At 66.1% G+C, this 57,088-nt stretch carries 52 protein-coding genes (1 of these 52 cut by a window edge); 43 read left to right on the forward strand and 9 right to left on the reverse strand.

Annotation, left to right across the window (positions count from 1 at the left end):
- Nucleotides 1-235: 235 nt before the first annotated feature.
- From MXC99_RS05845 to MXC99_RS05880, 8 genes are all read left to right on the forward strand, one after another.
- Nucleotides 236-805 (forward strand): hypothetical protein, encoded by a 570-nt coding sequence (locus MXC99_RS05845; protein ID WP_247724571.1) that lies wholly within the window; start codon nt 236-238, stop codon nt 803-805.
- Complete coding sequence (locus tag MXC99_RS05850) at nt 802-1,449, forward strand: hypothetical protein (protein ID WP_212181378.1); 648 nt, start codon at nt 802-804, stop codon at nt 1,447-1,449. The genes MXC99_RS05845 and MXC99_RS05850 overlap by 4 nt, the downstream gene beginning before the upstream one ends.
- 86 nt (nt 1,450-1,535) lie before the next feature.
- Nucleotides 1,536-2,255 (forward strand): TIGR03759 family integrating conjugative element protein, encoded by a 720-nt coding sequence (locus tag MXC99_RS05855; protein WP_247724572.1) that lies wholly within the window; start codon nt 1,536-1,538, stop codon nt 2,253-2,255.
- The gene (locus tag MXC99_RS05860; protein WP_247724573.1) at nt 2,240-2,860 is read left to right on the forward strand and encodes a lytic transglycosylase domain-containing protein; all 621 of its coding nucleotides are present in this window, start codon (nt 2,240-2,242) and stop codon (nt 2,858-2,860) included. Before MXC99_RS05855 ends, MXC99_RS05860 begins: the two co-directional genes overlap by 16 nt.
- Nucleotides 2,857-3,390, forward strand: a complete 534-nt coding sequence (locus MXC99_RS05865) for an integrating conjugative element protein (RefSeq protein ID WP_003141015.1) — start codon at nt 2,857-2,859, stop codon at nt 3,388-3,390. Before MXC99_RS05860 ends, MXC99_RS05865 begins: the two co-directional genes overlap by 4 nt.
- 8 nt (nt 3,391-3,398) lie before the next feature.
- Nucleotides 3,399-5,558 (forward strand): type IV conjugative transfer system coupling protein TraD, encoded by a 2,160-nt coding sequence (gene traD / locus MXC99_RS05870; protein ID WP_247724574.1) that lies wholly within the window; start codon nt 3,399-3,401, stop codon nt 5,556-5,558.
- On the forward strand, nt 5,555-6,304 hold the full coding sequence (locus tag MXC99_RS05875) for a TIGR03747 family integrating conjugative element membrane protein (RefSeq protein ID WP_247724575.1): 750 nt from the start codon (nt 5,555-5,557) through the stop codon (nt 6,302-6,304). Before traD ends, MXC99_RS05875 begins: the two co-directional genes overlap by 4 nt.
- Before the next feature lie 287 nt (nt 6,305-6,591).
- The gene (locus MXC99_RS05880) at nt 6,592-7,284 is read left to right on the forward strand and encodes a hypothetical protein (RefSeq protein WP_247724576.1); all 693 of its coding nucleotides are present in this window, start codon (nt 6,592-6,594) and stop codon (nt 7,282-7,284) included.
- Nucleotides 7,285-7,335: 51 nt separating this feature from the next.
- Here the strand turns inward: MXC99_RS05880 and drmC are convergent, their stop codons facing one another.
- From drmC to mads1, 9 genes are all read right to left on the reverse strand, one after another.
- The gene (drmC, locus tag MXC99_RS05885) at nt 7,336-8,097 is read right to left on the reverse strand and encodes a DISARM system phospholipase D-like protein DrmC (protein WP_247724577.1); all 762 of its coding nucleotides are present in this window, start codon (nt 8,095-8,097) and stop codon (nt 7,336-7,338) included.
- A 1-nt stretch (nt 8,098) separates the two neighbouring features.
- Nucleotides 8,099-9,958, reverse strand: coding sequence for a DUF1998 domain-containing protein (gene drmB, locus MXC99_RS05890; RefSeq protein WP_247724578.1), 1,860 nt, complete (start codon nt 9,956-9,958; stop codon nt 8,099-8,101).
- 2 nt (nt 9,959-9,960) lie between these two features.
- Nucleotides 9,961-13,980, reverse strand: a complete 4,020-nt coding sequence (gene drmA / locus MXC99_RS05895) for a DISARM system helicase DrmA (protein ID WP_247724579.1) — start codon at nt 13,978-13,980, stop codon at nt 9,961-9,963.
- A gap of 12 nt (nt 13,981-13,992) precedes the next feature.
- On the reverse strand, nt 13,993-15,948 hold the full coding sequence (locus MXC99_RS05900; protein ID WP_237264684.1) for a BbrUII/HgiDII family restriction enzyme: 1,956 nt from the start codon (nt 15,946-15,948) through the stop codon (nt 13,993-13,995).
- Nucleotides 15,945-20,021, reverse strand: coding sequence for an Eco57I restriction-modification methylase domain-containing protein (locus tag MXC99_RS05905; protein ID WP_247724580.1), 4,077 nt, complete (start codon nt 20,019-20,021; stop codon nt 15,945-15,947). Before MXC99_RS05905 ends, MXC99_RS05900 begins: the two co-directional genes overlap by 4 nt.
- Nucleotides 20,018-23,158 (reverse strand): DISARM system SNF2-like helicase DrmD, encoded by a 3,141-nt coding sequence (gene drmD / locus MXC99_RS05910; RefSeq protein WP_247724581.1) that lies wholly within the window; start codon nt 23,156-23,158, stop codon nt 20,018-20,020. The genes MXC99_RS05905 and drmD overlap by 4 nt, the downstream gene beginning before the upstream one ends.
- Before the next feature lie 20 nt (nt 23,159-23,178).
- Entirely contained in the window at nt 23,179-23,637 is a 459-nt protein-coding gene (locus tag MXC99_RS05915) for a very short patch repair endonuclease (RefSeq protein ID WP_247724582.1), read from the reverse strand.
- A gap of 21 nt (nt 23,638-23,658) precedes the next feature.
- On the reverse strand, nt 23,659-24,702 hold the full coding sequence (locus tag MXC99_RS05920) for a DNA cytosine methyltransferase (protein WP_212181388.1): 1,044 nt from the start codon (nt 24,700-24,702) through the stop codon (nt 23,659-23,661).
- Nucleotides 24,703-24,768: 66 nt separating this feature from the next.
- Entirely contained in the window at nt 24,769-24,966 is a 198-nt protein-coding gene (mads1, locus tag MXC99_RS05925) for a methylation-associated defense system helix-turn-helix domain-containing protein MAD1 (protein ID WP_177325798.1), read from the reverse strand.
- Nucleotides 24,967-25,273: 307 nt separating this feature from the next.
- Here mads1 and MXC99_RS05930 point away from each other — a divergent pair, with 307 nt between their 5' ends.
- The 35 genes from MXC99_RS05930 to MXC99_RS06100 all read left to right on the forward strand — a co-directional run.
- On the forward strand, nt 25,274-25,633 hold the full coding sequence (locus MXC99_RS05930; RefSeq protein WP_011805413.1) for an RAQPRD family integrative conjugative element protein: 360 nt from the start codon (nt 25,274-25,276) through the stop codon (nt 25,631-25,633).
- Nucleotides 25,630-25,869: a TIGR03758 family integrating conjugative element protein gene (locus tag MXC99_RS05935; RefSeq protein WP_003294214.1), complete on the forward strand. Its 240-nt coding sequence runs from the start codon at nt 25,630-25,632 to the stop codon at nt 25,867-25,869. The genes MXC99_RS05930 and MXC99_RS05935 overlap by 4 nt, the downstream gene beginning before the upstream one ends.
- 22 nt (nt 25,870-25,891) lie before the next feature.
- Nucleotides 25,892-26,260, forward strand: coding sequence for a TIGR03745 family integrating conjugative element membrane protein (locus tag MXC99_RS05940; protein WP_011805412.1), 369 nt, complete (start codon nt 25,892-25,894; stop codon nt 26,258-26,260).
- 12 nt (nt 26,261-26,272) lie between these two features.
- Nucleotides 26,273-26,683, forward strand: coding sequence for a TIGR03750 family conjugal transfer protein (locus tag MXC99_RS05945; RefSeq protein WP_025298041.1), 411 nt, complete (start codon nt 26,273-26,275; stop codon nt 26,681-26,683).
- Nucleotides 26,680-27,372: a PFL_4703 family integrating conjugative element protein gene (locus tag MXC99_RS05950; RefSeq protein ID WP_010792125.1), complete on the forward strand. Its 693-nt coding sequence runs from the start codon at nt 26,680-26,682 to the stop codon at nt 27,370-27,372. The genes MXC99_RS05945 and MXC99_RS05950 overlap by 4 nt, the downstream gene beginning before the upstream one ends.
- Nucleotides 27,369-28,283 (forward strand): TIGR03749 family integrating conjugative element protein, encoded by a 915-nt coding sequence (locus MXC99_RS05955; RefSeq protein ID WP_247724583.1) that lies wholly within the window; start codon nt 27,369-27,371, stop codon nt 28,281-28,283. The genes MXC99_RS05950 and MXC99_RS05955 overlap by 4 nt, the downstream gene beginning before the upstream one ends.
- Complete coding sequence (locus tag MXC99_RS05960; protein ID WP_247724584.1) at nt 28,273-29,703, forward strand: TIGR03752 family integrating conjugative element protein; 1,431 nt, start codon at nt 28,273-28,275, stop codon at nt 29,701-29,703. The genes MXC99_RS05955 and MXC99_RS05960 overlap by 11 nt, the downstream gene beginning before the upstream one ends.
- Nucleotides 29,684-30,118, forward strand: a complete 435-nt coding sequence (locus tag MXC99_RS05965) for a TIGR03751 family conjugal transfer lipoprotein (RefSeq protein ID WP_247724585.1) — start codon at nt 29,684-29,686, stop codon at nt 30,116-30,118. The genes MXC99_RS05960 and MXC99_RS05965 overlap by 20 nt, the downstream gene beginning before the upstream one ends.
- Nucleotides 30,118-33,006 (forward strand): conjugative transfer ATPase, encoded by a 2,889-nt coding sequence (locus MXC99_RS05970; protein ID WP_247724586.1) that lies wholly within the window; start codon nt 30,118-30,120, stop codon nt 33,004-33,006. The genes MXC99_RS05965 and MXC99_RS05970 overlap by 1 nt, the downstream gene beginning before the upstream one ends.
- A gap of 13 nt (nt 33,007-33,019) precedes the next feature.
- The gene (locus MXC99_RS05975; RefSeq protein ID WP_247724587.1) at nt 33,020-33,763 is read left to right on the forward strand and encodes a thioredoxin domain-containing protein; all 744 of its coding nucleotides are present in this window, start codon (nt 33,020-33,022) and stop codon (nt 33,761-33,763) included.
- A gap of 195 nt (nt 33,764-33,958) precedes the next feature.
- Entirely contained in the window at nt 33,959-34,453 is a 495-nt protein-coding gene (gene radC, locus MXC99_RS05980; protein ID WP_169202986.1) for a RadC family protein, read from the forward strand.
- A 230-nt stretch (nt 34,454-34,683) separates the two neighbouring features.
- Entirely contained in the window at nt 34,684-35,085 is a 402-nt protein-coding gene (locus tag MXC99_RS05985) for a TIGR03757 family integrating conjugative element protein (RefSeq protein ID WP_244857204.1), read from the forward strand.
- Between the two features lie 189 nt (nt 35,086-35,274).
- A complete protein-coding gene (gene modA / locus MXC99_RS05990; RefSeq protein ID WP_247724588.1) occupies nt 35,275-36,036 on the forward strand; it encodes a molybdate ABC transporter substrate-binding protein in 762 nt (253 codons plus the stop codon).
- Between the two features lie 18 nt (nt 36,037-36,054).
- Nucleotides 36,055-36,726, forward strand: coding sequence for a molybdate ABC transporter permease subunit (gene modB, locus MXC99_RS05995; RefSeq protein ID WP_247724589.1), 672 nt, complete (start codon nt 36,055-36,057; stop codon nt 36,724-36,726).
- A 12-nt stretch (nt 36,727-36,738) separates the two neighbouring features.
- Complete coding sequence (locus MXC99_RS06000; RefSeq protein WP_247724590.1) at nt 36,739-37,440, forward strand: sulfate/molybdate ABC transporter ATP-binding protein; 702 nt, start codon at nt 36,739-36,741, stop codon at nt 37,438-37,440.
- A 252-nt stretch (nt 37,441-37,692) separates the two neighbouring features.
- Nucleotides 37,693-39,582: a TonB-dependent receptor plug domain-containing protein gene (locus MXC99_RS06005; RefSeq protein ID WP_247724591.1), complete on the forward strand. Its 1,890-nt coding sequence runs from the start codon at nt 37,693-37,695 to the stop codon at nt 39,580-39,582.
- Nucleotides 39,583-39,591: 9 nt separating this feature from the next.
- Complete coding sequence (locus MXC99_RS06010; protein WP_247724592.1) at nt 39,592-40,158, forward strand: DUF2478 domain-containing protein; 567 nt, start codon at nt 39,592-39,594, stop codon at nt 40,156-40,158.
- Nucleotides 40,155-41,207: an iron ABC transporter substrate-binding protein gene (locus MXC99_RS06015; RefSeq protein ID WP_247724593.1), complete on the forward strand. Its 1,053-nt coding sequence runs from the start codon at nt 40,155-40,157 to the stop codon at nt 41,205-41,207. Before MXC99_RS06010 ends, MXC99_RS06015 begins: the two co-directional genes overlap by 4 nt.
- A complete protein-coding gene (locus MXC99_RS06020) occupies nt 41,204-42,289 on the forward strand; it encodes a FecCD family ABC transporter permease (RefSeq protein WP_247724594.1) in 1,086 nt (361 codons plus the stop codon). The genes MXC99_RS06015 and MXC99_RS06020 overlap by 4 nt, the downstream gene beginning before the upstream one ends.
- Nucleotides 42,286-43,083, forward strand: coding sequence for an ABC transporter ATP-binding protein (locus MXC99_RS06025; RefSeq protein ID WP_169203462.1), 798 nt, complete (start codon nt 42,286-42,288; stop codon nt 43,081-43,083). Before MXC99_RS06020 ends, MXC99_RS06025 begins: the two co-directional genes overlap by 4 nt.
- Nucleotides 43,080-43,877: a class I SAM-dependent methyltransferase gene (locus MXC99_RS06030; protein ID WP_169203461.1), complete on the forward strand. Its 798-nt coding sequence runs from the start codon at nt 43,080-43,082 to the stop codon at nt 43,875-43,877. The genes MXC99_RS06025 and MXC99_RS06030 overlap by 4 nt, the downstream gene beginning before the upstream one ends.
- Before the next feature lie 71 nt (nt 43,878-43,948).
- Nucleotides 43,949-45,031, forward strand: a complete 1,083-nt coding sequence (locus MXC99_RS06035; RefSeq protein WP_169203460.1) for a radical SAM protein — start codon at nt 43,949-43,951, stop codon at nt 45,029-45,031.
- 21 nt (nt 45,032-45,052) lie between these two features.
- Entirely contained in the window at nt 45,053-47,281 is a 2,229-nt protein-coding gene (locus MXC99_RS06040; protein WP_169203459.1) for a TonB-dependent receptor, read from the forward strand.
- 7 nt (nt 47,282-47,288) lie between these two features.
- Entirely contained in the window at nt 47,289-48,347 is a 1,059-nt protein-coding gene (locus tag MXC99_RS06045) for a FecCD family ABC transporter permease (protein WP_247724595.1), read from the forward strand.
- Entirely contained in the window at nt 48,338-49,102 is a 765-nt protein-coding gene (locus MXC99_RS06050) for an ABC transporter ATP-binding protein (protein ID WP_247724596.1), read from the forward strand. The genes MXC99_RS06045 and MXC99_RS06050 overlap by 10 nt, the downstream gene beginning before the upstream one ends.
- Before the next feature lie 13 nt (nt 49,103-49,115).
- Entirely contained in the window at nt 49,116-50,138 is a 1,023-nt protein-coding gene (locus MXC99_RS06055) for an ABC transporter substrate-binding protein (protein ID WP_247724597.1), read from the forward strand.
- Nucleotides 50,139-50,169: 31 nt separating this feature from the next.
- A complete protein-coding gene (locus tag MXC99_RS06060; protein ID WP_247724598.1) occupies nt 50,170-51,243 on the forward strand; it encodes a hypothetical protein in 1,074 nt (357 codons plus the stop codon).
- Between the two features lie 11 nt (nt 51,244-51,254).
- Nucleotides 51,255-52,136 (forward strand): DUF364 domain-containing protein, encoded by an 882-nt coding sequence (locus MXC99_RS06065; protein ID WP_247724599.1) that lies wholly within the window; start codon nt 51,255-51,257, stop codon nt 52,134-52,136.
- Between the two features lie 8 nt (nt 52,137-52,144).
- Complete coding sequence (locus MXC99_RS06070; RefSeq protein ID WP_247724600.1) at nt 52,145-52,861, forward strand: energy transducer TonB; 717 nt, start codon at nt 52,145-52,147, stop codon at nt 52,859-52,861.
- 8 nt (nt 52,862-52,869) lie between these two features.
- A complete protein-coding gene (locus tag MXC99_RS06075; RefSeq protein WP_247724601.1) occupies nt 52,870-53,580 on the forward strand; it encodes a MotA/TolQ/ExbB proton channel family protein in 711 nt (236 codons plus the stop codon).
- 41 nt (nt 53,581-53,621) lie between these two features.
- The gene (locus tag MXC99_RS06080) at nt 53,622-54,041 is read left to right on the forward strand and encodes an ExbD/TolR family protein (protein WP_210147711.1); all 420 of its coding nucleotides are present in this window, start codon (nt 53,622-53,624) and stop codon (nt 54,039-54,041) included.
- 65 nt (nt 54,042-54,106) lie between these two features.
- Nucleotides 54,107-54,778 carry a nitrogen fixation protein NifQ gene (locus MXC99_RS06085; RefSeq protein WP_247724602.1) on the forward strand — a complete coding sequence of 224 codons (672 nt, stop codon included), beginning with the start codon at nt 54,107-54,109 and terminating at the stop codon, nt 54,776-54,778.
- Nucleotides 54,753-55,565, forward strand: coding sequence for a TOBE domain-containing protein (locus tag MXC99_RS06090; RefSeq protein ID WP_247724603.1), 813 nt, complete (start codon nt 54,753-54,755; stop codon nt 55,563-55,565). The genes MXC99_RS06085 and MXC99_RS06090 overlap by 26 nt, the downstream gene beginning before the upstream one ends.
- A 188-nt stretch (nt 55,566-55,753) precedes the next feature.
- The gene (locus tag MXC99_RS06095; protein WP_169203450.1) at nt 55,754-56,662 is read left to right on the forward strand and encodes a LysR family transcriptional regulator; all 909 of its coding nucleotides are present in this window, start codon (nt 55,754-55,756) and stop codon (nt 56,660-56,662) included.
- A gap of 183 nt (nt 56,663-56,845) precedes the next feature.
- Nucleotides 56,846-57,088 carry the 5' portion of a TIGR03757 family integrating conjugative element protein gene (locus MXC99_RS06100; RefSeq protein WP_247724604.1) on the forward strand. It continues 183 nt past the right edge of the window, so only the first 243 of its 426 coding nucleotides appear in the window; its start codon is at nt 56,846-56,848; the stop codon falls past the right edge of the window.

A 57,088-nucleotide genomic window follows, 5' to 3' on the forward strand; every position in this document is an offset into this window, starting at 1 on the left:
GCTGCTCGATACGACGCGACGACTCCAGTGTCTTTCATGAACCGCCGTATGCGGAACCGCACGTACGGTGGTGTGAGAGGGCGACGGGGGTGACCCCGTCCCCTACTCGATGGCGTATGACAGTCCATGGCGCCGCCCCCCATGTATTCGGGCGGGCGTCAGTGCGTTTTGTTTGCTGCCCGCAGGCCAAGCGGCGGCGATGGTGAGCGCTCCGTGTTCCAGGGAAGCGCCCTCCATGCAACCATCCATCCGCGCTGTTCACCGCCTGGCCCTCGTCGCTGGCTTGCTGGCCGGCAGCCTGTTGGCCGCCGGCTGCGCCACGACCGCCGCACCGTCTGCGTCAGCGGTGCCGGCCGCATCGCCAACCGCCGTCGCGCCGGAGCCGGGTTTCGTTCCGGTGGCCCGCTACGGACGCTACACCCTGGTCGAGCTGGTGCCGGAACCTGCGCAGCGCGATCTCTTGCAGCAGGCGGTGGAGGTCTCGATTCCGCCCATGCTCGATGCCAGCGTGGGCGATGCCATGCGCCACGTGTTGCTGCGCTCCGGCTACCGGCTCTGCGATGCGGCCGAGGCCGCCGCGCTCTACGCGCTGCCGCTGCCTGCCGCACACCTGCGCCTGGGTCCGCTGATGCTGCGCGATGCCTTGCTGACCCTTGCCGGCCCTGCCTGGGAGCTGTCGGTCGATGACTTGACCCGCCAGGTCTGCTTCAGCCGGCACGGTGCTCCCACCTTCCTTTCCGCCAACCCGCCCGCCGCCGCCACGCCCGTGCCGGACGCCGACCGGCCCGAGGAGATGCAGCCATGACCTTTCCCCAAGCGCCATCCGAGCGCAATTCCCGCACGCGTTGGCTCAAGGTCGCCGCGGCCTTCTGGCTGCTGCTCATCAGTGCTGTAGCACTCATCAACAGCGTCGGCCTGTCGCGGCTCGCCGAACAGACCCAGAGCAGCGCACAGGATGCGCAGGTCAATGCGCTGGGCCTGCGCGTGGCCGATCTCGAACAACGGGCCGATGCGGACAAGCGCCGGCCGGCGCCGATCAGCCAGGCCGAATTCACCACCGCGCGGCAGGCGTTGGACGAACGGATGACGCGCCTCGAAGAGGCCGACGAGGCGAGGACCCTGGCCATCGACCTGCAGACGCTGCAGGCGCGCGTGAATGGAATCGAAACCCGCCTGGAGAAGACCCGGCAGGTTGCATCCGCTGCTCGCCCGCGCGTTCCGGTTGTGACGAAGCCCAAGGTGCCGGAGCCGCCGTTCCGGGTGCTCGGCGTGGAGCTGCGTGGCGGCGAGCGCTTTCTGTCGATCACCTCCACCGCCGCGGCCTCGCTCGCGGGCGCCCGGCTGCTGCGCGAGGGCGATGCCGAGGGGGGCTGGCAACTGCAGTCCATCGAGGCGCAGGCGGGCGTGTTCCAGGTGAACGGCCAGACGCAGCGCGTTGCGGTGCCGTAGGAGATGCCATGACCCCCACGCTCACTTCGTTCGCTGCCCCCCGAGGGGGCTTCAGCCTCCTTGAGGCGGCTCGGCGGAGGCTGACCATGACCCTGCGGTCGTTGCTCGCTGCCGTCGTCCTGTTCGCCGCTTTCGGTGCATCCGCCCAACCGGCCCCGGTGACGAACTCGCGCATGGTGCCCGCCCAGGTGCAGCCGGGCACTGATGCCGCGCTCGACGAGAGGCAGGCGCGGGAATGGGGGCTTCGCTCCGAGGAGTGGGCGCGTTACCGGCAACTGATGCAGGGGCCGCTCGGGGTCTATTCGCCCCAGCTCGATCCGCTCACGGCGCTGGGCATCGAGGCCCGCAGCGAGGAGGAGCGCAGGCGCTACGCAGAGTTGCAGGTGCAGGCCGAGGCCCGGCGCGTCGGCAAGACGCTGGCCTACCAGCGCGCCTACGACGCGGCGTGGCAGCGCCTGTTTCCCGGCCAGCCGCGCGTGAGCCTGCCCGGCGCCAAGGCGCAGGGTGCCGGCAACACCGGCTCCGGGCGCCTGGCGGTCTTCGTCAAGACCGACTGCGCACCGTGCGCGCAGCGCGTGCAGCAGTTGCAGGCGGCCGGTACGGCCTTCGATCTCTACATGGTCGGCAGCCGTCAGGACGACGCGCGCATCCGGCAGTGGGCCACCCAGGCGGGCATCGACCCGGCCAGGGTGCGCGCCCGCACCATCACGCTCAACCACGATGCGGGGCGCTGGCTGTCGCTCGGCCTGCCCGGCGATCTGCCGGCCGTGGTGCGCGAGGTGAACGGCCAATGGCAGCGGCAATAGGTACTCCGGGCCGGAAGCGTCGGCCATCCCGCGTCGCCATCCGCTGCGCCAGCGCCGCGCTGTTGCTCGCCACCGGCGGCTGGGCGTTGGCCGCCCTGGCGCGGGAAGTGCCGCCGCCGGCCTATCAACTGGCGGCGCATCGCGCAGACGTGCCGGCGGCGGTGCTATACGCGGTGGCCTTGCAGGAGAGCGGCGCCATGCTGCGCGGGCGCCTGATCCCCTGGCCGTGGACGCTCAACGTCGCCGGCAAACCGCACCGCTACGCCACCCGCGCCGAGGCCTGCGCGGGGCTGCGCCGGGCACTCGCCCGCACGCCGGCCAATCGCATCGACGCCGGCCTCGGCCAGGTCAATCTCGGCTACCACACGCATCGCTACACGCAGCCCTGCGAGCTGCTGGACCCGTACCGCAACCTCGCCATCGCTGCGGAAATCCTGCGCGAACAGCACACGCCGGGCGAGGACTGGCTGCTTGCCATCGGCCGCTACCACCGGCCCGCCGGCGGGGCACCCGCGGCGCGATACCGGCGCAGTGTGCATCGGCACCTGACCCGCGTACTCGACGCCGGCGTTCCCGTTCCAACTCTCCAGGCCACCACGCCATGAACCACACCGTCCTCATCGCCGCCATCGGGCTGCTGTCCACGACCACCATCTTCGCCCAGACCGTCTCCGGGCCGCTGATCGTCGTCGAAGACCGCGGCGGCGACTCCGCGCTGCCGTACTACCAGTCGCTGAATCCTCAGCCGGATCAGGCCACGCCGCCGGCCCCGATGCCGACCCCTCGCGCGGGCAACACGGCCGACGCCGAAGCCGCCATGCTGCCGGTGCGCTCGACGCAACTGTCGCCGGGCGAGGTGCAGCGCCGCGTCATCCGGGCGCCGGGCCTGACGGCGCTGTTCCTGATCGGCGACGACGAGCGTTCGCGCGCCTGGCTGCGGCAGCGGCAGGCGGCGCTGCGAGAGCTGCAGGCCGTGGGCCTGGTGGTCAACGTGGAGTCGATGGCTGCGCTGACGGCGCTGCGCAGGCTGGCGCCCGGCCTGATCCTGTCGCCGGCCTCCGGCGATGACCTGGCCCAGCGCCTGGGCCTGCGCCACTACCCGGTGCTCATCACGGCCACCGGTGTCGAGCAGTAGGTGCGCAAATGGCCCAACCGCATGCGGTCGAGGTCTTGCTGCGGCCAGCGGTGGAGCTTTATACCGTGGCGGTCTGCACCGGCGCCGCGATTCTGTGCCTGGTGGCACCGTGGTCGCTCGCGCTGAACCCGCTGCTCGGCCTGGGCTCGGCGCTGGCCTTCCTGACCTTCGGCGCGATTCGCCTGCGCGATGCCTGGGCGATCCTGCGCTATCGCCGCAACATCCGCCGCCTGCCGCGCTACGTGATGACCAGCCGCGACGTGCCGGTGAGTCAGCAACGGCTGTTCGTCGGCCAGGGCTTTCGCTGGGAGCAGCGGCACACGCACCGGCTGATGCAGACCTATCGGCCGGAGTTCCGCCGCTACGTCGAGCCGACGGCGATCTACCGGGCCGCCCGGCGGCTGGAGGAGCGGCTTGAGTTCGCGCCGTTTCCCGTCTCGACGCTGGCGCGCGCGTTGGCCTGGGACAGCCCGCTCAACCCGGCGCGACCACTGCCGTCGGTCGGCGGACTGCCACGCCTGCATGGCATCGAGCCGCACGAGGTCGACGTCACCCTGCCGCTGGGCGAGCGCGTCGGCCACACCCTGGTGCTGGGCACCACGCGCGTGGGCAAGACGCGGCTGGCCGAGCTGTTCATCACCCAGGACATCCGCCGCAAGGTCCGCGGCGAGCACGAGGTGGTGATCGTCTTCGACCCCAAGGGCGATGCGGACCTGTTGAAGCGCATGTACGTCGAGGCCAAGCGCGCCGGGCGCGAAGGCGAGTTCTACGTCTTCCATCTGGGCTGGCCGGACATCTCGGCGCGCTACAACGCCGTGGGCCGGTTCGGGCGGATCTCCGAGGTGGCCACGCGGATCGCCGGGCAGCTCTCCGGCGAAGGCAACAGCGCCGCGTTCCGCGAATTCGCCTGGCGCTTCGTCAACATCATCGCGCGCGCCCTGGTCGAGCTGGGGCAGCGGCCGGACTACCTGCTGATCCAGCGCCACGTCATCAACATCGACGCGCTGTTCATCGAGTACGCCCAGCACTACTTCGCCAAGAACGAGCCGAAGGCCTGGGAGGTCATCGTCCAGCTCGAAGCGAAGCTGAACGAGAAGAACATCCCGCGCAACATGATCGGGCGCGAGAAGCGCGTGGTGGCCCTCGAACAGTACCTGTCCCAAGTGCGCATCTATGACCCGGTGCTCGACGGCCTGCGCAGCGCCGTGCGCTACGACCGGACCTACTTCGACAAGATCGTCGCTTCGCTGCTGCCGCTGCTGGAGAAGCTCACCACCGGCAAGATCGCGCAACTGCTCGCACCGAACTATTCCGACCTGTCCGACCCGCGGCCGATCTTCGACTGGATGCAGGTCATCCGCAAACGCGCGGTGGTCTACGTGGGGCTGGATGCGCTGTCCGACGCCGAAGTCGCGGCGGCGGTGGGCAACTCGATGTTCAGCGATCTGGTCTCGGTCGCCGGCCACATCTACAAGTTCGGCGTCGACGACGGGCTGCCCGGCGCCGCGGCGGGCGCCAAGATTCCGATCAACGTCCACGCCGACGAATTCAACGAACTCATGGGCGACGAGTTCATTCCGATGGTCAACAAGGGCGGCGGTGCCGGCGTGCAGGTGACGGCCTACACGCAGACCTTGAGCGACATCGAGGCCCGCATCGGCAATCGTGCCAAGGCCGGCCAGGTGGTCGGCAACTTCAACAACCTGTTCATGCTGCGCGTGCGCGAGACCGCCACCGCCGAGCTGCTGACGCGACAACTGCCCCAGGTCGAGGTGTACGCCACGGCGCTGATGAGCGGCGCCACCGACAGCTCCGATCCGCACGGCAATACCGCGTTCACGTCCAACACCCAGGACCGCATCAGCAGCAACAGCGTGCCGTTGATCGAGCCGGCGCATGTGGTGGCGCTGCCCAAGGGGCAGTGCTTCGCGCTGACCGAGGGCGGCAACCTCTGGAAAGTCCGCATGCCGCTGCCGGCGCCCGATCCCGACGAGGCCATGCCGAAGGACTTGCAGCAGCTGGCCGGCTACATGCGCCAGCACTACGTCGAGGCCGGCGACTGGTGGGAGAACCAGGGCGTGCCGGGCCCGCAGGACAGCGCGTTGCCCGCCGACCTGCTGGACGACTTCAAGCAGATGGCGGTCGTCGATGAAGAAGCCGGGCCATGAGCGATCCGGCCGCCGCAGCACAGCGCCAGCAGCAAGGGCAGCAGGGGCTGATCGCCAGCCTGGTCACGCTGCCGTTCCGCTTCTTCGGCGTGCTGTGCGGCGCGCTGCTGCTGTGCATCCTGATCGAATGCGTCGGCATGCACTTCTTCTGGCCCGAGCAGGGCTGGCGCCACGCGCAGGGCATGCTGCACTACGAGCTGGATCAGCTTTCCACGCATTTCACCCGCAGCGCGCTGGTGCAGGAGCCGGGGCGCACCGCGCACCGGCTGGTCGAGCAGGGCTACGACTGGCTGTTCGTGAAAAGCGGTCTGCTGGACTGGATACGCGACGCCTCGGCGCAGGCCAGCGCCGGCAGCCATCGTCCGACCAAGGATTTCCGCTACTACATCGGCTTGGTCTATGTGAACGTGGAGAGCTACCTGATCGCGGCGGCCTATACGACGCTGGTCTTCCTCGTGCGGCTGCTGGTGCTGTGCCTGACCCTGCCGCTGTTCCTGATGGCCGCCTTCGTCGGGCTGGTGGATGGCCTGGTGCGCCGGGACATCCGCCGTTTCGGCGCGGGACGCGAGTCGGGGTTCATCTATCACCGCGCCAGGGCCAGCCTGATCCCGCTGGCCGTGCTGCCGTGGGTGACTTACCTAGCACTGCCGGTCAGCGTGAACCCGCTGCTGATCCTGCTGCCCAGCGCCGCACTGCTCGGCGTGGCGGTGTGCATTGCGGCGGCGACGTTCAAGAAGTACTTGTGAAACACCCAGGAGTGTCACTCACGCCGGTTCATTGAGGCGAACGCGCAGCGGTGCGCCGGGCGCACTGCTGCGCGTGTACCGGCTGGGCTGCGAACTGACCGGGGGATTCTTTCGCTGATTTCGCCGGACAAGATCAGCCGCAAGTGCTTTTCACGGCGCTAATTTCACTGGTTTCGCTAGTTTCTCCTTGTGCTTTCGTCGAGTGCTGTACCATCTCTGAAATCAGCAGGGGTTGCCCAAGGCACGCGGCGCGACTCGCACCTACAGCAGCTTCGGAGGCAGGCCAGATGCAGCAACTGCGATGCTACGGCGACGACAGAAACAATGGGTTCTGCGTGCATTGCGGCGGGCCAAGCGAAACCATCGATCACGTCCCGTCGAAAGTTCTCTTGGATGAGCCGTATCCAGAGAATCTCATGGCGGCTCCGGCGTGCCGTGAATGCAACAACGGCCTTTCACTCGACGAAGAATATCTGGCCTGTTTGCTCGAATGTGTCATCGCCGGGGACATCGCACCCGAAAAACTGCACAGGGCCAAGATTGGCCGTATCTTGCGGGCGAACTCCTCGCTGTTGACCCGATTGCAGCGGGCACGCACAGATGGTGCAGAAGGCCCTGTCTGGGCAGCCGAAAACGACCGCGTGAGTCGCGTCATCCTCAAATTGGCTCGTTGTCATGCTGCATTCGAACTCAACGAGCCACAACTCCACGAACCATCACGCCTCGGATTCAAGCCGCTGTCGCTCATGACGGAAAAAGAGCGCACCGCATTCGAAAGCGATGACGACGCGTTCGATGTCTGGCCGGAAGTCGGGAGCCGTGCGATGCAGAGGCTGCTTGTGGCGGGCACCGACACTTTCACCGAGGGATGGTTGGCCGTGCAAGAAGGAAACTATCGCTTCCGTACCAGCCAAGCCAATGGGCTGACCGTGAAAATCGTCCTTCGGGAATATCTCGGCTGCGAAGTCGTCTGGGACTGATCCGGCAGGACGCATTCGTTTCGGCAGGCAGATGGATTTCGAAGTGGCGATTCAGACGGGTGAAACCGTCTTCGTGTCTACCAGCGCCTGCAAATGGTCGAGTAGCAGCTTGGGAATCTGCCCGCCGGTGAGAAGCACACCGGCCTCCATGTTCTGCTCCATCGCGTGGCCGGTCAGGTTGGCGCTGGTGATGAAACACATCTTGCCATCGGCGACGGCGACTTTGGCGTGAACTCGCCCGTCGGAGAAAGGGTCGGCCTTGTCACGCCATGCGTAGAGTCGTGCTGCGGCGACCAGAGATCTCATCTTGCCTATCGCATCGAAGGTAATGCTGCCGCCGTGGTCCTGAGACAATTCGAGCAGCATAGAGATGACCACTCCGCGATCACTTGCCGCATTCAGCGCCTTGACGATGGTCGAGACGTCATAGGCCACGAAGCTGGTGATGAACAGGGTCTGCTCGGCGGCGTTGATGACCTGCAGCAGCGCCTGCTCGGTTCGTCGAGCCGAGACGAAGGGTGTCGTCGGCCCCGTCCACACGAGTTCGGTGGATTGTTGATTCGTAGCCTTGGTGAAGACATGGCCGGCGGCGAGCAGCATCGATGCCAGTTCCTCGGCGCTTACAGAGGTGCTTCGCCAAGCATCGATGAGCTGATCCACAACCTCAGCAGCAACGGGGGTGCTGACTGCGCCCGACAGCGCACCGGCTGCTTTGACGGCATCAGTCCGACGAATCCGGCTGGCTATGGCCTGGACCTTCTCTGGAGAGACCAGACAGACCACGGCTGCGACGGCGTCCAAGAGCTTCTCCATGTCACAAGCCCTTGAAGAAAGCCGCGTCGATGCGTTCCAGGGTCGGGACCAGCAATGACCGATCCAGGTAGCGATTGCTGCGCTCGCAGGAGGTCTCAGCCACCAGGCTACAAGCGTGGCACGCCGCAGCATGAAGTGAGCGATCTTTCTCAGGATCGTGCTCGGAGCAAAGCGGGTCAGAGGAGCAGATCTTCGAGCGATTCAAGGCTTGCTCCAATAGGCGACCCAGATTCTCCGGCTTGCCGAGATCGACGAGACCGCCCAGCGTTCCATCGGAGTCTGCCGCTGCCGTGTAGATGAGGATACCGGCCTGCGGACTCTCGCCCGAGGTGTCGGCATAGATTCGCTCGCGGATACTCGCTGCGTTGTAGCCGCACTCCAACGCCAGCTCACGAATCAGCAAGTGCGATAGCGTGTGGAGCATGGCGTAGCGAATGCCGGGGTAGCCATCGTCAGGATCGAGATGACGTGAATTGCGCCATCCCCTGTGGCCGCCCCGGAGCATCTTGTCGACCTGCGCGACGGCAGGTAGTGCTTCCCAAGCGACGAGCGCCGGTTCATCGAACTGGATGAAGATACCCTCACCATGTACTTGGTTCGCGGGAACCCAATCCGGTTTGCTTCGTGAGAGGTTGGCCATCTGGGGCCGTTCGTTCGGGTCGCCAGTTTCTTCGGGCGCCTCCACCCGAGTAAAACCGAGCAAGGCATTGACCTCTCGCAGTCGCTCCAGAAGCAGCACTCTGCCGATGTGCTTCGCAAAAGCCGGTGGCGTGCCGACCTTCTTGCTCATGAAGTGCGGGTAGTCCGTGGGCGGATTCGCTTCTGTCAGCACGTCCCATTCCGGGCCCTTGATATCGGCCTCGCCCACGACCTCCTGTCCGCCACCGCTACGGTGCGCCTCGATAGCCGACCAGATCGACGCCGCAGGATACTTGTCGATCCCTGGCAGCGCTCCGGTCTTTTTAAGCGTCTTCGCCGTCACCAACACTTCCGCTTCGGACTCCAGCTCTTCAAAGAACTCCCAGCCATCCTGGATCAGTTGACTGAGTGGGTCCTTGGTCTGGGGAATCGCGAGCGCCGAAAGCGTGATTGGGAACCAACTGTTCGTGGCGCCCAACAGAACCGCCCGCGCTTCCTCGTCACATTCGTTGTCGAAGTGGTCGAGGTGGGGATGTCGTCCTCGGCAACCCGGCAGATTCTCTTTTCCGGCCTTGCCGAAGGCGTGTGCCATGCTCCTCGAAGCTCCACACGTATCGCATTTCGCCCACAGGTTCTCAGTCTGCAACGAGGCACCGCTCTCGAAGAAGCGCAGCGTGCCCTTGCAGGAACTGTTGCCGCCGTGGACGAAGTAGTGCCAAGGGAAGTCGTCCAGATGTCCGTCGCGGCAGGCCAACAGGAAACGGGCTGGTACGGCATCGGCGTCCTTGGCGGGTTGATCGCCCTTCGAACCCCGACATCCTTTGTGGACGAACCGGGTTCGCTCGGGCCTGAAGCGGTTCTCCTTGATCTCGAACAGTCCGGCATCGAAGGGGGACAGCAGGCCGCATTTCACGCAGCGCATCCAGCGAGGGAATGGCCGGACGGGAACGCCGATGTTGGCCTCGGCCGACCAGACATCGACGAGCTCGCTTCTCTGGAACGGCGGCATCCGCAGGTTCTCGACCTGTGCTCCAAGCACCTTCCGGACAGCGGCCAGCAGTCTGGCTTCCTGGATCGGCTGGCAACGGTCCTTTTCCCATCGGTCGATGCCGAGCGTCACGACGGACAGGCTCGGCAGATCGATCAACGCCCCTGGCCCGTAGGTCCAGAGCAACTGGCTGGGTCTTACTTCTCCGACTGGAGTCTTATTACTCGTCGTCATGTTCAGTCCTCATCCTTCGTCGCGGGACGAGGCTTCCAATCGTGGTCGTCCGTGATGTGGCTGGTATTCATGATCAAGCGCACACCGGGCTCCACCTCACGCATCGACATGGGTACGGTCCAGTTGTCCCAGGCCTGGATGCCCGGTGACCTGATCAATGCAACGGTCTTGTCCTTCTCGGGGCCGCGCTTCTCATAGGCCAGGATGCGGCCGCCTTTGCCCACTTCCTTGGCCCATTCGTCCGCACGCTCCTTGAGTTCCTGTTCGGCCAGGCCCTTGGTGCTGGACAGCTCGCTGACGTTCCAGGCTCGTTTGACGAGCACATCGATGGCGTCGGTGATCTCGCTCTGATCTGACTTGTCCAGCTTGCCCGCACCCTCGTTGGGGCTGAACGCATCGTTCTCCAAGCGCATCAGGCTCAGCAACGAGCCGGTCAGGCCACGGTCCATCGCGCGCGGCGAGAACGGCGTCACCGACTGCGCTTCGACGTGCTTGTAGAAAGTGGCGTGGTAATGCTCGAAGGTTTCGTAGTGCGAGAGATCTCGTGGCCGTGCCCAGGTGAGCACTGTGCAGACCAAGCCGGGGAAGGAACGACCCACTCGGCTGGTGGCCTGGATGTACTCCGCCGTGCCTTTTGGCTGGCCGTTGACCGCCATCAGTCCCAGCCGATTGACGTCGACCCCCACCGACAGCATGTTGGTGGCCAGCACGACATCGATCGCCCGGGTGTCGCCCTCTTGCCACTTGGTCACGTACTTGCCGGCTGCGGCATCGAACTCGGACTTGAACTTCACCTCGAGGTTGTCGAGGTACTTCGGGATGTCTTGGCTGGAGACCCGTGAGGTCAGCTCGCGGATGTTGCTGACGCTGCGTTGCGCCAACGCGGGCCGCTCGACCATGCTCATCTGCACCCGGTAGGAACGCGTCTGCACGTCGTCCTCGGCCAAGCGCTTCATGCCCCCCAGCTCGCGCAGCGAGTTGAAGTAGCCGACCATGGTCATGTACGGGTCTGCTGGCTCGCCGAAGTGATCGAACAGTGCCTGAGCAGCAGTCAGGAACGCCGTGTAGACGCGGATCAGCATCGCAGGTCGTGAACTTCCGGGAGAGCAGACCCCGAGGTAGCGCCGTCCCGGCTTGTCCTCGATCGGTCGCTGGACCGAGAAGTAGTTGTCTTCCACGTCCAGCCCGTGCGGCGGGAACACCGACACACGCCGCATGAAGACGTTGTTCACCTGCTCGCGGGCCTTACGCACCGTGGCGGTCGACGCGATGATCTTCGGCTTGACCATATGTTCGCCGAGCTTCCAGCCGCACAGCTCGTCCACGGCCGTCTCGTATAGGCCAACCATGGTGCCGAGCGGCCCGCTGATCAGGTGAAACTCGTCCTGGATGATCAGGTCCGGCGGTCGGATCGGGCTGATGTTCTTGACCTTGGTGGCAGCGAGCCCCTTTCCGGCCTGGTGGTTACCATTGCAGTCCGCGCCTTGCCATAGCAGGCCGTGCCGCTCGCATTCCTGGCCGACCCGACCGAACAGCGTGCGCACTTGGCCCCGCCACGCCATCATGGCGAACTTGTCCACGGTGGCGATCATCATCGTCGGGGGACGGTGGTAGATCTCCTCGTCAACGACCAGTACCGGAATGCCCGCGTGCGGGAGCTTGCTGGACTTGCCTTTCGAGAAGTCGCAACGGCCCTTCTTGTCGCCGCAGTAGACGAAGGTGCGCCCACGCCCCTTGTCGACCTCCACGTCGCGCCCTGGGGCGACTTCCGAGCCACACCAAGGGCAACTGGTCAGTTGCGCAGGAGACGCCGCGCCGGCGTTGTACTTGCCGGGATTGCGGATGTCCTCGATGGCCCGATGACTGTCCTCGGTCGTGCCGGGGGTCACCTTGTTGCCCACCCACAAGCCGATGGTGAAGGGTTCGATGCCGAGCGATTCGTCACCCTTGGCCAGCGCCTCGCGACGCAGCACCTCCATCGCACAGATCAGTGCCGTGGCACGCTGAAACTGCTGCAGCGTCAGCAGGCGCAGGGTGTAACGCATGATCACGGCCAGACCGCGCGAGCCGTCGTAGCCGCCCAGGTTGCCCTGCATGCGCCGAATGGCCATGGTGAAGGCGGCTACACCTAGGTACGCCTCCGTCTTGCCACCGCCGGTAGGGAACCACAGCAGATCGGCATAGGCTTCGACCGGTTGCACACGATCCGGGTGCGTCGGGTCGGCCAGCGATGGGATCGACAGCAGCAGGAAAGCCAACTGGAACGGGCGCCAGCTGCGGTTCTTCAGCACGTCGAACTGGTCGACGGTGACGTCCTTGCCACGCCGGATTTCGAGGGCGTACTGGCTACGCACGTGCTGCGTGGCCATCGCCCGGTTGGCGAACCGGAACGCAGCCAGCGCTTTCTCGTTGCTCTTCAGCGTATCGATACCCTGCTGCAGACGCGTGTGGATCTCCTGGCATCTATCCATCGCCTGTTGCGACTGCGCGTCGTAGCCAAGCACGTCGCCGCCGACACGGGCGCGCTGCTCATAGATCCACGCGGCGTAATCCTTGGTCAGCAGATTCAGGGCATCGACCAGCGGATCGATGTCCAGGGAGGCGAGGCGCTGCATGTCCAGCAGACCACTGCTCACCATCTCCTTCATCGCCGGCCGGTCGGCGGGGTCCAGCCCCGGTGTCTCGGTGATCTGCATCTCGTACTGCGGCATGACGATGGTGCGCACCTCGGTGGCCAGCGTCACCTCATCCGCCGTTTCGGCATGGACAGCGACACCATGACCCACCGCGAACTCCACCCGGTTGCGGTAGATCATCTCCAGCGATTCACGCTCCGGGTCCATACCGTCCGCATCCAGCACAGGCCGGCGGCGGAAGATTGCGCGCTTGGGTGCTTCAGCTTCCGAACGCACGATCAGCTCCGGCTGGAAGACCCAGGCGGTATCGCGGTTGGTCTCGGGTTCTTCCTGTGCGTTGACCAGGAACAGCGTCACCAAGCGATCGCCATTCGCGTTCTTGGCGCGCACGGAGCCCTGCACCCGCACTTCGGGATAGGTCTTGTCCGGCGCCTGATGAGGGATCACGCCTTCGGTGAGCGGCAGCACCAGCTTGCCGCCACAAGGGATGCGTTGCCAGACCTTGGCCTTGGTCTGCTCCTCGGCGCCGGTCTCCTTGTTCTTGCGGATGCGGAAGATCTCGTGCTCATCGCTGCGCTCGTAGCGACCCCAGCGCACCTCGATTTCGATCCGTTCGGCGTCACCATCCACACAGAAGGTCATGCCCAGGCTGCTCGGTACCAACGATTGATTGCTGGCAGCGTCGATCTCATCGGCGGCGTCAGACTCGGGCTCGACACGCCCCGTCGCGGTGCCGAACTCCGCACCGGGTTCATGCTGGCCGGGCGCCTTCGGGTCGGTGGGCTCTTCGACCTCGTCGTTCGCCAGTGGCCCTTCGAGCCCTTCGATGCCACCCTGTGCCGCCTCACGCGGGGCGAGCTTGCCCACCAGATAGCGATCCCGCACACCCATGTCGACGATGCGCTCATGAGGGCCGCCAGCCGGGCCGAGCAAGTCGTCCATCACGGCCAGTTGCAGCAGTTCGCGGATGTAGGCGAGTTCCTGCTGATGCTGGGGAGATCTGGGATCGGAACCGACCGTCGGCACTTCGGCGATGGTCTTGTGCAATGCCTTGGGCAGGGCTTCGACGAAATCGGTCCACTGGACCCGACCGATGCTGCTCGAAGACGGTGGCGTGAGTGCAGTGAGGCCGATCGAGACGGGGTCTGTGATCGACAGCAGTCGGTCGAAATAGAGCGTGGTGGTTTCGAGATCGGAACGAACCCGCAGCACACGCCCGACACGGGTGATGCTACCAACGGGGTTCAGGACCAGGACCCAGTCGTCCTCCTCGATGGCCTGATAGAGAGAACGCTCACCCTTCAGAACCAAGATATAGGGCGCGAGCCTGTGGTCGGTGCCGAGGCCATGATCGATGGCGATCCATGCGTTGGAAGTTTTCGTCATACCTTGGTCACCTCAAATCCTGTCCACGATCTTTTCGAGCTTGTCGAGTGACTTGCTCTTCTCGATGTATGCCGAATACGCCTCTTGAGCGCCCCGAATCAAGGTGTCGTAATGGACGATGCGGCTGCCCGGTGAGATCGATGTCATCGATGACTTGAGGCGGTCGGGGTTCGATGCCTCTTCGTTGACGGTCTTGCCAAGGACGAAGATCACCTCGATATTGGGGCTGACATCGTTTTGCTCGCGCAGGATCTTTTTCAGCTTGTCGACGTAGGTCTGACCTTGCTCCACCAGTTCGAGCAATCCCATCTTGCGGCCGACCTTCTTGAGCTCGACGATGACGTGCTTGCCCGCATTGGTGCGATAGGCGATGTCGACGCGGCCCAGGCGCTCTTTCTCGGTCATGTCTTCGATCAGCACGCCTTCCGTCGTCAGGCGCGATTCCATGATCGGGCTGCCCGTGGCACGCTCCCATGCCGGGTCCAATAACCAGAGGTGATCGAACAGGTACTTCTGGAGCACCCGTTCCTTTGCGTCCTCATCGATGATGGTCTGGAAATCCCGGATGGCATCCAGACGCGATTTGACGATGTCCCGGTAGAGGGATGCCTCAAGCGAGTCTCTGTCGGCGAGCACGGCCAGCAGCCTGTCGGCACTCTCGATGCTCGTCACAAACTCCTCGGTCGAGCCGCGCAGCTTCATGCGCTCGAATGCCAGGATGCCGTGCCGGTACATGAGCTTCCGATCCTCTTCCTCATCGACCGGCAGCGCACTGAGTTTGGCGATCAGCGTCTCCGCGCTCTTTTTGTATCCCTCGGGGAGCGTATCGAGCCACTCGGCGAGGGCGGGCGATGTTTCCTTCGCTTTCTCGACCTCGTGCTTCTTGCGCCATTCCGTCCAGCGCTTCTCGACTTGCGTAAGACGTGATTTCAGGAAAGCGATCAGCTGCCCATATCGGGGGTCATCCTCCTGCACGCGCTGCCGATCGCTGGTCGCGATGTCTGGTGCGTCGTCGGCGTCTAGGAAATCGGCCTCGATCTGCCCGGTGAGGTACTTCGTGTAGAGCCGCCCGTCGTTCAGTTTGTCGAGGATGTTCTCGTGAAACAGGCGGCCACGGGCGAACACGACGATGCCATTCAGATTGCCGGCATCCTCACTATCGAGTTGCTTGGGGAATCTGGCGGTACCGATCCAGCCGCTGACCCGCCAGCCCATGTCCCAAGCATCGAAGCGGTTCGGAAGCGATTCCTTCTCCAGGAGCTGACCGGCGGGACTCAGGTCGAGTGCGTCGTCACCGAACTGCCAGAGGAACTGCACCATCGGCAGGTCGCCACGATCGGAGGGTGTGATGGGCTGCCCATCGAGATCGATCTTGAACCCGTGGGCCTCCCCGATCACAGAGAAGCGGCGCGCCAGGCGCTTGCGAAGAGCCAGCGCACCACGACCGAGCCGCTGGCGCTTGATATCGCGCAGAACGATTCGTGTTCCCTTGGTTACCGCGATCTGATCGGCGGGCAGGGACTCGGGGCTGTAGAAGGGCTCCCTCTTCTGAACCGATTCGTGGATTCCGTCCACGGTCATGCGAAGGCCATGAGCTGAGCCATCTCTGGCTGACTCGACTTCGATGACGTTAGCAATCGAGAACAGCGAGAGTTTTCCCAGCCCTTTGCGGCCCATCACCGGTCGGCCCTTGGCAGTCGTCTTGCCATGCTCGAGATCTTCATCTCGCCGTCGATAACCGACCCGCAGGTACTTGCCGTTCATGTCATCGACCGACATACCGATACCGTCATCGAGGATCTCGATCCGGTTGCCGTCCGAATCGATCTTGATGTCGACGGTCTCGGCGTCGGCATCCCAGGCGTTCGCGACGGCCTCGGTCAGAACGGCGGCGATGTTGCTGTAGAGGTTGATCCCGAGGTGGTCGAGCACGTTCAGGTCGACCGTCATTCTGTATTTGTCGCTCATAGCTCTCCCTCACCGAACAGCCCGTCGAGGGTGGCGGGAGAGGCCGCCTTCGGTCTGCGTCCGCGTTTGGACTTTGTTGTTGTGGACGCGCCGCTGCTGCTACTCGCAGCTGCTTCGAAGCGTTCACGATTGAGTGCGGTCAGCCGTCCAAGGAGGTCGGCGGTGACGTCTTGCGACAGTGACCATAGCCAACGGTCATTGGCGGAGCCTCCATTGATCTCACGGAAATCGTAGGCGATCTCCAGCTCATCCCACCCATAGGCCGCTGTCACCTCGTTATCGATTACGACCAGTAACTGCCGCAGCTCGACGATCGTTGCATCCTCCTCGCCAGGGGTATGGATGGCGTTCATGACGTCGGTCAACCCGCATTCGTGCGCAGCGCCGAATGCAACCGCCAAGTCGTTGAAACGCTTTGCCGCATCGATGCCCGCCCGGGAGACTTCACTGCTCGGAACTGGGTACTTGGCGACCGACTCGCTGATGGAAAGCGATAGCGTCTCGCCCAGATTCCCACCGCTGAATCGTTCGAGCCACGCACGAAAGCCTGTGCTTAGCGAGATGGCATAGAGGTCATCCCGCTCCATTCCGATCAGAAGTACCTTGTTCGTGTAGATCCAATCGGACGGAGCGAGCATGCCAACCGGGTACTTTGTGTTCTTTGAGTAGCCGATGAAATTTCCGCGCTGCCGTATGCGCCGCATCAGGTCGGCGCGGTGGTTCCAGAATTGCCACCAACGATCGATCAAACCTTTGTAACTCTTGAGAGCGGCGACCGTGCGAGTCGGTTGCACTTCTTCGACGATGAAGCGATGGGCGATCGGCCATCGTCTGGCGATCTCGTCCAAACTGCGATCACCGATATCCAGCGCCCATCGACCGATGCGATTGAGCGCCGAGCTCGTGATGTCGTCACCTGTGATGTAAGGACGGAGCAGGCTGTCCGGTTCATTCTGGAGTCGCTCAAACCAGGGGCTGTCCGGCGTGATGACGAATGCCAGACCTTTGCTGTTGTTTACACCTTCGAAAGCAAAGAGTGCATCCGGCAGGGTTTGTGGGGCCCAGACATCCGAGGCTTCTGGCTCCAGCCTCGGTCCGATGCGAGCACACTTCCGGCCATCGGCATCGCATTCGGCCGGCCATTCGCCCTTGATGAAACCAACGATGGCAACCACCACGGCTGCCGTGCCGGGCCAAGGCATGCCTTTCTTGGCGAAATAGATCATGCCGTTCTGAACCACTACACCGAGGCCGACATCGATGGCACTACCCTCGGCGATGTTGCTGGTCGCGAGCAGCCCATAACAGCCATCGGTTCGCAGCAGGTCGACGGCGCGACGATGGAAGACCACGCACAAGTCGATCTTGCCCGGAGATGCACCCAAGACCATCTGGCACTGCCATTGCAGCTTGTCACCCATTGCGCTTTTCCAGAGGCGGTTGCCCAGGAACGGCGGGTTGCCGACGAGAGCATCGAATCCGGAGAGCGATCTCGCAAAGACCTCTGGAAATTCCAGTGGCCAATGGAACGGCAAACGTCTTGTCTTTTCAGGAGGGAGATCGGCGCTCAATGCGTTGTGCGCTCGCCGAATCATGGTTTCTATCGCGTCGCGCTTACCATCGACGGCCTGCCCGGCGTGAATCGCGAGCGTGCCGACGGTACTGGACAGGACGTTGGCATTCCCTCCCGAAGAAAGCACTTCGGCGATGAACGCATCGGCGATGCGCTCCGGCACGTCGAGCTTCTGGCGTGCATCGGCATCCAGTCGCGCCATAGCCTCGACGTCACGGATGTCCCGGATGGGCATCTGGCGCAGCGCTTGCCGCAATTCGATCGCCTCGCGCACGGCTTGTTCGATGTTCTGCCCGAACAGGCGTTGCTGACCTTTCCCGGTCGGCGTCATGGTGAGTTCGGTGAGCTGATCCAGCCGATGAATACCGAGCAGGCTGTCGCCACAACGTAGGTTGTGGTCCAGAAAGCCGAACGGCCTCCCCTTGGCCAGCGTCACCAGCCAGATGGAGAGCTTGGCGAGTTCGACCGCCAGCGGATTTAGGTCCACGCCGTAGAGGCAGCGCTCGGCGATGAGGCGGCGGGCGATCACGGTGCGTGCCTCGGTGTCGCGGGGCAGAGGCTCCTTGGTGTGCGGCACATCCAGGACTTCGCCATCCACGCTCACCGGATTTCCACTGCCTTCAGCCAGTGACCAGGCCTCGACCAGGCGATCGGCCAGCCAGCGGCAGGCCTGCACCAGGAAGGCGCCTGAGCCCATGGCAGGGTCGCAGATCTTCAGGTCCAGCAGTTCGGCGGGTGACTTCAACACCCACTGCTCACGCGGGGTACCTTCGGATGGCCCTACGTACGCTATCGGCGTCAACGTCTCGGTGACGATGGTCTCGGTCAGCGATTTCGGGGTGTAGTGGGTGCCAGTCTCGCGACGGTCAGAGCCGGTGGTGACGATGAAGGCCCCGGCGGGGTAGACCAGCGGATAACCCCATGGATCGGTGCGTACCAGGTAGGCAAAAGGCTTGATGCGATTACGGAGGTTGGTGTCCCCATGGCAGGCGGCCAGCAGACGGTCGGCGAGCGTATCGTCGACAGGCTTTACCAGATCGTTGCGCACGCGGCTGGCAGAACTGCCGGAGCGCTCCTGGAGCAGTTCGGCAAGGCGTTCGGCACCGTCGAGGCGGGCGGATTCCAACTCGGCCAACTTGACCCAGGGGGCTTTGGCATTCTTGGTCCCATCCAGTTCCAGCGTGACCTCGGCGGTGCGCTTGACGGTGCGTTCCAGCAGGCCCTCGTAGACGTAACCGATCTGTTCGACGTCCAGCGCACGGTAGGACAATGTCCTGCCCTGAAACTGCTGGATGGCTTCGAGCAACAGCAGCACGGTGCGGTTGTCGATCGGCAGCGGCTTGGCCGGGTCGGTGCGCCAGTCGGAGCCCTTGGCGCGGCCCTCGAGGAAGGGAAAACGATCCGGGTCGAACAGCGAGCCGCCCAGCGCTGGAAGGCGCAGGTTCTCGTGTTCGATGCCACCAAATACGGCACGGAAGATCGCCAGCAGGCGCGACCAGGCATCCCAGCGGCGTTCGAGGATCTCCTCGGATTCCTTGCGCAACTGCATGCGCAGGGTCGAGAGCGCATAGTTGGCCTCGTAGCGCTCGTCTCCGAGCAACAGCAAGCCGCGTTCCTCGGCGGAAAGCAGGAACACCAGCCGCATCATCACCGTCAGCGCGGCTTCGTAGAGCACCGGCTCTTTCACGTCGCGCAGCAACTCGCGGTCGCGGTCCTGGTCGGCTTTGTCGAGGGCCTGGATCAGCACTTCGACGGCGCGCCGCACCTGCTCACCGAGGGCGTCGGTGACTTCGTCCTGATATTTCAGCGAGCGGTCGAACAGTGCCGGCAGTTGCTCGGTTTCATCGACGAAGAAGCGACGAATACCCAGCAGGTGCACGAAGGCTTGCAGGGTGATGGGTTCCTGACTCCAGATGCGGGCGTACCAGCTGGCAAAGGTGGTGACGGCACCAACTGGGGCGTCGACCAGCATCCAGCGCTCGCCATTGGTCACCAGCCCGAGGCGGCAGCCGGTGGCGCGGCACAACTGAACCATGCGATCGGCCGGGGTGGCGGCCCATCCGTCCAGCTTCAGAGTGGCATCGAGATCGACATCCTGTCCGTAAGTGTGGATGAGCATCTGCGGCTTGTCGGCCCGTTGCTCGTCGATGACGGCGAGGTCCGGGGACAGCGTCACGCCGTGTTCTGGCAGGCTCACATTCAGTTCGGCCGCGCACCAGTCGGCGCGCTTCAGAACGTCGCCTTTGCCATCCTCGTCGAGTTCCAGCCCGCGCGCCAACACCTCATCAATCCACGCAGCGTGCAATTCGGCAAACTGCGGATCGTCCGTCTCCAGCGCCTCGCGCCATTCCTCGTAGGCCTGACGCAGCCGTTTGCGCTTGGTTCCGTCGAGTTCTTCCAGACCTTGGGGAAAGGCTTCCTTGAGAACGGGAACGGCGAGGAACGGGCCGGAGATCTCGATGAGCGCCAGCCAGTCGTGGTGCAGGTCGTGATTGCTCATGCTGCATCCCCTTGCATGGCTGACTCGGGAACCAAGAAGACGACGGCAACAGGGAAAGTGCGATCGTCGAGCTTGGAATAGCGGGTTTCGATGGCCTGGACCTCTTGGATGCGCTCGGCCGGGATGCGCGCGAGGCGTGCCTCCAGCGCGGCGGTATCGCGTCTGAGCTGAGTGCGCTCGTCCTCGGTGAACAGCGAAAGCTGCTCGGGCTGTTGGTCTTTCTTCAACTCGCTCTGGATAGCCTTCTCCAACTCGTCGAGCACGGTACCGATGTCATCCATCTCTTGTTGCTTGCGGGTCTGCAGAGTATTGGCCAGAAACTTGAGTCGATCCTTCGAGCGGGCGTCGACCGCTTGCAGGATGGCGGGCTGGGCGCGATCGAAGCGCACCCGAATGGCATCGAGTAGCGAATCGCTCGCAGTGACTGGCTGCGCCTCGTCCAGCCACTGCTGGACACGCGTGACACCCTCTTCGCGCCGGAACGACTGATCGCGCAGGTAGCCGCCCGAGATGGTCAGTTCCTCGTGAAGTCGATGGTGGTTGCCGCCGGTGATGACCAGCCGCGAGATGACGACCACGGCCGGGCCGTCGATGCTGCCATCCGGCAATGTGCGCACGGTGATGCGATGCAGCTTTTTCACGTCGTCCTGCGCCCAGACCTCGGCACGCAACAGGCGCAGGCACATCTGCACCAGTCGATGGTTCAGGTGGACCAGCACGACATCGTCTCGTCCCTTCGCCACGGCATGGTCGAAGGTGATGGGACGTATCTGTTGGGTATGGGGGTGGCGCAAGCCTTCCAGGCAGCGCGCCCATGAGCCTGAAAGGGGTGGCATACGGAACACGCTGCCTTGGGGAGCATCTGCGAGGGCGACGGGTTCAAGTGGGGGGCGGCCTGCCAGCGCGAGGCCGGTCTTCACCGCCATCTGGATGTGATCGGGCGTGAGGTGGAAATCCTGCTGGGTGGCGAGAAGCCGTTCGTGGAGTTTGGCGACGCGCTCTTTCAGTTCACGTTCGGCGCGCACAAAGCGCCTGGCTTTGGCGATCTTGGCGTCTGCGAGGCGCGTGTCCAGATCCTTCAGCGAACCTTCGATGAGGCCGGACATCTGGGGCGCGATCACCGGATTGACGCTGCCCATGTCGGCGCGCATCGACTCCAGTTTGCGCAAGGCACGCAGGATGTCTTCGCCGTGGCCACCGACCGATGCATGGCCTTTGTCCCCGCCGTCGACCGGGTGCCAGATCAGCACCTCTTTCTCGCGTTGCCCGTGACGGTCGATACGCCCGTTGCGCTGCTCCATCACGTTGGGGTTGTAGGGGATCTCCAAGTGGATGAGGCAGTTACAGTGGTTCTGCAGGTCGATACCTTCGGAGGCCGCATCGGTGGCGAGCAGGATGCGGACAGGGGAATCCTTGGGGGATGCCTGGAAGGCGGCTTTGATGGGTTCCCGTTCATCCTGAGTGAGTCCGCCGTGGAGCAGGCCGAGACGTTCGCCGCCGAAGCCGTGGCTGGCGAGGATCTCGTGCATCCATTGGTGTGTGGTGCGGTACTCGGTGAACAGGATCACGCGGCGATCGTTCCACTGGCCGCCAGCTTTCAGGTTGGCCGAGAGCCATTCGATGATGGCCCTGGCCTTGGAGTCGGTCTGGTTCTTGGCTCGCTGCGCCCATTGCCTCAGATCGGCCAGCATCCGCTGCTGTTCCGGAGTCAGAGGCTGGGCTCGGCGCGAAGCCTCTTCGACAGCCTCCGATTGGGAGTTCTCGACCTCCTGATCGTTGGCGTAGTCCTCGTCGACCTTCAGGATGGCCTTGCGCAGGATGCGCTCGGCCATCGCGTCCTGCGCTTTGGGTTTGGCGCCATGCGATAGCGAGGCGATGTGTTTTTCGAGCGTAGAAGCGAACGCAGCGGGTGACGAGAACAGGCGCTTCTTGAGCAGTTGATTGACGAAAGAGGTGCCGAACGTGCTGCCGGTCTTCTCCGCGTCTTTCTCGCGAGAGGTGCAGTAATCGTTGAGCTTCTGGTGGATCTCCCGTTCTTCATCCGTATACGGAACCGCCAGCGCCTGTAGCTTGCGTTGGGCATACAGCGGCTTGCCGTCGGCGTCGAGCAGATCGCTCTTCAGGCGCCGGATCATCACCTGGCTCAACTGCTTTTCGTCGGGAAGGATGTTACGGGCGAAGCGCTGATCGTCTAGCAGCTCCAGCAGCGAGGTGAATGACTCGGTGTAGCCGTTGTGCGGTGTCGCCGTCAGGAACAGCCGATGCTGAAAGTGCGGGCTGATTGCACGAACAAAACGCGTGCGTTGGCTCTCCAGCGCGTAATGCGCGCCGGCGGCTGGGGCGATGTTGTGCGCTTCGTCGACGACCAGGAGATCGAACTTGCGCGGATGACCTGCATGGGGCGGAAGAACGTCGCGCATCGCGCGCAAACCCTCGCCACTCTTGACCCAGTCCATCGAGGCGATGAGTCGTGGGTGGGATGTCCACGGGTTGGCATGGATGCCACGTTCGCGCCGCAGTTGTTTGATATAGGCGGTGTCGACCACGCGGAATTCGAGGCCGAACTTCTCAAGCATCTCGACGCGCCATTTCTCCTGGAGCGAAGCGGGGCAGATGATCAAGACGGTACGGGCGCGGTGCCGGAGCAGCATCTCCTGGATGACCAGTCCGGCCTCGATGGTCTTGCCCAAGCCGACGTCGTCGGCGATGAGCAGGTTGACGCGCGCCATGTCGATGGCGCGCACCAAAGGATCGAGCTGAAAGTCCTCGATGCTGACGCCGCTACGGAACGGCGCCTGCAGAAATCCCCTGTCGGCATTGGTGGCAGCACCCCAACGGACGGCATCGAGGAAAGCTTCGAGCGTGTCCGAGTCGTCCTGACCGGTAATGGATGGCAAGCCTGCGCGCTCAATGACTTGTGCGCCGGGTTCGATCTCCCAGATGACTTCCAGTTCTTCGCCGAGGCCGTCCTCGTCGATGGAAGAAAGCGTCACGCAGTTCTGCGACGCCGAAGCCGATTCCAATTTCGAGGAGGCGACATCCGCCACGACCCACTGGCGCCGGCGAACCTCGACCAGCTGGCCGGGCTCCGGACGGGTACGGTAGGTGTGGTGCTTCTGATCGTTCGAGATTTCCATGCGGTCTGCCATCTTCCTGTTCAGTTCTTCTTGTGCGCGCCAGCAGGCGATGTGCAGTGCTTCGCTCTCGCCATGGCGACCGCCTGTGCGACGGTTTCCGTGGCTTCGATCGGGGACTCGTGTTCCCAGAATCGCAGTACCGTCCAACCGACTTCGAGAAGCCTCGAATTCGTGTCGGCGTCCCTGAGGCGATTCGTCTCGATCTTCTGCCGCCAGAACTCGGCGTTCTGCTTCGGCCAGGTGGCATGCTCGGGGCACCCGTGCCAGAAGCACCCGTCGACGAAGACGGCGATCCTCAAACCCGGAAATGCCACATCTGCCACGCGGCGAGGTTTCTTCATGACCTCGTAGTCGATCCGGTAACGCAGGCCCCTTCGGTAAAGCTCTCTTCGCAATGCGATCTCGGCATCGGTTCCCTTCTGCCGAACCTTCGCCATGCGGCGACTGGTCTCGGGGGACGAGGGCTGAATGCGCGGCATCGGAAGGCCCTCATCAGCTCGTCATCGGGCCGCGACCGACGCGATATGCGTGTTGATGCTGCGCGCGATGGCACGACCGAGATCGACGGGAACCGCATTACCGATGAGTCGCCCCAGTGCCTTGAAGCTCACTTCGCCGTCATTCGGCACGAAGGCGTAGTCGCGCGGAAAGCTCTGGAGGATCGCGGCCTCCCTCAATGAGATGGCTCGATCTTGCTCCGGGTGCCCGAAACGCCCATTGCCGAAGCCGTAGCACTGCGTGGTCATGGTCGGGGCTGGCTTATCCCACTCCATGCGGCCGTAGACGCCCGGGTAGGTGCGTCCGCTCTCGGCGCGGTGACAGTCGGCGACCAGATCATCCGGCCAATCGCGCCAGGTGCCACCGGGTTTCGATACCTTGATCCGTTTGAGATTCTTTTCCGATAGCGTCGAAGTGACGTGCAATTTGTCCCTCGGAGCCGCTTCACCAGCACTCAATGGGCGCAAGCGGCCAATGGCTTGACGAACCGTCTTCGGTTTTTCGTGGGTCGGTTCGATCATCGTGATGTCACCATGTTTTGATGCCAGCAGCACCATGCGTCGCCGCATCTGCGGCACGCCATAGCGGGAGCTGTCCACGACATCAAACCAAACGTTGTAGCCGAGCCGTTTCAGCGTATCGACAAAGTCATGAAACACTTCGTGCTTCGCGACGGTAGGGACGTTTTCCATCGTGATGACATCGGGCTTGGCGCCTTTGGCGAGACGCGCGAACTCATACAGCAAGCCCCACTTGCCATCCTTTCCGTCGAGTTCGTAGCGCTGTGCGTAGGTCGAGAAAGGTTGGCACGGTGCGCAGCCCGCGAGAATCGTCAAGTCGGCGTCGCCGAACAGCGCTTTCAGTTCAGACGCGGTGACCTTGCTGATGTCACGTTCGACGAATCGGGCCTGGTTGTTGGCTTCATAGGGAAAGCGGCAGGCCGGGTCCAGATCGATACCGGCAACCACGGGCAGCCCCTCCAGCACGAAGCCGTGCGTCAGCCCGCCCGCTCCGCAGAACAAATCCACACAAGAAATCGTTGTCACATCAAATCTCCTGCTTCCACTTCGATACTTGAACGAAGTAGGCGAAACCCATGGCAAACCAGTACCTCATTCCTTGCCCTTGCTCTCGGCATCCGCCGCCCCTCCAGAACGGGCCCATTCATCCACTTCTTCGGTCTTGAATTTCCACAGCCGGCCGATACGGTGAGCCGGCATGTTCCGCTTGCTGATCCATGCATAGACGGTGTCCTTGCTGACGCCGAGATACTCTGCGATCTCCTCGACCGACAACCAGCGATCTGACATGACATGAGCTTCCATCACAGGGTGGGGCGGAGTACGGGCAATGTTGAGATATTACATCAACCGGCCCACTTGAACAGCCGAATTAGCCCGATTGGACCTGGTTTGAGCGGATTTCATCGGACTTGACGGCCTCATATCTCACCCGGGCTCAGCATGTAGACGCAGCCAGTCATGACGTGAAGCTTCGGGCCTGACATATGGAGGTGAGACCGGGAATCCGGTACGGCACCGGTTCCGATTCTTTGCAGCATGGACATCCGCTCTTCCACACCATCACGCCATTGCCTTAGCTGGAAGGAATGGCACGATGGGACAGACCAACCGCCGCGCATCCGCATGGCCTTCGCTGGTCGTGCTGCTGGCCGTGTCGCTCTCGGCCCTGCAGCCCGCCATTGCCGACGACGCTCCTGAGCGTGAGCAGCTCGCTGCGCTCGCCCGCCAACTCGACCTGATCGACCGCATCGCCGAGCACGCCGCCAGTACCGCTCCCCAGGAACGCGCCCGCTACCACTTCGACTACGCCCGGCTGCGCGCAGACCTGAAGCGCGTTCGCGCCGGCCTGCAGGACTACCTCGTGCCCCAGCGCGCCCAGCCGCGCGATCCCGTCCCGTTGGCCGGCGATTACGTCCGCCACGACCGCGCCGACGACGAGGCGCCATCGCCATGACGCCCTCTGCCGATCAGGTCGCCGCCTTCCAGGCCAACGGCGGCTTTGCGCCTTCGGCCGTCGCTGCCGTGGTGCTGGGCTTCGTGTTCGCCGTGTTGCTGCTGTGGGGCGTGTGGGCCATGCGCACCGCCTACGTCGGCTGGGCCGAGCACCGCATCACCGAACGTCAGTTCCTCGCCGTCGTCGTGCGCTTCGTGGCGATGTACCTGGTGCTGACGTTCTTCCTCCTCTCCTGACCGTCACGAAGGGCCATACGCCATGAACACGCCAACGACATCCCATCGCATTCCGTCCCGCATCGTCGCACCGCTGCTGCCGCTGGCGCTCGCGGGCCTGCCGCTGTCGGCCTTCGCGCAGGGCCTGCCGACCATGGAGGACCCTTCGCGCGGCCAGGGCAGCGGCATCCTGCAGACCTTGCAGAACTACGGCTACGACATCGTGCTGCTGATCGCGCTGCTCGTGGTCGCCTCGATGTTCGTCGGTGTCTGCTATCACGCCTACACCCGCTACTCGGAGATCCACACCGGCCGCGCCACCTGGGGACAGTTCGGCCTGACGGTCGCCGTGGGCGCGATCCTCCTGGTGGTCGGCATCTGGCTGCTCACCAAGGCCACCGGCGTGCTGTGAGGGCGGCAAGCGATGGCCGTCCCTTCGGAGACCCCGCAAGACACGCTGGTGACCTTCCTGCCGCACCGGCTGAACCGCCAGCCGGTGGTCGTGCGCGGGCTGACCGCCGACGAGTTGTGGATCTGCACCGGCCTGTCGGCCGCAGCCGGATTCGCGCTCGGCCTGCCGCTGGCCTGGCTCACGCACAGCATCGCCATGGTGCCGACGCTGATCGTCGCCGGTATCGCGCTGGGCGTCTTCGTCGGCGGCGGCTTCCTGCGCGCGCAGAAGCGCGGCCGGCCCGACACCTGGCTGTACCGGCAGCTCCAGTGGCGGCTGGCATTGCGGCACCCGGCGCTGGTGGCACTCCTGGGCGGGCAGCGCCTCATCACCCGCTCGGGCTACTGGACTACCCGGCGCAACGACGATCGAGGTGCGCCATGAGCCGTTTCAAGAACGAGGTTGCGCACCTGCAGGCGCACGTGAAGACGCTGCGTCTGGGGGCCGGCGCGCTGTTCGTAGTGGCGCTGCTGCTCGGCTTCGGCTGGTGGAGTGCGCCGAAGAGTCTCACCATCCATGTGCCGCCGGACCTGCGCTCGGGCAGCACGCGCAAGTGGTGGGACGTGCCGCCCGAGAGCGTGTATGCCTTCTCGTTCTACATCTGGCAGCAGGTACAGCGCTGGCCCACGAACGGCGAAGAAGACTATCCGCGCAACCTGCGCGCGCTGTCGGCCTACCTGACGCCGAGCTGCCGGGCCTTCCTGCAACAGGACTACGAGTACCGGCGCGCCAGTGGCGAGCTGCGTCAGCGCGTGCGTGGCATCTACGAGATTCCCGGCCGCGGCTACGGCGATGATCCGGCCACGCGCGTCAAGGTGGTCTCCGACCGCGATTGGATCGTCACGCTCGACGTGAGCGCGGACGAATACTACGGCTCCGAGCAGGTCAAGCGCGCCCTGGTGCGCTACCCCATCAAGGTCGTCCGGCTGGACATCGACCCGGAGCACAACCCCTTCGGCTTGGCGCTGGACTGCTACGCCGGCGCACCCCAGCGCATCGAACCGCCGCCGACGCCGACCCAGGCCGGCGCGCCCGCCAACGCCTCCGGCCATCTGCAGGGAGACTCCCCATGAAGCCCATTGCCTTGTCGGCCCTGGCCGGCGTCCTGCTGATCCTCGGTGTCGTGCCGGCCAGCCAGGCCGTGGAAATCCTGCGCTGGGAGCGGCTGCCCCTGCCGGTGCCGCTGGTGGTCGGCCAGGAGCGCGTGGTCTTCATCGACCGCAATGTGCGCGTCGGCGTGCCGGCCAGCGTCGGCGACCACCTGCGCGTGCAGAGTGCCGGCGGCGCGATCTACCTGCGGGCGAGCGAGCCGATTCCGCCCACGCGGCTGCAACTGCAGGACGTGGAATCCGGCGCGCTGATCCTGCTCGACATCGCCGCCGAGCCGGCGAAGGACGGTCAGGCGCCGCTGGAGCCGGTGCGCATCGTGGAAGCGGAAGCCCCCGCGAAGCGCTACGGCGGCGGTGCGGCAAGCGGCGCGGACGAGCAGGCCGACGCGCCCGCAGACAAATCCGTTCCCCGGCGCGAAACGCCGGTATCGGTCGTGCTGACGCGCCATGCCGCGCAGAACCTGTACGCGCCGCTGCGCACCGTCGAGCCGGTCGCCGGCATCGGGCGCGTAAACCTGCGCCGCGACCTCGCGCTGGACACCTTGCTGCCGACGCTGCCGGTGCACGCGCGGGCATTGGCCGCGTGGCGCCTGGAAGACCAGTGGGTGACGGCCGTGCGACTCACCAACACCGCCGCGCGTTGGCTCGACCTCGACCCGCGCGCCCTGCAGGGGAACTTCGTGGCGGCGACCTTCCAGCATCCGAACCTGGGGCCGGCCGGCACCCCGTCCGACACCACGGTGCTCTACCTGGTCACGCGCGGCCACGGCCTGGCCGAGTCGCTGCTGCCGGCGCTGAGCCCGATCGATGCCACCGCGAACCTGCCGCCGGCCGCCGCGGCCGGCTCGACCGGAGGAGCGCGCGATGAAAAGTAATCCGCTGCTCAAGTGGCTGCTGATCCCGATGGTGCTGCTGGTGTTCGTCGGCGTCAAACTGTTCTCCGGCGCCCCCGGCGGCCAGCCCGCCCCCAAGGGCGCGGCCAGTACGCTCACGCCCGAGGAGATGAAAGCCCTGGGCATCGCAGGCGACACGCCGCGCGATACCGTCGCCACGCTGGTGGCCCAGGTGAAGCAGTTGCGCACCGAGCTGCAGAGCGCGCTCGGCGACAACAAGCAGCACAAGGCCGAGAACGAGCGCCTGCGTGCCCGGGAAAGCGCGATCGACCAGCGCATGCAGAGCGCGCTGGAAGGCGAGCACAACCGCCTGGAGCAGGAGCGCACCCAGGTGGCCAGCGACAGGCAGCAGACCCAGGGGCTGCTGCAGGATCTGCAGCGGCAACTGGACGGCCTTGCCGGCAAGGGTGGCCCGTCCGACCTGCCCGTCGGGCTGGGGCTGGAAGAGGGTGATGGCAAGCGCTTCAACCGCGGCGTCGGTGGTACGCAGTGGGTCGAGCCCGACGATGCCAAGGTCGACGCCAAGAACGGCAGCAAGGAGCGGAGCTTTCCCCTGAGCTTCGGGCCGGCTCAGAAAAGCCTGTCGGCCACGGTGGAATCCGTCGCCGACGTTGGCCGCCGCGCGGTGGGCGCATCCACGAAGGCCGTGTACACCGTGCCGCCGAACTCGACGCTCATGGGGTCAGTTGCCATGACGGCGCTGATCGGGCGCGTGCCGATCGATGGAACCGTCAACGACCCGTACCCGTTCAAGGTGCTGATCGGCCCCGACAACCTCACGGCCAACGGCATCGACATCCCCGACGTGGCCGGCGCCGTGGTCAGCGGCACGGCCTCGGGCGACTGGACCCTGTCGTGCGTGCGCGGCCAGATTCGCTCGGTCACGTTCGTGTTCCAGGACGGCACCATCCGCACGCTGCCGGAGGACAGCAGCAAGGGTGGCAGCAGCGGCGGCAACTCGGGGCACAACGGCGCCAGCATCCAGGGCGGCCTGGGCTGGATCAGCGACCCCTACGGCATTCCCTGCGTCAGCGGCGAGCGGCGCAGCAACGCCCAGCAGTACCTGGGCAGCCAGGCGCTCATCACCGCGGCCGGCGCCGGCGCGGCCTCGCTCATCAAGTCCGACAACGGCAGCGTGGCCGTGGTCGCCAACAGCAACGGCTCGCTGGGCACCGTCGGCATCAGCGGCGTTGATGCGATGGGCCGCATCCTTGCGGGCGGCGTGCGCGACATGGCCGATTGGGTCAACAAGCTCTACGGCCAGGCCTTCGCGGCGGTCTACGTGCAGCCCGGCGCCAAAGTGGCCGTGCATCTGGAGCAGCCGCTCGACATCGACTACGACGCCAAGGGGCGTCGGGTCCACCACCGCACCGGAGAAGCCCATGCCTCGGATCTGGATTGACGCGGCCGCCGTGCTGCTAGCGGCCACCCTGCTCGGCGGCTGCGCCACCAGCAAGGAGAAGCTGCTGCCGCACGGCGACAGCACCATGCTCGACATCTGGCATCAGGAGACCGGCGGCAGCGCGGGCGGGGGCCAAGCTGCGCGGCAACTGCTCGATGCGCGCCAGGGCCTGCGCCGGCCGCTGGCCGATGCCGATGTGCAGGCGGCGCCCCGCGTGCAGGCGCGCTACACGCGTACGGCGCAGAACGAGATCTACCGCCAGTTCCGGCGCCTGCCGAACCCCGACCTGGTGATGTACGTGTTTCCGCATCTGGCGGGCACCGACCCGGTGCCGGTGCCCGGCTACAGCACGGTGTTTCCGCTCTACCAGCGCGTGCAGTACGCGATGCCGGGCGAGCGCGTGGAGGACTACTGATGGGCTGGTCGCTGCCGTGGTCACGCAAGCCCGGCGCATCGCCTGCTGACGCCGTGGATGCGGCCGATGATGCCTGGGCGCGGCACGTAAGGGCTCTGGCGGCAGCGGGTGTCGCCGAACCGGGCAGGGCGCTCGGCCGGGGGCGGCGCGGGCCGGCCACCCAGGCCGACCACGATGCGCTCTATGGCGTCGCACCGTCGTTCGCGGACCTGCTGCCCTGGGTCGAGTACCTGCCCGACACCAAGTGCATGTTGCTGGAAGATGGCCAGTCGGTCGCGGCCTTCTTCGAGCTGGTGCCGGTCGGTACCGAGGGCCGCGAGATGGCCTGGCTATGGCAGGCGCGCGATGCGCTGGAGAACGCCCTGCAGGACGCCTTCGACGAGTTGGACGACAACCCCTGGGTGGTGCAGCTCTATGCCCAGGACGAGGCCAACTGGGACAACTATCTGTGCTCGCTGACGAACTATCTGCAGCCGCGCGCGCAAGGCAGCGCATTCAGCGACTTCTACCTGCGCTTCTTCGCCCATCACCTGCGGGCCATCGCCAAGCCCGGGGGTTTCTTCGAGGACAGCACGGTGACGCGCCTGCCGTGGCGCGGCCAGGTTCGGCGCGTGCGCATGGTCGTCTACCGCCGCACGTCCGCGACCCCGACCCTACGGCGCGGCCAGTCGGCCGAGCTGGCGCTGACCACGATCTGCGACCGCCTCGCCGGCGGGCTGGGAAATGCGGGCGTGAAAGCGCGGCGTCTCGGCGCGGCGGACATCCACGCCTGGCTGCTGCGCTGGTTCAACCCGAATCCCACCGTACTCGGCGCCACTGCCGAGGACCGGGAGCGCTTCTACGCGCTGACCCGCTATCCGGAGGAGCGGGAGGAGGGGGAGATCGAACTCGCCAGCGGCACCGACTTCGCGCAACGGCTGTTCTTCGGTCAGCCGCGCTCGGACGTGTCCAATGGATTGTGGTTCTTCGACGGCATGCCGCATCGGGTGATCGTGATGGATCGCCTGCGCACGCCGCCGGCAACCGGCCATCTAACCGGTGAGACGCGCAAGGGTGGCGATGCCATGAACGCGCTCTTCGACCAGATGCCCGAGGACACGGTGATGTGCCTGACGCTGGTCGCCACCCCTCAGGACGTGCTCGAGGCGCACCTCAACCACCTCGCCCGGAAGGCCGTCGGCGAGACCTTGGCCTCGGAGCAGGCCCGGCAGGACGTGCAGCAGGCGCGCGGCCTGATCGGCAGCGCGCACAAGCTCTACCGCGGCGCGCTGGCGTTCTACCTGCGCGGCCGCGACCTGGCCCAGCTCGATGCGCGCGGCCTGCAGCTCGTCAACGTGATGCTCAACGCCGGTCTGCAACCGGTACGCGAAGAGGACGAGGTGGCGCCGCTGAACAGCTATCTGCGCTGGCTGCCGTGTGTGTTCGATCCGGCGGCCGACAAGCGCCAGTGGTACACCCAGCTCATGTTCGCGCAACACGCGGCGAACCTGGCGCCGGTCTGGGGCCGCAGCCAGGGCACGGGGCATCCGGGCATCACGTTCTTCAACCGCGGCGGCGGTCCGATCACCTTCGATCCGTTGAACCGCCTCGACCGGCAGATGAACGCGCATCTGTTCCTGTTCGGCCCGACGGGTTCGGGCAAGAGCGCGACGCTCAACAACATCCTGAACCAGGTGACGGCGATCTATCGGCCGCGCCTGTTCATCGTCGAGGCCGGCAACAGCTTCGGCCTGTTCGGCGACTTCGCGGCACGGCTGGGCCTCACCGTGCATCGGGTGAAGCTCGCGCCGGGCGCGGGCGTCAGTCTGGCTCCGTTCGCCGACGCCTGGCGCCTGGTCGATACGCCGAGTCAGGTACAGACGCTGGACGCCGATGCGCTCGACGAGGACCAGGCCGATGCCGGCATGGCCGTGGAAGGCGACGAGCAGCGCGACGTGCTCGGCGAGCTGGAGATCACTGCACGACTGATGATCACCGGCGGCGAGGACAAGGAAGAAGCGCGCATGACGCGCGCCGACCGCAGCCTGATCCGCCAGTGCATTCTCGATGCGGCACAGCATTGCGTGGCGGACAGACGCACGGTGCTCACGCGCGATGTGCGCGACGCGCTGCGCGAGCGCGCCCGCGACGCCACGCTGCCGGAGATGCGGCGCGCACGGCTGCTGGAGATGGCCGACGCCATGGATATGTTCTGCCAAGGCGTGGACGGCGAGATGTTCGACCGGTCCGGCACGCCGTGGCCCGAGGCGGACATCACCATCGTGGACCTGGCCACCTTCGCGCGCGAGGGCTACAACGCCCAACTCTCGATTGCCTACATCTCGCTCATCAACACCGTCAACAACATCGCCGAGCGCGACCAGTTCCTGGGCCGCCCGATCATCAACGTGACGGACGAAGGCCACATCATCACGAAGAACCCACTGCTCGCGCCCTACGTGGTCAAGATCACCAAGATGTGGCGCAAGCTCGGCGCCTGGTTCTGGCTCGCCACGCAGAACCTGGACGACCTGCCGAAAGCGGCCGAGCCCATGCTCAACATGATCGAGTGGTGGATCTGCCTGTCGATGCCGCCCGATGAAGTCGAGAAGATCGCGCGCTTCCGCGAACTCAACGCTTCGCAGAAGGCGCTGATGCTTTCGGCCCGCAAGGAGGCCGGCAAGTTCAGCGAGGGCGTCATCCTGTCCAAGTCGATGGAAGTGCTGTTCCGCGCTGTGCCGCCCAGCCTCTACCTGGCGATGGCGATGACCGAGCCCGAGGAGAAGGCCGAACGCTTCCAGTTGATGCAGCAGCACGGCATCAGCGAGCTGGATGCCGCCTTCCGCGTGGCCGAGAAGATCGACCGTGCGCGGGGCATCGAACCTCTGGCGCTGGACACGTTGGCCTGACGGGAGCGACACGATGCGCATGCCTTCCTTCGCCCGCCGTCATCCCCGGATCGGTCTGCTGATCGTGGCAACGATTGCGGTGGCCTCGTGGATGCTGCTGCGCGCGCCGCATCCGGCAACCGAGTCCATGTCCCTGGTCGCCGCCGGGTCCGAAGCGCCGAAACCGGCCGGCCCGCCCTGGCTGTATGGCCGTGCCGATGCGCGCTTCACGGTGGTCGGGTACGCCGACCTGGAGTGTCCGTACTGCCGGGCCTACTTCCCCGCGCTCAAGCGCTGGATCGACGCCCATCCCGAGGTGAACTGGCAGTGGCACCACCTGCCGCTGTCCATGCACGAGCCGGCCGCGACTGCCGGGGCGCGCTTGGCCGAGTGCGCGGGCGAGACGGGCGGACACGCCGCGTTTTGGCAGGCCGTGGCCTGGCTCTACGCGAACACCCGTGGCGACGGCCAGGGCCTGCCGGAAGGCCTGCGCTATCCCGACCTCACACCAGCCATGCAGGGTTGTCTCGACAGCGAGCGCCCCGATGCCGTCATCCGTGCCCAGGCGGTGGAAGCAGCACAACAGGGCATCGCGGCCACGCCGGCCCTGCAACTGCGCGACCGCGAGTCCGGCAAGACCCTCCTGCTGCACGGTCCCGTCGAAGGCGATGCCTTGCTGTCGGCTATCGACCTGCTCGCCGCCGGCAGCACGACCGTAGCCGAACCCGCCCATTCCCCAGACATGCCCGCCGGCGTTGCCGGTGACATGCCCAGGTAGCCATCGATCTTCAAGGCTGCGGCGCGGCTTGTCCGCGTTGATCGAAACCCGTTCGCATCGCATCCCTTGACGCGAACAGCCACCGCATCCGCGGTGGTGGATGCCCGCTCGTCACCCGTTCCATCCCCATCGTCCCCAGGAGGGTTTGCCCTCCAGGGGCAGGCGCCCTCCGATCTCATCCATTGGAGGTTCGCCATGTCTCTTGTCATCGCCGACTCCCGCCCGGAGTCGCTCACCCTGATCGCCGCCCAGCACGAAGACTGGATCATCCGGCAGGCCATCACCCTGCTGGAGAACCGCGTGTTCAAGGCCGGTCCGGCGCTGGGCAGTCCCGCCGCCGTGCGCGACTACCTGCGCCTGAAACTGGTCGCGGAGCCGAACGAAATCTTCGCCGTCGTGTTTCTGGACAACCAGCACCAGGTGCTCGCCTTCGAGCCGCTGTTCAAGGGCACGGTCGACCAGACTTCGGTGTATCCGAGGGTGGTGGTCCAGCGTGCGCTGGCGCTCAACGCTTCGGCGCTGATCCTGGCGCATCAGCACCCCTCGGGGAACACCGAGCCCTCGGCCGCTGATCGTGCGATCACCGAGCGGCTGAAGAGCGCCCTGGCCACCGTCGATGTCCGGGTGCTGGACCACTTCATCGTCGGCAAGGGCAGCCCATTCTCCTTCGCCGAAGCCGGTCTGCTGTAGCAGCGCCAGTTCACTTCGTAGCCTCGGCATGCGCCGTTCATCCCCATGGGAGCCTTCGGGCTCCCCTTCTTTCGACAGCGCTCCCCCAAAACCGGGACATCCCGGCTTCGGATTCTCTGTCGCTCCGCGGACGCCCTTGAATTCGACTACGACCCGCATCGACACCACGGAGGCGCAATATGCCGGCTCCACCCCTTCGCTTACTTCCATCCCTCGCCTCGTGGCGACCCATGACTGCCGCGGCGATTACGTGGCTGTGCATGGCTTTGTTCTGCCCGCTCGCCGTGGCCGATGTGCTTGTCGTCACCGACAGCCATCATCCCGTGCAGCCGACCGCCGAGGCGCGCGTCATCGAACTCGATTTGCCGGCTCGCCTCGAGGCCGAGCTGGCTGCGGGGCTGCCCTCCGATCCTGTGAGGGCCGCGGCCGTCATACAGCAGCGCCTCCGCGAAGGAGGCGAGGAACTCCAACACCGAATCGGACGCGCCTACCAAGGCGTCGCCGAGTCCTGGGGACTGGGCGTCGTCAAGATTCCCGCGATCGTGGTCGACCGTCGCTATGTGGTCTACGGCGACCCGGAGGTCAGCCGGGCCGTAGCGTCCATCGAAGTCCATCGGAGGGCTCGACCATGAATCAACTGCACTCGGTGCCATCGCGGTTCGGTGTCGATCCGGGGGGCCAATTTGGAGGGGAAGTACCTCATTTTGATGGTGTGGGCCGATCGTCATCCTGGATCCAGCCGAGCCTTTGATGTATATCAATTCGAAAGCGCAATATCCAAGTGTATATTGCGCTTTCGAAAACATGCCCATGAGACCGCCGTGTTGACTCCCACTTCCGTGAAAAAAGGCCTTGTCGTGCTCGCCGCCGTCGTCGCGACCGGCCTGGCGCATGCCGGCGAGGTGACGGTGTCTGCCGCCGCCAGCCTGACGAACGCCTTCAAGGACGTTGCCCAGCGCTATGAGGCGCAGCATCCCGGCTCAAGGGTCCTGCTGAATTTCGGCTCATCCGGTGCGGTGCTGCAGCAAATGGCCAAGGGTGCGCCTGTCGATGTCTTCGCCTCTGCGGACCAAGAGACGATGGACATGGCGGAGGCGCAGGGCTTGGTTGTCCGCGCGGCGCGGCAAGACTTTGCCCGTAATGCCCTCGTACTGGTGGTCCCCGGTGACAGCAGGCAGTCCCTCGGTCGCCTGGATGACCTGATGCAGCCCGCTGTGCAGAGGGTCGCCATTGGCAACCCCGCGAGCGTTCCCATCGGTCGGTATGCCAAGCATGCGCTGGAGGCGGCCAAGCTGTGGTCCGACGTTTCGTCAAAGGCGATCAGCACCCAGAACGTTCGCCAGTCGCTCGACTACGTGGCGCGTGGCGAGGTGGATGCGGGTTTTGTCTATGCAACTGACGCAGCGGTCATGAAAGACAAGGTGCGCGTGGCTTTCGAAGTGCCGCTGGATGTCGCGATCGCGTATCCGATTGCGCGGACGGTGGGGAGTACGAACGCCGAGGAAGCCCAACGATTCGTTGCCTTCGTGCTGTCGCCGACCGGGCAGGCGATCCTTGGCAAGTATGGCTTCCAGAAGCCGTGAGCCGGGTCTCGACAACACATGGAGTCGGCATGGACGGCGCTGGCCCTCTCATTGAAGGTCGCCGGCTGGGCTACGGCGATCGACCTGGTGCTAGGCGTTGCCGTGGGTTACCTGCTGGCGCGCACGCGCTTCCCCGGGCGAGATCTGCTCGACACGCTGCTGACACTGCCAATGGTGATGCCTCCGACCGTGCTGGGCTATTACCTGCTGGTGATGATCGGGCGGCGTGGCTGGCTGGGGGCGTGGTTGCACGAGCAGTTCGCGATCAACTTGATCTTCACTTGGCAGGGCGCGGTGATCGCGGCCTCCATCGTGGCTTTCCCGCTCGTGTTCAAGCCCGCCCGCGCAGCCTTCGAGGCCGTGGACGGGCAACTGGAGCAGGCTGCCCGGGTGCTGGGTATCCCCGAGGTCGCCGTATTCTTCCGCGTCACCTTGCCGCTGGCGTGGCGTGGCATCTTGGCCGGCTTGCTGCTGGCCTTTGCCCGTGCACTGGGCGAGTTCGGTGCGACCTTGATGGTGGCCGGCAGTATTCCCGGCAAGACACAAACGCTGTCGGTGGCGGTATACGAAGCGGTCCAGGCCGGACAGGACGATACCGCCAACCTGCTCGTGCTCATCACTTCGGTGGTGTGCGTGGTGGTGTTGCTGGCGGCGGGGCGGCTTGCTCCCGGCCGCGTTGCCAGCCCCTAGGGAGGCCGCGCGATGCAGCTTGACCTGGACATTCGCAAGACCCTGCGGTCCGGCCAGCGGGTGTTCCATCTCGATGTACGTCTTCAATCCGGTAGCCAGCGTATCGTGATCCTAGGCCCGTCCGGTTCGGGCAAGAGCCTGACGCTCAAGGCCATCGCTGGCTTGCTGCGCCCGGATTCTGGCCATATTCGCCTTGACGGGAAGGTACTGTTCGACGCTGCAAAAGGCATTCATCTGCCGCCCCAGGGGAGAGAAGTGGCCTACGTCTTCCAGGACTATGCCCTGTTTCCGCACCTGACCGTGCGGCAGAACATTGCCTTTGGGCTGACGCGAGGGTGGTTCAACCCGCTGGCGCATGTCCGGCACGAAACGGTCGAGTACTGGCTGGATGCGTTCCAACTCGCCCATCTTGCTCATCAGTTCCCTGCCGAACTGTCGGGTGGGCAGCGCCAGCGCACTGCGCTGGCACGGGCCTTGGTGGCGAGACCGCGCGCCCTCCTGCTGGACGAACCTTTCGCCGCACTCGATCCGACCTTGCGCATTGCGATGCGCGAGGAGTTGGGAGAACTCCAGCAGCGGCTGCAGGTGCCGATGGTGCTCATCACGCATGACCCGGAAGACGCGGTGGTCTTCGGCGATCACGTCCTGAGCCTGCAAGACGGGCGCTTCGCCGTCGAGGCCGAGGAAGGGGCGCTAGAGGTCCTGCATGCGTGAGCCGTTCATTCGGCTTCGCCACCTGAACAGCGGCCTGGGGAAGGTGCCGCCATTTTTTTGCTATTCGCTATATACAAGTCGCTATTGCGAACCAGGGGAGAAATACTGATGTTCAGGCCACCGAGAAATCCATCCTTTCCACGAACGCGGCGGGTTGCACTGGCGACGGCTGTCGCCGTTGCGAGTGGCTCCACGGCGGCATGGGCACAGGAAGGGCGCGGCGCAACGCCGTTCGAACTGGGCGCCATCCAGGTGACGGCTCCGCGTCTCGCTCTCGGCGAGATCGCGCCGGAGCAAGTCTCCTCGGTGGTCACGCGCGAGGACATCCAGACGTTCAACCGCGAAACCGTGGGCGAAGCCGTCAACCTGCTCTCCGGGGTGACGGTGTCGACCAACTCGCGCAACGAGCAGACGGTTTACCTGCGCGGCTACGATCCGCGCCAGGCGCCGTTGTTCATCGACGGCATCCCGGTCTATGTGCCCTATGACGGATATGTCGACTTTGGTCGCTTCGACACCGGCGATCTCGCCGCGATACAGGTTGCCAAGGGGTTCAGCTCCGTGGCCTACGGCCCCAACACGCTGGGCGGCGCCATCAACCTGATCTCGCGCAAGCCGGGCAAGGCCTTCGAGGGTGACGCGAGCATCGGTTTCGGCGAGGATGGTGCCCGCCGGGCGGCGGTCAATCTCGGCAGCAACCAGGGCGTCTGGTACGTGCAGGCCGGCGTTGCCCATCGCGAAGCCGATGGCTTCAGGCTGTCCGACGATTTCAGGCCGACCGCGACGGAGGACGGCGGCCGGCGCGACAACGCCTACTACAAGGACAGCAAGGCCTCGTTGAAACTGGGCCTGACCCCCGGAGGCGGCGACGAATACGCGCTGACCTACATCAAGCAGGACGGCGAGAAGGGCCAGCCGCCGTCGACCGACCCGACCGCCGCGCGTTACTGGCAGTGGCCATACTGGGACAAGGAGAGCCTGTACTTCGTCTCGCGCACCGCGCTGGGTGCGCATGAGACGCTGAAGCTGCGCCTCTTTGCCGACTGGTTCGACAACGAGGTGAACAGCTACACCGACGCGACCTACGCCACGCTCAAGACGAGCGGATCCGGCAGCGTGTCCACCGGCCGCAGCATCTATCACGACAAGACCCATGGCGGCGCTGTGGAACTCGAGTCGCGGCGCTTCGAGGGCCATCTGGTGCGCTTCGTCGCCCAGACGAAGAGCGACCGGCATGAGGAGCGCGACGGTGACGATGCCCTGGGCGCGGATTTCGAGGACACCCTGCGCTCGCTGTCGGTCGAGGACGGCATCTCGATCGGTGACAAGACGTTGCTGTCAATCGGCCTGGCCCATCACGAACTCGAACCGGAAAAGGTGTTCAGCAACGGTGGCTCCTTCACCCTGCCGCGTCGCCAGCGCGCCACCGATGCGCAGATCGGCCTGTTCTACGATCTGACGCCCACGGCGCGCCTGTACGCGACCGTGGCAGAGAAGACCCGCTTGCCCACCCTCAAGGATCGCTACTCCATCCGCCTGGGCCGTTTCATCGAGAACCCGGACCTCGAGGCCGAGCAGGCGCGCAACTACGAGATCGGCTACCAAGGGCAGCCCTGGGCCGGTGCCCAGGCGGACGCCGCGATCTTCTGGAGCGATATCGAGGACAAGATCCAGAGCGTCAACCTGAATGGCGCGGCCAGCTGCAGCGCCGCCAACCAATGCCAGATGCAGAACGTCGGAAAGGCGCGAATCAAGGGCATCGAGCTTGGCCTCAAGACACCGCTCGGCGCGCGCTGGGAGATCGGCGGCAACGCGACCTGGATGGATGTGGAGAACGTCAGCGATCCAGCGACCAGGCTGACGAACATCCCGGAGACGAAGATCATCCTGCATGCGCTGTGGCGAGCTGCGGCGGCGGTGGACATGATCGCCTTCGCCGAGCATGACAGCGGCCGCTGGGCCAGCGATACGGTAAAGCTGGACGGGTTCACCACGCTGAATCTCAAGATGGTCTGGCGGCCGATGAAGGACCTGTCCGCCGAGCTGCGGGTCAACAACGTCACCGACCGGAACTACGAACTCGAGGCGGGCTTTCCTGCGCCGGGGCGCATGTGGTTCGCCAGTCTGGACTACCGGTTCTGAGGACGGACGATGGCAACCTTGACAGCCCATGCCGCCGGGCCGGCCCTCTCGCCGACCAACACCAGCAGCCCCATCGCCGCGATCGTTCATCTCGAGCACGGCGTCGCCGACGGCGTCCTCGCCGACTTTGCCTTTGCCCTGCGCCAGGCGGGCCGGCGGGTCCGGGGGGTGGTTCAGCAGTCCACGGGCGGTACGGGCAAGGAGGCGACGATGCTCGTCGATCTCGACCAGGGAACTCGCTTCCCCCTCTTCCAGCGCCTCGGCGCGGGCGCCGGCTCGTGCAGCATCGACCAGCACGGCGTGGCTGCCGCGAGCGTGGTCCTGCGCGGTGCGCTCGATGCGGCCCCCGATCTCGTCGTGGTCAATCGTTTTGGTGCGCTGGAGGCGGCGGGCGAGGGATTTGCCGACGAGATGCTGGCCCTGATGAGCGAGGGCATTCCCCTGCTCACCGTCGTCGCCGAAGCCTATCGATTCGACTGGCAGCACTTCACCGGCGGCGCCGGTGTGGAACTCGACCCGAGCCGGGAGGCGCTCGATGCCTGGTTCGCCGGCCTGCAACGGGGTAGCGGCCGGTGAAGCGGCGCGACCTCTTGCGCGCACTGGCCATCGCGCCCTGGCTGGCCTGGGTGCCGGCAGGGGCGCGGGCAAAGGCCGGTGTCGAGAGCACAATCGCCGCTGCCTACGGCACCCTGCCGCCGCCGCAGGCGATTCGCCGCGTGTTCGCTGCTGGCGCGCCGGCCAGCGTGCTCTTGAGCGTGCTCGCACCGGAGAAGCTGATCGGCTGGCCGTTCAAGGTGTCCGAAGAGGCGCGCGCCTGGCTGGCGCCGGTGGTGCGCGCGCTGCCACAGGTCGGCCGCCTCGCCGGTCGCGGCAGCACGGCGTCGAACGAGGCGCTGCTGCAAATGAAGCCGGACGTCATCCTCGACGTCGGCACCGTCGACGCGACCTACCTCTCCGCCATGCAGCGGGTGGCCGAGCAGACCGGATTGCCGTGCCTGCTTGTGCAGGGACGCATGGCCGACCACCCGGCGCAGTTGCGCGAGCTCGGCCGACTGCTCGGCGTGGCGGCGCGCGGCGAGCGCCTCGCCGCCTGGGCCGACGAGACCCTCGGGCTGGCGGCGCGCGCGCGCAACGAAGTGCCGCCCGGGGCGCGTCCGCGCGTCTACTTCGGGCGTGGCGGCGATGGCCTTGAAACCGGGCTGGACGGATCGATCAACATGGAGGCGATCGAGATCGCCGGTGGCCGCAACGTCGCCGCCGAGTCGGGGCGCGGCGGGCTGATCAAGGTGTCGCCCGAGCAGATCCTCGCCTGGGATCCGGAGGTGATCGTCACGCAGGATCGCGAGTTCGCCCGTGGCGTGCTCGCCGATCCGCTGTGGCGTCCGGTCGCCGCCGTGCGGGCGCGTCGCGTGCACCTGGCGCCGAGCCTTCCGTTTGGCTGGCTGGACGGGCCGCCGGGTGTCAATCGCCTGGTCGGTGTACGCTGGCTGATCGAGCGCCTCCATCCCGGCCGGGCGGGGGGCGAGGCGGCCCTCCAGGCGGCCGCCCGCGACTTCTACCGCTTGTTCTACGGCATGGAGCCAGACGCGGCGAGTCTCGGCGCAATGATCGGTGGCCCGGCATGAATGACGCTCCAGACCTTTCCCGTGGCGCGTCCACGCACGGCTCCGGTGTCGCCGCTGCGGTCAACGCTGGCGCGCCGTGCCGCCCCGCGGCGGCCTGGCTGGCGGGTGCCGCCGCGTTGCTGGCGGTGCTCGCCGTGGCCTTCGCGGCCGGCAAGTTTCCGGTGGCACCGGCCGACCTGCTGCGTGCGCTGGTCGCGCGCCTGTCCGGCAGCGAGTCCGGTTTGCCCGAGGCCGTGGAAACCGTCATCTGGAACATCCGCCTGCCGCGTGTCGCCGCCGGTGTCGTCGTCGGCGCCGTGCTCGCCGCAGCGGGCGCCGCCTACCAGGGCATGTTCCGCAACCCGCTGGTGTCGCCGGACATCCTCGGGGTCTCCGCTGGAGCCGGGCTGGGCGCCACGCTCGGCATCTACCTCGGCCTGCCGCTCATCTTCGTGCAGGTTGTCGCCTTCGGCGGCGGCATCATCGCCGTCGCCATCGTCTACCGCCTCGCTTCGCTGGTGCGGCGCCATGATCCGGTGCTGGTCCTGGTGCTAGCCGGCGTCGCGCTCGGTGCGCTGCTTGGCGCCGGCATCTCGCTGGTCAAGATCCTCTCCGACCCGTATACGCAGCTGCCGACGATCACCTTCTGGCTGCTCGGCGGACTCAACCAAGTGACTTCGCGCGACCTGGCGACGACCGCGCCGGCGATGCTAGCCGGCTTGCTGCCGATGGCGCTGCTGCGCTGGCGCATCAACCTCCTTGGCCTCGCTGACGAAGAGGCGGCAGCGCTCGGGGTCGACGTCGGGCGCCTGCGCCTGGTTCTCGTCACCGCCGCAACGCTGTCGACCGCCGCCGCTGTCTCGCTGGCCGGTATCGTTGGCTGGATCGGGCTGGTCGTGCCGCATGTCGCGCGCCTGCTCGTCGGCCCTGACTTCACCCGCCTGCTGCCGGCCTCGCTCATGCTCGGCGCCGGCTTCCTCGTCGCCACCGACACGCTGGCCCGGACGATCGCGCCGATCGAGCTGCCGCTCGGCATCCTGACGGCGGTAGTGGGCGCGCCTTTCTTCCTGTGGCTGTTGGCGCGCACGGGGAGGCCGGCATGAGCGTTGCCATCGAGGCCTGCGATCTTGCGATCGGCTACCACGGCCGCCGCGTCGGCACCGACATCTCGCTCGGCATCGACAAAGGCGAGGTGCTCTGCCTGCTCGGCCCGAACGGCAGCGGCAAGACAACGCTGTTCAAGACACTGCTCGGCCTGCTGCCGCCGCTTGCCGGCACGGTGCGCGTACTCGGCGAGCCGGTCGCTGGCTGGTCGCGCGCGGCGTTTGCGCGCAAGGTCGGCTATGTGCCGCAGGCGCATGCCGGCATCTTTCCGTTTACCGTCGAGGACATCGTGCTGATGGGCCGCGCAGCGCGCATCGAGCGCTTCGCCACTCCGTCGCGGCATGACCGTCAGCTCGCTGCCGACTGCTTGGCAGCACTCGGCGTCGCCCACCTGCGCCAGCGCACCTACACCGAGATCAGCGGCGGTGAGCGGCAACTGGCGCTGATCGCCCGCGCGCTGGCGCAGGAGCCGGCGCTGCTGGTGATGGACGAGCCGACGGCCAGCCTCGACTTCGGCAACCAGGTCCGCGTGCTCGAACACGTGTGCCGTCTGCGCGAACGCGGCATTGCCGTGCTGATGTCCACGCACCAGCCGGAACACGCGCTACGCGTTGCCGATCGTATTGCGCTGCTGGCACCGGGCCGGCTGGTCGGCATCGGTGAGTCGTCCGAGGTGGCGACGCCCGCTGCGCTTGCCGCGCTGTACGGCGTCGATGCGACCGCCATTGCCGGCAGCCTGCCATCGATTCCACTCCGGCTGCCACGCCGTCCTGCCGAAGAGAACGCCCCATGAGCATCGCCGCCATCGATTTCGGCCGCCTCTACCGCGACCACCATGCCGCCGCCAACCGCAACCCGAAACCCGCAAGTGTCTGGGACGTCCGTGCCGCCGAGATGAGCGACAAGGTGCACAAGAGCCGCTATGTCGAGGACTTCATCGGCCGCATGGATCTTACCGGTGCGCATTCGCTGCTCGACGTCGGCTGCGGGCCCGGGACCATCTGCCTGCCGCTCGCCGGCCGGCTGCAACGTGTCATCGGCCTCGACTTCAGTCCGCGCATGCTCGATGCCTTGCGCGAAAACGCAGCAGCGCTCGGGCACGACAACGTCGAGGCCCTGCAACTGGCGTGGGAGGACGACTGGTCCGCCGTGCCCGCGTGCGACATCGTCGTCGCCTCGCGCTCGACGACGGTCGCCGACATGGAAGCGGCGCTGCACAAGCTGAACGACAAGGCCAGGCGCCGCGTGTACCTGACCCATCTCGTCGGTGGCCGCTTCATCGACCCGGCGGTGATCGACATCATCGGCCGAGACCTGCCGCCGTTGCCGGACTATGTCTACATCGTGAATATCCTGTACGGGATGGGCATCCATCCCCGGCTCGACTACATCGAGCATGAAGGCCGGCTGGCAGGCGCCACCAGTTTCGACGAATTCGCCCGACGTGTCTCCTGGGCGCTCGGCGAGCTCTCCGATGACGAGCGTGCCCGCCTGCGCACTTGGCACGGGCGTGTCGCGCCGAGCCTCGGTGCTGCTGGGTCGCCGATGCGCTGGGCATTCATTTCCTGGGAAAAGACATCGCGATAGTTGGCAGGCGTCAGTTTCAGACCGCTCACGCCGATCGCTATACACAAGTTGCTATTTCGAGACCAAAACCGATGAACGACCTGCTGGACCACCTTGACACCTCCGCAGCGGCCCGCGATCTGGCTCCTGTCGAGGAAGGCCTGCCCGCCGACTGCAACACGCGTGATGTGCTCGACCTCTATCGACGCTCCGCCGATCCCCGTGTCGCCCCGGCCATCTTCCGCCACGCCGCAGACCTGCGCGACCGCCATGTCGGCCGCAGCCCCTGGTGGTCGGCCGGCGTCTCGGCCATCGTGCCGTGCGAGCTTGAGCCGCTGTGCACCTACTGCACCTTCTTCAGCCGCAAGGCGGTGGCAACCAGCGACATCGTGTCCGCCGTCCGTGCCATCGCCGACCTGGGCATCCGCCATCTTCACCTGTCCGGCGGCACGCGCTTGCCGGTGAAGGGCGAGCCGATCAGCGGCTACGACCGCTACCTGGTCGACCTCGTCGTCGCCATCCGAGATGCAGCCGATGTCGAGATCGAGGTCAATGTCGGCCCATCGCTGACGCGCGGCGGGGTCCGCGCGCTCAAGGAGCTTGGCGTGGCCGCTGTGACCAGCTCGCTGGAGGTGCTGAACGCCGAACTGTTCGCGGCATTCAAGCCGGGCGACAGCCTGAAAGGGCGAATCCGCCTGATGGAGCTGTGCGAGGAAGAGGGCATGCCTATCCGCTCGATGATGCTGGTCGGCCTCGGTGAAACGGACGCGGATCGCATCGACCACCTGTTGTTCCTGCGCCGCTTCTCCATGCTTCGCCACCTGCGCCTGTCGCGGTACATGCCCTTCCCCGGTACCGCGTCCGGCGGCGTGCGCTGCTCGCCCTGGCCGGTGGCACGCCTCACGGCGATTGCGCGCCTGCTCTATCCGACCCTCGATCTCGGCCTGGCGGCCGGCAACGATCCCGACGACATGGCCCTGTGGTGGCTTGCCGGCGGCGGCAACCAAGTCATCGGCGCCACCGCGTCGATGAAGGACCCGCGCGGCAAGGCCGGCGGGGAAGCACGTGCGATCCCGGTCGGCGAGCGTGTCGTGGTGCACGACAACATGGCCCGGGTGACCCGCTATCTCGGCGAACTCGGCCTGACTCCGAGCTTCGCTCCCCAGTCTTCCTGAAACCAACCGATGGAGTCCATCTTGCGTACCCGCATGCGTTCCCCCTTGGCTGCCGCCGTCGCCGCGCTATGCGCGGCCGGCCCGGCTCTCGCCTCTGACGCCACGCTCACCGAAGTGGTTGTCACCGGCGCCCACGAAGCCCCCCTGACACAACCCGATCCGCAGCCCTGGGCGCACAGCCAGGTCTCGCGCGAGGGCGTCGCCATCCTCGGCGGGCCGGCGCAGACCAACCCGTACCGCCTGCTCGACCTGATGCCCTCGGTCAGCGCGGAGTCGGCCGATGCCTATGGCTTGAACTCGCGCGGTGGCCGCAAGCTCAACCTGCGCGGCAAGGGTGACTTCCACTTGACGCGCAACATCGAGGGCGTGCCCCTGTACGGCATCGTCGGCAACAACGACCTGTTCGACTTGGAGAACGTCGCCGGCTTCGAGCTCTACCGCGGAGGCATGCCCGCCAACGCCGGGCTTGGCGTGTCCAACAGCACCGGTGCGCTCGACATGACGCTGCGTCGCCCCGAGGAACTTCCTGGTGTCGAGATCCGCCAGGGCTTCGGCTCGGACAACTTCCGCCGCACCTTTGCCCGCATCGACAGTGGCCGGTTCGGCCCGGCGGATACCGCGCTGTTCGTGTCGGCGTCGGACATGGAGGCCGACAAGTGGAAGGGGGCTGGCCAGACGCCCGGCGCGCGCCGCAACTTCACCGTGGGCCTCGCCCAGCCGTTCTCCAACGGGGCGCGCTTCGAACTGTTCGTCGCCTCCAACCACATCGAGGGGCACGACTACCGGGCGATGAACTACGCGCAGGTCCAGGACAAGTCCAACTGGCGCAGGTTCGACTACGACGAAGATCTCACCGCCGGCCGGCTTGCCCGATACTACGATTTCAACCGCAACGAGTTCGACGACGTCGGCGTCATCGCGAACCTGGTCCTGCCGGTCGGCGAGGCGGGACGTTTCACCCTTCGCCCGTACTGGTGGGACAACGACGGCTATTTCCTGTTTTCGTCGTCCGACACCAATGTCCGCCGCTGGGATGTCGAGCACGAGCAGAAGGGGCTGGTCGCCCAGTATGACCACAGGTTCTCCCCGGCGCTCGACCTCACCGTCGGCTACTGGTGGATGGACATGGAGTCGCCGCCGCCACCCGTCTACCAGAAGAACTACACGGCACAGGCAGATGGCAGCCTGACCTATGCCGGCTGGGCGCTGCTGTCGAAACATGGCAGGCACGAGTTCAACAGCCCCTTCCTGCAGCTGACAGGCCGCAGCGGCGCCACCACGATCTCGGGCGGCGTGCGCCTGCAGCAGCAGTCGCAGCCGTCGTTCTCCTACTACGCCACCGCCGGCCTTCCCGACGTCTCCTACGACGCGGTGTGGGCTTTCAACCCGGCCGTCGACCCCTGGATGCGAGTTTCCGGCAAGACCTACCGCGAGTGGCTGCCGAACCTGTCGCTGCGCCACGAACTGCGGCCCGACATGGCGCTCACCGCCGCCTACGGCCGGCGTATCGGCCGGCCCGACTGGGGGCCGGTCGCATCCACCTATAGCAGCAACAAGGCCAAGTTCGTCGCACAGAACATCACCCTGCAGGATGTCTTCTCTGGGCTGAAACCGGAGATCTCCGACAACCTCGACCTCGGCCTGCGCTACGAGGGTGAACGGCTCTCGCTCGCGCCCAACCTGTACTACGCCAGGACCCGCGACAAGGAGGTCAGCGTCTATGACCCGGGCGTGGACGTGACCTACTACCAGAGCGTCGCCAAGGCCGTCGGCTACGGCGCGGAGCTGGAGGGCAGCTACCGCTTCGACGGCGGGCTGTCGGCGGTCTTCGCCCTGTCCTGGAACCGCTTCGCCTTCGACGGTGACATCCAGGCCAAGGCAGGCGCCGTGACGGGCACCGACGGCAAGCAGGTGCCCAACGCGCCGCGCATGCTGGCCAAGCTGGGCGTCGACTGGCGCAGCGGCAACTGGAATGTCTCGCCGGTGGTGCGCTACGTTGGCAAGCGCTACGGCGACACCCTCAATAAGCAGAAGATCGACGGCTACTTCCTTGCCGACCTGCATGTCGGCTACCAATGGAAGAACGTCGCCATGCTGCAGGAGGTCGGCATCGGCCTGTCGGTGTTGAACCTGTTCGACAAGCGCTACATCGGCCAGATCTCCGCCAGCGACTTTGACCTCAATGCCGGCACGACCTACTACGCCGGCGCACCGCGGACGGCCGTGATGACCGTCAGCGCCAGGTTCTGAGGCCAACGTGAGCGGGCAGGTGGGCAGCATCGTCGATGGCGCGAGCCGGGTGGCCGGCCGCTGGCGCGGGTTGGGTTTCATCGCGCCACTTGCGTTCGCGGTGCTGGCGAGCGCGGTGTTCTCGATGGGGCTCGGCCACTACCCGCTCGCCCCGTCGGAAGTGCTCGCGGTGTTGTGGGCGGCGTTGACCGGGACCGAGTCGGGACAACCGCCCATGGCGGAGACCGTCGTGCTGGCGGTACGCCTGCCGCGCGTGCTCGCCGCCATGCTGGTCGGCGCCAGCCTGGCGGCGGCCGGCGCCGCCTACCAGACCTTGTTCCGCAATCCGCTCGCCTCACCGGCCATCCTCGGCGTCTCGTCTGGCGCCGGCTTCGGCGCGGCGCTGGCCATGCTGCTCTCGGGCAGCGCGCTCGCCGTTCAGGGCGCGGCCTTCGCCGGCGCCCTGCTGGCGGTCGTTGCGGCAATGCTCATCGCCGGCCGTCTGGGCAAGGGTTCGGCGCTGGTGATGGTGCTCGCCGGCCTGGTCGTGTCGGCCCTCTTCCAGGCACTCACCTCCGCGCTGAAGTACGTCGCCGATCCGCTCGACACGCTACCGGCCATCGTCTTCTGGTTGCTCGGCAGTCTCGGCCGCGTCGGTACGCATGATCTGGCCTGGGCGGCGCCGTTCGCGTTGGCGGGCATGCTCGCGCTGTTCCTACTGCGCTGGCCGACCCAGGTGCTGGAAGCCGGCGACGACGAGGCGCGCACCCTGGGCGTGCCGGTGCGCGCGCTGCGTCTCGCGCTGATCGGCGCGGCGACGCTGATGACCGCCGCCGCCGTGTCGATCTCCGGCATCGTCGGCTGGGTCGGCCTGCTGGTGCCGCACCTCGCGCGTCTCATCGTCGGCCCGGCCTACGCCGCGCTGCTGCCGGCCTCGCTGCTGCTCGGCGCCGGCTACCTGCTGCTGGTCGATAACCTGTGCCGCAGTGCCTTTGCCGCCGAGTTGCCGCTCGGCATCGTCACTGCCGTGCTCGGCGCGCCTGTGTTCGTCACCGTCCTGGCGAGAGCGAGGCGGCAATGGTCCTGAGCGTGGAAAACCTCGTCTATCGCCGCGCGCCGGGCGAGGTGCCGGTGCTCGACGGCATTGACCTGTCGCTCGCAAGGGGCGAGATCCTGTGCCTGCTGGGGCCCAACGGCACCGGCAAGACGACCCTGCTGCGCTGCCTAGTCGGCGCACTGCGGCACGAGCGTGGCGAGGTGCGCATCGACGGCGAATCCGGCGTCCCTCCCCGGCGTCTCGCCCGCGCGCTCGCCTACGTGCCGCAGGCGGCCGGCGACAGCGGCCTGACCTTGCTCGATGTCGCGCTGATGGGCCGCACGCCGCACCTGCCGCCCCTCAGTCTGCCTGGCCGCCACGATGAGCGGATCGCGCGCGAGGCGCTGATGCGGGTTGGCATCGCACATCTGGCGCAGCGGCCGTTCAACCGCGTCAGCGGCGGCGAGCGCCAGCTCGCGCTGATCGCCCGTGCGCTGGCCCAGCAGCCGCGCCTGTTCATGATGGACGAACCGATGGCCAGCCTCGACCTCGGCAACCAGGCCCGTGTGCTGCGCGTGATCCGCGATCTCGCCGCCGACGGCATGGCCGTCCTTGTCACCACCCACCAGCCCGAGCATGCGTTCCTGCTTGGCGCACACGTCCTTGCCATGGCAGGCGGCCGCGTCGTTGCCGCCGGTGCGGCCCGCGATGTGCTGCACGCGCACACGCTGACCGCCCTGTACGACACGCCGGTGGAGATCGTCACGCACCGTGGCGCCCCGGCAGCGTGCATTCCGCGCCTGTGAAAGGAGACTTGTGATGTTGTTCCGCTTCCTGCCGTTCCTGATCGCTTTCGTCGCCGCCATCGCCCAGGCCGCGCCGCCGCGCGTGGTGGAGGACATGGCGGGCGACGAGGTTGCCCTGCCCGCGCGGGTCGAGCGTGTCGCCACCATTGGCGCGGTGCCAGTGCTCAACGGCCTCGTCTTCGCCGTCGGCGAGGGCCGGCGCATCGTCAATGGTCTGCCGGAGTTCGCCCGCAAGCCGCGCTGGGGCTACCAGGCGGTCTTTGCCCCGCACACTGCCGCGCTGCCCACGCTCCAGAACCACGACCGCACGCCGAACCTGGAGGCCCTGCTCGGCGCGGCGCCCGACGCGGTGCTGACCATGGATCGGGCGAGCGCCGACGCCTTGCGCCGTGCCGGCCTGCCGGCGCTCTACCTCGCCTGGCGCCAGCCCGAGGATGTGAAGACGGCGGTGCGCCTGCTCGGCCGCGTCTTCGACCAGCCGCAGGCCGCCGAGCGCTACGCCGAGCGCTTCGACCGCATGCTCGCGGACGTTGCGGCGCGCCTGCGCGACGTGCGGACACGACCGCGCGTGCTCTACTTCAGTCCGAAGACGCTGACGCAACCCCATCTGGTGGTCGAATGGTGGATCCGCGCGGCGGGCGGCGAGAGCGTCACCGACGACGGCCGCACCGTCGAATCGCGCAGCTTCACCCTCGAGCAACTGCTCGCCTGGAACCCCGACATCCTCATCGTCGCCAGCCACGAGGAGGCGGAGACGGTGCGCCGCGAGCCGCGCTTCGCCAACCTGGCCGCCGTGCGCGCTGGGCGCATCCTGGTGGCGCCCAGCGGCGCCCACACCTGGGGCAACCGCACCTCCGAACAGCCGCTCACGGTGCTGTGGGCGGCGAAACACTTCCACCCCGAGCGCTTCGGCGACATCGACGTCGTCGCCGAGACGCAAGCCTTCTATCACGACATTTTCGGCGTCGACCTCTCTGCCGCGCAGGTGCGCGAAATCCTCGATGGCGGCCCCAGGACGACCCTGGCCGCGCGTTGATTCCAATGCTATCGATACCAAGGAGCATGAAATGGACATGACCACGATGAAGTTCGATCTCGCCAGCCTGGAGGCTCCGCCCGCAGTCGCGGTGCTGGACCGCGTCGCCGGAGGGTTCAAGGCCTTCCAGGCCCTGCGCGCGGGCTACGGCAGCGGACTGTTCGACTGGCTGGACCGCAACGGGCCCGCCGAGCGGGCGGTCATCGCCACGGCCCTGAAACTGCGCGGCGCGCATCTGGCGGGCTTCCTCCAGTCCCTGGAGGACCTCGGCCTCGTGTCGCGCCAAGGCAGCGTGTACGCCCTGGTTCCCGAGATGCGCGAGGTGCTCGTCGCCGGCAGTGCCTGGTGCCAGGCAGCGACGATCGAGCGCCTTTTGGCGCCGGAATGCGGCTGGTCAGATCTGCGCGGCTTCCTGTCCGAGGACTGGACGGCGGCGAGCGTGCCCGTGTCGCCATCCCCAAGGCTGCACCCCTTCCTGGTGGAGGCGCGGCTTCTGGCGACCCGGCTGGCGGCGCGGGAGAGGGAACTGCGCGGTGGCGCCAAGCCGCGCCGCCTGCTGTGCTTCGATGGCGGCGGTGGCATAGCGGTGGCGGCCATCTGCCTCGCGCAGCCCGGGTTGGACGCGGCCGTCATCGTCGCGCCGGGCGCCGTGCGGGAGGCCATGGAACTGCTCGACGCCTGCGGCCTGGCTGAGCGATGCGTCGTCCATCCCGGTTCTCCGCTCGAAATATCCGTGCAGGCAAGCTACGACCGCGTGGTGCTGTTCCACGCGCTCTACCCCGTGCGCAAGTCCATGGGTGACGCGCTTGCAGCCGTTGCCGCGCGCCTGGCGCCGGGTGGCGAATTGTGCTCGGCCCACTGGTTCTGCCTGGAGGCCTGCGAGACCGCGCCAGGTGGCCTGCGCGACCTGGACAGGGCGGTGCTGACAGACAGCCATCCGCTCTGCCATGTGGAGACCTTCGGCGAGCGATTTGTCGCGGCCGGGCTCGGCGACGAGGGGCGGGAGGACATCGATGGCCCCTGCGGCCACCTGAAGCTGCATTTCGCCTCTCGTGCCCTGGACCCCGTAGTGGTTTCACCGTACCTGCGCTGCTCGCGTTGCTGAGGAATGTCGACATGAAGACAGCGAACGACATGATCCCGAGCCGAATGGCCGACTGCCCGCCAGCCACCTTGCTCGCCGACCTGCACGCGACCGTGGTCGAGCGCCTCGGCGCCGAGGCCGAGTCGCTGACCCTCGAACGCGCCGTCCTCGGCATCTTCTTCACCGGCGTCAAGCTCGCCAACGGCGCCGGCGGCCTGTGCGCGACGCCGATCAAGAGCGTGCCCGAGGCCGTCTGCTGCCCGAGCTCGGCGAAGGCCATGCCGATCCCGGGCAAGATCGCCGGCCGCAAGGCGGTACAGGTGCTCGACGACCTCTACCGGCCGCAGGACCTGCGCCGGACGCTGGCCATCGCTACCTTGAATGCGCTCGCCGAGACGCTGTGGATGCGTGACGGCGGGCCGGCCAGCGCCGAGGTGAGCGACGGCGATGCCTTCGACGCGCTGGTCATCACGCCCGGCGCGCGCGTCGCGCTGGTCGGCGCCTTCCCGCCGTGCATGCGCGAGCTGCGCCGGCGCGGCCAGCCCTTCCATGTGCTGGAAATGGACCCAGCGACGCTGAGGCCCGAGGAAATGCCGTTCTACGCGTCGGCCGACCGGGCGCCGGAGCTCGTGCCGAAGGCCGACGTCTTCATCACCACCGGTACGACGCTGATCAACGGCACGCTCGACGGGCTGCTGCGCCTGCTGCGGCCGGGCGCCGAGGCGGCGGTGATCGGGCCGACGGCGACGCTGATCGCCGAGCCCTTCGCCCGGCGCGGTGTCACGGCCGTCGGCGGCACGCGCGTGCGAGCCCCGGACGAACTGCTCGAACTGCTGGCCGAAGGGGGCTCCGGGTATCACTTCTTCGGCAAGACGGTGGAGCGCGTCACTCTGCGCCTGACGCCGGCGCAGTGATGTTGGCGATGGAGGAGTACCTCTGCGGCAGCGGCAAGCCGGGCCAGGAGAAGGCACCGGTGGCGACGTGGCGCTGGTGGCGACCGCTACTGCAGTGGTCCGGGGTCGGCCTCGCACATGCTGCCCTGCTCGGCATCGTGCTGCAGGTGTCGCCACAGGCAAGGCAGGTGCTGGGTCATGTGATCGAGGCCAGCCTGGTCGTCCCGCGACCGGTGCCCGTGGCGGCCGCGCAGCCGAGGGCCGTGCCGGAACCGACACCGACGCCGCCCAGGCCGCCAAAGGAGAGAACGCCAGCGCCAAGAGCACCGCGGCCAGCGACGCCGCGACCTATTGCGGCACCGCCCGCCGAGGCGCCGCCGTTCTCCGATGTCGCGTCGGAGCCTGCCGCCGAACCGGCGTCGGCGGTCGTATCGGTGCCCACCGCCGTTCCCGCCGTGCCTCCACCGCTGGTGCTGCCGGTCTTCAACGCCGACTACCTCGACAACCCGGCGCCGCAGTACCCACCGATGTCGCGCCGTCTCGGCGAAACGGGTCGCGTCCTGCTGCGCGTGCTCGTTTCGGCCGACGGACATGCCGATGAGGTCGAGCTCGGGACCTCGTCGGGGTTCGAGCGGCTCGACGCCGCCGCGCGCCAGGCGGTCGTCCGCTGGCGCTTCGTTCCAGCACGTCGGGGCGACGAGAGGGTCGCCGCGTGGGTGCTGGTCCCAATCTCCTTTGTCATGTGAGTCCCGCCATGTTCGAAAGCTCCCTGGGTATTGCCCATTTCCTGACGCAGGCCGACACGGCGGCGCGCGCCATCCTCATCGCGATGTTGTTCGCCTCGCTCGCCAGCTGGGGGATCATCGTCGATCGACTGGTTGCGCACTGGCTGCAGCGACGACGGCAGGCGGTGTTTCTTGCGCGCTTCCGGCGTGTCCGCGCCTTTGAGGAACTGGGCGCGGTCCTCTCCGCAGGTGCGGAGGATGCGTGCGCCCGCCTGGCGCGCCTGGCGATCGAGTCCGCCCGGCATTTCTCGGCGCACGGGGAGGCCGGTGGACGCCAGGAGTTCCTGGTAAGGGCGCTGCGGCAAGGCATCGAGGAGGAGGCGGAACGGCTCGAGCGCGGGCTGACGCTGCTCGCCTCGGTCGGCTCGACCGCGCCCTTCGTTGGCCTGCTCGGCACCGTCTGGGGGATCTATCACGCCTTGATCGCCATCGGCCTGTCCGGGCAGGGCACCCTCGACAAAGTGGCCGGCCCGGTCGGCGAGGCGCTGATCATGACCGCCATCGGCCTTGCCGTGGCGATCCCGGCGGTGCTCGGCTACAACGCGCTGACGCAGCGCAACCGTGTCGTGCTCGGCCGCCTCGATGCGCTCGGCCACGACTTGCTTACGCTGGCGCTTACCGGTGCGCCGCTGCGGCGAGGTGCCGCCGAGGGGTCCGCTCGCATCGCGAGGGCTGCGTGATGGGGCTGGGCACGCTGGGTTCGGGCAACGGCGGACGCCCGATGGCCGAGATCAACATCATCCCGTTGGTCGACGTGATGCTGGTGCTGCTTGTCGTCTTCATCGTCACTGCGCCGCTGCTCACGCATGCGGTCAAGCTCGAATTGCCGCAGGCGAGCAGCCGCCCCAATGTGGCGCCTGCCGAACACATCGAGATCGCGGTACAGCGCGATGGACAGATGCATTGGAACGGCGAGGCGGTGTCTCGCGCCGAGTTGGAACGGCGCGCGTGGCAGCTTGCCGAAAGGGCGGCGGACACCGAGATCCACCTCAAGGGAGATGCCGCGGTGCCCTATGGGGAGATGGCCTGGACCTTGTCGGCGCTGGCGCGGCGCGGGCTGACGCGCGTCGGGTTCGTCACCGATCCCGGCGAGGCCGTGGCACCCGATCGCGGGGCAGGCGGTGCCGGGGCGTTCCCATGATGCGCAATGGTCCCAGTCCATGGAGCAGAGCAACTTTCGTGAACCCGCCTGGAAGGAGCAAGGCAATGAAGATCGTACGAACCAGCCCGCGATGGCCGGCGCCATCCCAATCGGGCATGTCCCGCCGGATGCCTGGCCGTAACCGGGAGGGCGCTGGCGCGGCGCGCGACGATACCCTGATGCTGCGGGCGATATCGGGTGTTCTGCGGAACGCCCAGTGTGGCGAACTTCCAGTGTTCGCGTGGACGCTCGGGCTCCCGCAACACGCCCTGCTGGAAATGGTCGAGCGATGCTTCCCGGAGCTCGGTGCGCTGGAGGGGTTGTCAGATATGCAGTATGCAATCCTCAAGGCGGCGCAGCCACCGTACTTCCAGGCGTTGGTGGCCCTGTTGATGACGCGGCGTACCGCAGGGGTGGATGAACACGTGGCCACGTGGCTTGCACATGCGATCGCGGCGGCATGCCACGGTGAACGCCATTTGTGGGAAGACCTGGACCTTGGCGGACGCGACGGCGTGTCGCGCCTGCTGGAGCGGTACTTCCACCCTTTGTACCTCGCCAACTCACGAAACCTGCGCTGGAAGCGGTTCTTGTTTGCCGAACTCGGTGCCGTCCTGGGGAGAACGGACTGCCTGCCTCCCGGGTGCCATCGGTGCGACCAACACCGGGTATGCTTTCCCGAGTCCAAGGCACAAGGGGTGAGCGTACACGATGGAATCGACCAAGAAGAGCATTGAGCTGCAAGGCTCGGTATGGATGACGGTGGGCGGCGAGAATTTTGGCGGTCCCGGCCGGATCGAGCTGCTGGCCAGGATCGCCGAATGCGGTTCGATCACGCAGGCCGCCAAGGCGATCAAGATGAGCTACAAGGCCGCATGGGATGCCATCGACACCATGAACAACCTGGCCGGGGAGCCGCTGGTCGAGCGCCTGGCAGGCGGCAAGGGCGGTGGCGGAACCCGGCTGACTCGCCGGGGCGAGCAACTGGTCGAGAACTTTCGCCTTGTCCAGCGGGAGCATCGGCGCTTTATCGAGCAATTGGCCCAGCAGGCCGACGACATCGCAGATGACTATTTGTTGATCAGGAGGATGAGCATGAAAACCAGTGCCCGGAACCAGTTTTTCGGCAAGGTCACCTTGGTGAAGCCGGGGGCGGTGAACGATGAGATCGAGCTGGAAGTGGCCGGGGGCCAGAAGCTTGTCGCCATCGTGACGCACGAGAGCACCGAGAGCCTCGGCCTGCGCGTCGGTGCTGAAGCCTTCGCCTTGGTCAAGTCGTCATCGATCATCCTGGTTACGGATGACGATGGCGCACGCTTCTCGGCCCGCAACCGGCTGACAGGAACGATTGCCCGCGTCCAGACCGGTGCAGTCAACACGGAAGTCGTTCTTGACCTGCCAAACGGGGCTTCGGTGGCCGCGATCGTGACCAATGAGAGCAGCGCGGCCCTTGGGCTGGTGGCGGGTAAGACGGCGTCGGCCATCTTCAAGGCGTCGAGCATCATCCTCGGGGTTCCGGCCTAGCTTCGCATGGCTTTCTTGTTTTTGGGGGAGCGCCTTGGCTGGCGGCATGCCTACCGCCTTGGCGCGCCCCCTTGCTCCGCCATTCCGACGTGGCTACTGCGGTTGCGGCGAATGGCCCATTTGCGGTTCGCAATCGTCGCGCCGCATCCCGGTTCGGGAGTCACTCGTTGAACGGATGAGTGACGCCCATGGACCTGCGACGCCTGCGTTGTTTCGTGGCCGTAGCCGAGGAGCTGCATTTCACGCGCGCGGCCGCGCGTCTTCACATCGAACAATCACCGCTGTCGCGCACGATCAGGCAACTGGAAAGCGACGTCGGCGCCTCGTTGTTCGAGCGCGGCGGGCGGGGTACGCACCTGACTTGGGCCGGGCAAGTCTTGTTGCGAGATGCCAGGCGCGTTTTCGCGGTGCTGGAGCAGGCCAGGATCAATGTCAAGGCGGCTGCGACAGGCTACCGAGGCATGCTCCGCATCGCGCTTTCGGACGGTATCGCACAAACCCGGCTCACGGCGCTGCTGGCCTTGTGCCGTGAAGAGGAACCCGACGTAGGGATTCGCCTGTTCGAGACACCGTTCGCTGCGCAAGTGCGCGGTATGCGTGATGACTCGTTCGATGCGGGTTTCGCCCAGTCCGACGAGGCCGGTGAAGGCATCCACTGCGAAACGCTCTGGTCCGATCCGCTTGTGGCTGCCATTCCCAATCGGCATCCATTGCTGGCCTTCAAGCAGATCCCGTTGGAGGAATTGCTGAAGTATCCCCTCGTGATGTACCACCCGGAGGCATGCCATGGCGCGAGCCGGCAAATCAAACGGATCCTGCGTTCCACGGATATCCGGCCGAACATCGCAGAGCGTGCGGTGACGCTGGAGTTGATGTTGACGCTGGTCGCCGCCGGCTACGGCCTGGGCTTTGCTACGGCCTCTCAAATCTCGATCTGCCGACACCCGGAGATCGTCACTCGGCCCCTGGCCGATGGGTCGGCGAGGATGACTACGTTCCTGTTGCGTCCGCACAGAGAGCCGTCCGAACCGCTGCAACACTTCGTCGACCGGGCCCGACTCTTACGTGACAATTCCTGCCTGTCTGAACAGGCGTAGCCGGTGCGTTCAAGTCTCGCAGTTGCGGCAGTCCCGTGGGGGCTTTTCGCAGGCATCCAGGGTCCCGCTCAGGCACCTTTCCCGTGGGCTTGAAACAGGGAGCGCTACTGTCCGCATTGTTCGTGGTACGTGCAAGCGTCATGGGTTGTACTGCCGGGAGTCATCAACCCATTGGCGATGCGGATGCGTGTCTTTCTGGCCTCGTTTGGATGTGCTCCGACCATCCTGTCCCTGTTGTTGACGACAGGAGTCGCCACAGCAGCGGATGTTTGGGCTATTACCGTGTCCGGCCACTCCTTGCGGGGATCTCAGGCAACTGACTGTGTCATCGAACCGGTCCCACCTGCTTGCCGCGAAGAAGAACTTGACGCCGGGTTTCCCGAAGATTCGAATTGGGCAGCGGCCCTCGTCCCGCAAGGCCTGAAG

This window comes from Thauera aromatica, assembly GCF_023093595.1.
Taxonomy (GTDB): domain Bacteria; phylum Pseudomonadota; class Gammaproteobacteria; order Burkholderiales; family Rhodocyclaceae; genus Thauera; species Thauera aromatica_A.

Bases quoted from the DNA above. Each gene is read 5' to 3' on its own strand.
- MXC99_RS05985 (WP_244857204.1), top strand. From the start codon at position 34,684: ATGACTGCCGCGGCGATTACGTGGCTGTGCATGGCTTTGTTCTGCCCG.
- MXC99_RS06060 (WP_247724598.1), top strand. From the start codon at position 50,170: ATGGACATGACCACGATGAAGTTCGATCTCGCCAGCCTGGAGGCTCCG.
- MXC99_RS05940 (WP_011805412.1), top strand. From the start codon at position 25,892: ATGAACACGCCAACGACATCCCATCGCATTCCGTCCCGCATCGTCGCA.
- MXC99_RS05970 (WP_247724586.1), top strand. From the start codon at position 30,118: ATGGGCTGGTCGCTGCCGTGGTCACGCAAGCCCGGCGCATCGCCTGCT.
- MXC99_RS06035 (WP_169203460.1), top strand. From the start codon at position 43,949: ATGAACGACCTGCTGGACCACCTTGACACCTCCGCAGCGGCCCGCGAT.
- MXC99_RS05965 (WP_247724585.1), top strand. From the start codon at position 29,684: ATGCCTCGGATCTGGATTGACGCGGCCGCCGTGCTGCTAGCGGCCACC.
- MXC99_RS06000 (WP_247724590.1), top strand. From the start codon at position 36,739: ATGCAGCTTGACCTGGACATTCGCAAGACCCTGCGGTCCGGCCAGCGG.
- MXC99_RS05860 (WP_247724573.1), top strand. From the start codon at position 2,240: ATGGCAGCGGCAATAGGTACTCCGGGCCGGAAGCGTCGGCCATCCCGC.
- MXC99_RS05850 (WP_212181378.1), top strand. From the start codon at position 802: ATGACCTTTCCCCAAGCGCCATCCGAGCGCAATTCCCGCACGCGTTGG.
- MXC99_RS05950 (WP_010792125.1), top strand. From the start codon at position 26,680: ATGAGCCGTTTCAAGAACGAGGTTGCGCACCTGCAGGCGCACGTGAAG.
- modB (WP_247724589.1), top strand. From the start codon at position 36,055: ATGGAGTCGGCATGGACGGCGCTGGCCCTCTCATTGAAGGTCGCCGGC.
- traD (WP_247724574.1), top strand. From the start codon at position 3,399: ATGGCCCAACCGCATGCGGTCGAGGTCTTGCTGCGGCCAGCGGTGGAG.
- MXC99_RS05845 (WP_247724571.1), top strand. From the start codon at position 236: ATGCAACCATCCATCCGCGCTGTTCACCGCCTGGCCCTCGTCGCTGGC.
- MXC99_RS06080 (WP_210147711.1), top strand. From the start codon at position 53,622: ATGGCCGAGATCAACATCATCCCGTTGGTCGACGTGATGCTGGTGCTG.
- MXC99_RS05960 (WP_247724584.1), top strand. From the start codon at position 28,273: ATGAAAAGTAATCCGCTGCTCAAGTGGCTGCTGATCCCGATGGTGCTG.
- MXC99_RS05975 (WP_247724587.1), top strand. From the start codon at position 33,020: ATGCGCATGCCTTCCTTCGCCCGCCGTCATCCCCGGATCGGTCTGCTG.
- MXC99_RS06095 (WP_169203450.1), top strand. From the start codon at position 55,754: ATGGACCTGCGACGCCTGCGTTGTTTCGTGGCCGTAGCCGAGGAGCTG.
- MXC99_RS06075 (WP_247724601.1), top strand. From the start codon at position 52,870: ATGTTCGAAAGCTCCCTGGGTATTGCCCATTTCCTGACGCAGGCCGAC.
- MXC99_RS05905 (WP_247724580.1), bottom strand. From the start codon at position 20,021: ATGAGCAATCACGACCTGCACCACGACTGGCTGGCGCTCATCGAGATC.
- MXC99_RS06065 (WP_247724599.1), top strand. From the start codon at position 51,255: ATGAAGACAGCGAACGACATGATCCCGAGCCGAATGGCCGACTGCCCG.
- MXC99_RS06070 (WP_247724600.1), top strand. From the start codon at position 52,145: ATGGAGGAGTACCTCTGCGGCAGCGGCAAGCCGGGCCAGGAGAAGGCA.
- MXC99_RS06055 (WP_247724597.1), top strand. From the start codon at position 49,116: ATGTTGTTCCGCTTCCTGCCGTTCCTGATCGCTTTCGTCGCCGCCATC.
- MXC99_RS06090 (WP_247724603.1), top strand. From the start codon at position 54,753: ATGGAATCGACCAAGAAGAGCATTGAGCTGCAAGGCTCGGTATGGATG.
- MXC99_RS06010 (WP_247724592.1), top strand. From the start codon at position 39,592: ATGGCAACCTTGACAGCCCATGCCGCCGGGCCGGCCCTCTCGCCGACC.
- MXC99_RS05865 (WP_003141015.1), top strand. From the start codon at position 2,857: ATGAACCACACCGTCCTCATCGCCGCCATCGGGCTGCTGTCCACGACC.
- MXC99_RS06020 (WP_247724594.1), top strand. From the start codon at position 41,204: ATGAATGACGCTCCAGACCTTTCCCGTGGCGCGTCCACGCACGGCTCC.
- MXC99_RS05955 (WP_247724583.1), top strand. From the start codon at position 27,369: ATGAAGCCCATTGCCTTGTCGGCCCTGGCCGGCGTCCTGCTGATCCTC.
- MXC99_RS06030 (WP_169203461.1), top strand. From the start codon at position 43,080: ATGAGCATCGCCGCCATCGATTTCGGCCGCCTCTACCGCGACCACCAT.
- drmC (WP_247724577.1), bottom strand. From the start codon at position 8,097: ATGGAGAAGCTCTTGGACGCCGTCGCAGCCGTGGTCTGTCTGGTCTCT.
- drmA (WP_247724579.1), bottom strand. From the start codon at position 13,980: ATGACGAAAACTTCCAACGCATGGATCGCCATCGATCATGGCCTCGGC.
- MXC99_RS06025 (WP_169203462.1), top strand. From the start codon at position 42,286: ATGAGCGTTGCCATCGAGGCCTGCGATCTTGCGATCGGCTACCACGGC.
- mads1 (WP_177325798.1), bottom strand. From the start codon at position 24,966: ATGTCAGATCGCTGGTTGTCGGTCGAGGAGATCGCAGAGTATCTCGGC.
- MXC99_RS06050 (WP_247724596.1), top strand. From the start codon at position 48,338: ATGGTCCTGAGCGTGGAAAACCTCGTCTATCGCCGCGCGCCGGGCGAG.
- MXC99_RS06085 (WP_247724602.1), top strand. From the start codon at position 54,107: ATGAAGATCGTACGAACCAGCCCGCGATGGCCGGCGCCATCCCAATCG.
- MXC99_RS05880 (WP_247724576.1), top strand. From the start codon at position 6,592: ATGCAGCAACTGCGATGCTACGGCGACGACAGAAACAATGGGTTCTGC.
- MXC99_RS05900 (WP_237264684.1), bottom strand. From the start codon at position 15,948: ATGAGCGACAAATACAGAATGACGGTCGACCTGAACGTGCTCGACCAC.
- radC (WP_169202986.1), top strand. From the start codon at position 33,959: ATGTCTCTTGTCATCGCCGACTCCCGCCCGGAGTCGCTCACCCTGATC.
- MXC99_RS05875 (WP_247724575.1), top strand. From the start codon at position 5,555: ATGAGCGATCCGGCCGCCGCAGCACAGCGCCAGCAGCAAGGGCAGCAG.
- MXC99_RS05855 (WP_247724572.1), top strand. From the start codon at position 1,536: ATGACCCTGCGGTCGTTGCTCGCTGCCGTCGTCCTGTTCGCCGCTTTC.
- drmD (WP_247724581.1), bottom strand. From the start codon at position 23,158: ATGGAAATCTCGAACGATCAGAAGCACCACACCTACCGTACCCGTCCG.
- MXC99_RS05915 (WP_247724582.1), bottom strand. From the start codon at position 23,637: ATGCCGCGCATTCAGCCCTCGTCCCCCGAGACCAGTCGCCGCATGGCG.
- MXC99_RS05930 (WP_011805413.1), top strand. From the start codon at position 25,274: ATGGGACAGACCAACCGCCGCGCATCCGCATGGCCTTCGCTGGTCGTG.
- drmB (WP_247724578.1), bottom strand. From the start codon at position 9,958: ATGACGACGAGTAATAAGACTCCAGTCGGAGAAGTAAGACCCAGCCAG.
- MXC99_RS05945 (WP_025298041.1), top strand. From the start codon at position 26,273: ATGGCCGTCCCTTCGGAGACCCCGCAAGACACGCTGGTGACCTTCCTG.
- MXC99_RS05935 (WP_003294214.1), top strand. From the start codon at position 25,630: ATGACGCCCTCTGCCGATCAGGTCGCCGCCTTCCAGGCCAACGGCGGC.